This window comes from Actinophytocola oryzae (assembly GCF_004364325.1).
Taxonomy (GTDB): domain Bacteria; phylum Actinomycetota; class Actinomycetes; order Mycobacteriales; family Pseudonocardiaceae; genus Actinophytocola; species Actinophytocola oryzae.
On sequence record NZ_SOCP01000029.1, the window covers coordinates 1 to 57,102 of the forward strand.

51 protein-coding genes, 1 other RNA gene and 1 pseudogene (1 of these 53 only partly in view) are annotated in these 57,102 nt (G+C 70.9%); 18 read left to right on the plus strand and 35 right to left on the minus strand.

The window, feature by feature from the left end:
* Positions 1-516 precede the first annotated feature (516 nt).
* Positions 517-1,860, minus strand: coding sequence for a glutamine synthetase family protein (locus CLV71_RS44460; protein WP_133909007.1), 1,344 nt, complete (start codon positions 1,858-1,860; stop codon positions 517-519).
* A gap of 23 nt (positions 1,861-1,883) precedes the next feature.
* Positions 1,884-3,164, minus strand: coding sequence for an MFS transporter (locus CLV71_RS44465; RefSeq protein WP_243867410.1), 1,281 nt, complete (start codon positions 3,162-3,164; stop codon positions 1,884-1,886).
* A 70-nt stretch (positions 3,165-3,234) separates the two neighbouring features.
* Between CLV71_RS44465 and CLV71_RS44470 the strand changes: the two genes are divergently transcribed.
* The 4 genes from CLV71_RS44470 to CLV71_RS50335 all read left to right on the plus strand — a co-directional run bounded on the left by CLV71_RS44470 (position 3,235) and on the right by CLV71_RS50335 (position 7,516).
* Positions 3,235-4,194 carry a GlxA family transcriptional regulator gene (locus CLV71_RS44470; protein WP_133909009.1) on the plus strand — a complete coding sequence of 320 codons (960 nt, stop codon included), beginning with the start codon at positions 3,235-3,237 and terminating at the stop codon, positions 4,192-4,194.
* 34 nt (positions 4,195-4,228) lie between these two features.
* On the plus strand, positions 4,229-4,927 hold the full coding sequence (locus tag CLV71_RS44475) for an LppX_LprAFG lipoprotein (protein WP_133909010.1): 699 nt from the start codon (positions 4,229-4,231) through the stop codon (positions 4,925-4,927).
* Positions 4,924-6,756: an MFS transporter gene (locus tag CLV71_RS44480; protein ID WP_279588804.1), complete on the plus strand. Its 1,833-nt coding sequence runs from the start codon at positions 4,924-4,926 to the stop codon at positions 6,754-6,756. Before CLV71_RS44475 ends, CLV71_RS44480 begins: the two co-directional genes overlap by 4 nt.
* 631 nt (positions 6,757-7,387) lie before the next feature.
* A complete protein-coding gene (locus CLV71_RS50335) occupies positions 7,388-7,516 on the plus strand; it encodes a hypothetical protein (RefSeq protein WP_279588805.1) in 129 nt (42 codons plus the stop codon).
* Positions 7,517-7,626: 110 nt separating this feature from the next.
* On the opposite strand, the gene CLV71_RS44485 is transcribed toward CLV71_RS50335, so the two are convergent.
* On the minus strand, positions 7,627-9,201 hold the full coding sequence (locus CLV71_RS44485; RefSeq protein WP_133909076.1) for an alpha/beta hydrolase: 1,575 nt from the start codon (positions 9,199-9,201) through the stop codon (positions 7,627-7,629).
* A 127-nt stretch (positions 9,202-9,328) separates the two neighbouring features.
* Here CLV71_RS44485 and secA2 point away from each other — a divergent pair, with 127 nt between their 5' ends.
* The 4 genes from secA2 (at position 9,329) to CLV71_RS44505 (ending at position 15,212) form a co-directional block, all read left to right on the plus strand.
* Entirely contained in the window at positions 9,329-11,683 is a 2,355-nt protein-coding gene (gene secA2 / locus CLV71_RS44490; protein ID WP_133909077.1) for an accessory Sec system translocase SecA2, read from the plus strand.
* 39 nt (positions 11,684-11,722) lie between these two features.
* Entirely contained in the window at positions 11,723-13,441 is a 1,719-nt protein-coding gene (locus CLV71_RS44495) for an NAD+ synthase (protein ID WP_133909011.1), read from the plus strand.
* Positions 13,442-13,599: 158 nt separating this feature from the next.
* Positions 13,600-14,469, plus strand: a complete 870-nt coding sequence (gene panB, locus CLV71_RS44500) for a 3-methyl-2-oxobutanoate hydroxymethyltransferase (protein WP_133909012.1) — start codon at positions 13,600-13,602, stop codon at positions 14,467-14,469.
* Positions 14,470-14,591: 122 nt separating this feature from the next.
* Positions 14,592-15,212, plus strand: coding sequence for a dihydrofolate reductase family protein (locus tag CLV71_RS44505; RefSeq protein ID WP_133909013.1), 621 nt, complete (start codon positions 14,592-14,594; stop codon positions 15,210-15,212).
* A gap of 46 nt (positions 15,213-15,258) precedes the next feature.
* Here CLV71_RS44505 and CLV71_RS44510 read toward each other — a convergent pair whose 3' ends face one another.
* Entirely contained in the window at positions 15,259-16,194 is a 936-nt protein-coding gene (locus tag CLV71_RS44510) for a glutathione S-transferase family protein (protein ID WP_133909014.1), read from the minus strand.
* A 23-nt stretch (positions 16,195-16,217) separates the two neighbouring features.
* Between CLV71_RS44510 and pip the strand changes: the two genes are divergently transcribed.
* Complete coding sequence (gene pip, locus CLV71_RS44515) at positions 16,218-17,156, plus strand: prolyl aminopeptidase (protein ID WP_133909015.1); 939 nt, start codon at positions 16,218-16,220, stop codon at positions 17,154-17,156.
* On the opposite strand, the gene CLV71_RS44520 is transcribed toward pip, so the two are convergent.
* The 18 genes from CLV71_RS44520 to CLV71_RS44605 form a co-directional block, all read right to left on the minus strand.
* A complete protein-coding gene (locus CLV71_RS44520) occupies positions 17,134-17,895 on the minus strand; it encodes a helical backbone metal receptor (RefSeq protein WP_133909016.1) in 762 nt (253 codons plus the stop codon). The two genes, pip and CLV71_RS44520, sit on opposite strands and share 23 nt — an antisense overlap.
* A complete protein-coding gene (locus CLV71_RS44525; protein WP_133909017.1) occupies positions 17,882-18,283 on the minus strand; it encodes a DUF4326 domain-containing protein in 402 nt (133 codons plus the stop codon). The genes CLV71_RS44520 and CLV71_RS44525 overlap by 14 nt, the downstream gene beginning before the upstream one ends.
* On the minus strand, positions 18,283-18,936 hold the full coding sequence (gene npdG, locus CLV71_RS44530; protein ID WP_133909018.1) for an NADPH-dependent F420 reductase: 654 nt from the start codon (positions 18,934-18,936) through the stop codon (positions 18,283-18,285). The genes CLV71_RS44525 and npdG overlap by 1 nt, the downstream gene beginning before the upstream one ends.
* Positions 18,933-20,354: an RNB domain-containing ribonuclease gene (locus CLV71_RS44535; protein ID WP_243867411.1), complete on the minus strand. Its 1,422-nt coding sequence runs from the start codon at positions 20,352-20,354 to the stop codon at positions 18,933-18,935. The genes npdG and CLV71_RS44535 overlap by 4 nt, the downstream gene beginning before the upstream one ends.
* Before the next feature lie 18 nt (positions 20,355-20,372).
* On the minus strand, positions 20,373-20,567 hold the full coding sequence (locus CLV71_RS44540; protein ID WP_133909019.1) for a hypothetical protein: 195 nt from the start codon (positions 20,565-20,567) through the stop codon (positions 20,373-20,375).
* Between the two features lie 44 nt (positions 20,568-20,611).
* The gene (locus tag CLV71_RS44545) at positions 20,612-21,040 is read right to left on the minus strand and encodes a hypothetical protein (RefSeq protein WP_243867413.1); all 429 of its coding nucleotides are present in this window, start codon (positions 21,038-21,040) and stop codon (positions 20,612-20,614) included.
* 36 nt (positions 21,041-21,076) lie between these two features.
* Positions 21,077-22,090 (minus strand): C40 family peptidase, encoded by a 1,014-nt coding sequence (locus tag CLV71_RS44550; protein WP_133909021.1) that lies wholly within the window; start codon positions 22,088-22,090, stop codon positions 21,077-21,079.
* On the minus strand, positions 22,087-22,713 hold the full coding sequence (locus CLV71_RS44555; protein WP_133909022.1) for a hypothetical protein: 627 nt from the start codon (positions 22,711-22,713) through the stop codon (positions 22,087-22,089). Before CLV71_RS44555 ends, CLV71_RS44550 begins: the two co-directional genes overlap by 4 nt.
* Before the next feature lies 1 nt (position 22,714).
* On the minus strand, positions 22,715-24,763 hold the full coding sequence (locus CLV71_RS44560) for a magnesium transporter (protein ID WP_208298046.1): 2,049 nt from the start codon (positions 24,761-24,763) through the stop codon (positions 22,715-22,717).
* A gap of 70 nt (positions 24,764-24,833) precedes the next feature.
* Entirely contained in the window at positions 24,834-27,695 is a 2,862-nt protein-coding gene (locus tag CLV71_RS44565) for an ATP-binding protein (RefSeq protein ID WP_133909079.1), read from the minus strand.
* Between the two features lie 109 nt (positions 27,696-27,804).
* Positions 27,805-28,227 (minus strand): hypothetical protein, encoded by a 423-nt coding sequence (locus CLV71_RS44570; RefSeq protein WP_243867415.1) that lies wholly within the window; start codon positions 28,225-28,227, stop codon positions 27,805-27,807.
* A gap of 13 nt (positions 28,228-28,240) precedes the next feature.
* The gene (locus CLV71_RS44575) at positions 28,241-28,513 is read right to left on the minus strand and encodes a hypothetical protein (protein WP_133909023.1); all 273 of its coding nucleotides are present in this window, start codon (positions 28,511-28,513) and stop codon (positions 28,241-28,243) included.
* Between the two features lie 485 nt (positions 28,514-28,998).
* Positions 28,999-29,391: RNase P RNA component class A (rnpB, locus tag CLV71_RS44580), an RNA gene on the minus strand.
* 290 nt (positions 29,392-29,681) lie between these two features.
* Positions 29,682-30,734: a bifunctional RNase H/acid phosphatase gene (locus CLV71_RS44585; RefSeq protein ID WP_133909024.1), complete on the minus strand. Its 1,053-nt coding sequence runs from the start codon at positions 30,732-30,734 to the stop codon at positions 29,682-29,684.
* The gene (locus CLV71_RS44590) at positions 30,731-31,468 is read right to left on the minus strand and encodes a zinc ribbon domain-containing protein (RefSeq protein WP_133909025.1); all 738 of its coding nucleotides are present in this window, start codon (positions 31,466-31,468) and stop codon (positions 30,731-30,733) included. The genes CLV71_RS44585 and CLV71_RS44590 overlap by 4 nt, the downstream gene beginning before the upstream one ends.
* On the minus strand, positions 31,465-32,295 hold the full coding sequence (locus CLV71_RS44595) for a Nif3-like dinuclear metal center hexameric protein (RefSeq protein WP_133909026.1): 831 nt from the start codon (positions 32,293-32,295) through the stop codon (positions 31,465-31,467). Before CLV71_RS44595 ends, CLV71_RS44590 begins: the two co-directional genes overlap by 4 nt.
* The gene (cobC, locus tag CLV71_RS44600) at positions 32,292-33,305 is read right to left on the minus strand and encodes an Rv2231c family histidinol phosphate aminotransferase CobC (RefSeq protein WP_243867417.1); all 1,014 of its coding nucleotides are present in this window, start codon (positions 33,303-33,305) and stop codon (positions 32,292-32,294) included. Before cobC ends, CLV71_RS44595 begins: the two co-directional genes overlap by 4 nt.
* A gap of 166 nt (positions 33,306-33,471) precedes the next feature.
* A complete protein-coding gene (locus tag CLV71_RS44605) occupies positions 33,472-34,242 on the minus strand; it encodes a helix-turn-helix transcriptional regulator (RefSeq protein WP_133909028.1) in 771 nt (256 codons plus the stop codon).
* Between CLV71_RS44605 and CLV71_RS44610 the strand changes: the two genes are divergently transcribed.
* Complete coding sequence (locus CLV71_RS44610) at positions 34,241-34,702, plus strand: DUF2000 domain-containing protein (protein ID WP_133909029.1); 462 nt, start codon at positions 34,241-34,243, stop codon at positions 34,700-34,702. The two genes, CLV71_RS44605 and CLV71_RS44610, sit on opposite strands and share 2 nt — an antisense overlap.
* On the opposite strand, the gene CLV71_RS44615 is transcribed toward CLV71_RS44610, so the two are convergent.
* On the minus strand, positions 34,699-35,427 hold the full coding sequence (locus tag CLV71_RS44615; RefSeq protein WP_208298047.1) for a carbonic anhydrase: 729 nt from the start codon (positions 35,425-35,427) through the stop codon (positions 34,699-34,701). The genes CLV71_RS44610 and CLV71_RS44615 overlap by 4 nt on opposite strands.
* A gap of 64 nt (positions 35,428-35,491) precedes the next feature.
* Here CLV71_RS44615 and CLV71_RS50340 point away from each other — a divergent pair.
* From CLV71_RS50340 to CLV71_RS44630, 4 genes and pseudogenes are all read left to right on the plus strand, one after another.
* Positions 35,492-35,659 (plus strand): annotated as a pseudogene (locus CLV71_RS50340) (NUDIX domain-containing protein); the annotation flags it as partial.
* A 12-nt stretch (positions 35,660-35,671) separates the two neighbouring features.
* Positions 35,672-36,253, plus strand: a complete 582-nt coding sequence (locus CLV71_RS44620; protein WP_341771721.1) for a low molecular weight protein-tyrosine-phosphatase — start codon at positions 35,672-35,674, stop codon at positions 36,251-36,253.
* Positions 36,232-37,086, plus strand: a complete 855-nt coding sequence (locus CLV71_RS44625; protein ID WP_243867419.1) for a fructosamine kinase family protein — start codon at positions 36,232-36,234, stop codon at positions 37,084-37,086. Before CLV71_RS44620 ends, CLV71_RS44625 begins: the two co-directional genes overlap by 22 nt.
* A 5-nt stretch (positions 37,087-37,091) precedes the next feature.
* Entirely contained in the window at positions 37,092-37,934 is an 843-nt protein-coding gene (locus tag CLV71_RS44630; RefSeq protein WP_133909031.1) for an SURF1 family cytochrome oxidase biogenesis protein, read from the plus strand.
* Here CLV71_RS44630 and CLV71_RS44635 read toward each other — a convergent pair.
* The gene (locus CLV71_RS44635) at positions 37,914-38,846 is read right to left on the minus strand and encodes a cobalamin biosynthesis protein (protein ID WP_133909032.1); all 933 of its coding nucleotides are present in this window, start codon (positions 38,844-38,846) and stop codon (positions 37,914-37,916) included. The two genes, CLV71_RS44630 and CLV71_RS44635, sit on opposite strands and share 21 nt — an antisense overlap.
* Before the next feature lie 64 nt (positions 38,847-38,910).
* Between CLV71_RS44635 and CLV71_RS44640 the strand changes: the two genes are divergently transcribed.
* Positions 38,911-39,372: a hypothetical protein gene (locus CLV71_RS44640; protein ID WP_133909033.1), complete on the plus strand. Its 462-nt coding sequence runs from the start codon at positions 38,911-38,913 to the stop codon at positions 39,370-39,372.
* Here CLV71_RS44640 and nudC read toward each other — a convergent pair.
* From nudC to CLV71_RS44660, 4 genes are all read right to left on the minus strand, one after another.
* Positions 39,369-40,328 (minus strand): NAD(+) diphosphatase, encoded by a 960-nt coding sequence (gene nudC, locus CLV71_RS44645; protein ID WP_133909034.1) that lies wholly within the window; start codon positions 40,326-40,328, stop codon positions 39,369-39,371. The two genes, CLV71_RS44640 and nudC, sit on opposite strands and share 4 nt — an antisense overlap.
* Positions 40,325-41,686 carry a M16 family metallopeptidase gene (locus tag CLV71_RS44650; RefSeq protein ID WP_133909035.1) on the minus strand — a complete coding sequence of 454 codons (1,362 nt, stop codon included), beginning with the start codon at positions 41,684-41,686 and terminating at the stop codon, positions 40,325-40,327. Before CLV71_RS44650 ends, nudC begins: the two co-directional genes overlap by 4 nt.
* A gap of 127 nt (positions 41,687-41,813) precedes the next feature.
* Positions 41,814-43,091, minus strand: a complete 1,278-nt coding sequence (locus CLV71_RS44655; RefSeq protein ID WP_133909036.1) for a M16 family metallopeptidase — start codon at positions 43,089-43,091, stop codon at positions 41,814-41,816.
* Positions 43,092-43,179: 88 nt separating this feature from the next.
* The gene (locus CLV71_RS44660; RefSeq protein ID WP_133909037.1) at positions 43,180-44,928 is read right to left on the minus strand and encodes a DUF2207 domain-containing protein; all 1,749 of its coding nucleotides are present in this window, start codon (positions 44,926-44,928) and stop codon (positions 43,180-43,182) included.
* 214 nt (positions 44,929-45,142) lie between these two features.
* On the opposite strand from CLV71_RS44660, the gene CLV71_RS44665 reads away from it, so the two are divergent.
* Positions 45,143-46,249: a neutral zinc metallopeptidase gene (locus CLV71_RS44665; RefSeq protein WP_279588806.1), complete on the plus strand. Its 1,107-nt coding sequence runs from the start codon at positions 45,143-45,145 to the stop codon at positions 46,247-46,249.
* On the opposite strand, the gene CLV71_RS44670 is transcribed toward CLV71_RS44665, so the two are convergent.
* Positions 46,246-46,644 (minus strand): hypothetical protein, encoded by a 399-nt coding sequence (locus CLV71_RS44670; RefSeq protein ID WP_133909039.1) that lies wholly within the window; start codon positions 46,642-46,644, stop codon positions 46,246-46,248. The two genes, CLV71_RS44665 and CLV71_RS44670, sit on opposite strands and share 4 nt — an antisense overlap.
* A gap of 118 nt (positions 46,645-46,762) precedes the next feature.
* Positions 46,763-47,821, minus strand: a complete 1,059-nt coding sequence (locus CLV71_RS44675) for a potassium channel family protein (RefSeq protein WP_133909082.1) — start codon at positions 47,819-47,821, stop codon at positions 46,763-46,765.
* A 319-nt stretch (positions 47,822-48,140) separates the two neighbouring features.
* Here CLV71_RS44675 and CLV71_RS44680 point away from each other — a divergent pair, with 319 nt between their 5' ends.
* The gene (locus CLV71_RS44680) at positions 48,141-48,881 is read left to right on the plus strand and encodes an SMP-30/gluconolactonase/LRE family protein (RefSeq protein ID WP_133909040.1); all 741 of its coding nucleotides are present in this window, start codon (positions 48,141-48,143) and stop codon (positions 48,879-48,881) included.
* Here CLV71_RS44680 and CLV71_RS44685 read toward each other — a convergent pair.
* Complete coding sequence (locus CLV71_RS44685; RefSeq protein ID WP_133909041.1) at positions 48,878-52,117, minus strand: ATP-dependent helicase; 3,240 nt, start codon at positions 52,115-52,117, stop codon at positions 48,878-48,880. The two genes, CLV71_RS44680 and CLV71_RS44685, sit on opposite strands and share 4 nt — an antisense overlap.
* A complete protein-coding gene (locus tag CLV71_RS44690) occupies positions 52,114-55,329 on the minus strand; it encodes an ATP-dependent helicase (RefSeq protein WP_133909042.1) in 3,216 nt (1,071 codons plus the stop codon). Before CLV71_RS44690 ends, CLV71_RS44685 begins: the two co-directional genes overlap by 4 nt.
* Before the next feature lie 62 nt (positions 55,330-55,391).
* Between CLV71_RS44690 and CLV71_RS44695 the strand changes: the two genes are divergently transcribed.
* Positions 55,392-55,691, plus strand: coding sequence for an MGMT family protein (locus tag CLV71_RS44695; RefSeq protein WP_133909043.1), 300 nt, complete (start codon positions 55,392-55,394; stop codon positions 55,689-55,691).
* Here CLV71_RS44695 and CLV71_RS44700 read toward each other — a convergent pair.
* The 3 genes in view from CLV71_RS44700 to CLV71_RS44710 are tightly spaced (at most 48 nt apart) and all read right to left on the minus strand, a layout consistent with a single transcriptional unit that may run on beyond the window.
* A complete protein-coding gene (locus CLV71_RS44700) occupies positions 55,681-56,814 on the minus strand; it encodes an SPFH domain-containing protein (protein WP_133909044.1) in 1,134 nt (377 codons plus the stop codon). The genes CLV71_RS44695 and CLV71_RS44700 overlap by 11 nt on opposite strands.
* Entirely contained in the window at positions 56,814-57,041 is a 228-nt protein-coding gene (locus tag CLV71_RS44705; RefSeq protein WP_133909045.1) for a hypothetical protein, read from the minus strand. Before CLV71_RS44705 ends, CLV71_RS44700 begins: the two co-directional genes overlap by 1 nt.
* Before the next feature lie 48 nt (positions 57,042-57,089).
* A protein-coding gene (locus tag CLV71_RS44710) for an RNA polymerase sigma factor (protein WP_133909046.1) crosses the window boundary here: on the minus strand, positions 57,090-57,102 show its final stretch. It continues 1,193 nt past the right edge of the window; the window shows 13 of its 1,206 coding nt (coding positions 1,194-1,206); its start codon lies off the right edge, out of view; it ends in the stop codon at positions 57,090-57,092.

A 57,102-nucleotide genomic window follows, 5' to 3' on the forward strand; every position in this document is an offset into this window, starting at 1 on the left:
TAAGCACGCCGCCAGCGTTCGTCCTGAGCCAGGATCAAACTCTCCAACAATGAATGAGTTGAAGAACCAAAATCCCAGCAAAAATACCTAAACCAAAAAGGCCAGGCACAAGCTCACTAGCATTTTATCGGCACACTGTTGAGTTCTCAAACAACACACGTTCATCCGTCACATGCTGCGAGTGCAACATGGTCTGAAAGACGCCAGTTGGTTTACCGCTAGTTTTACTGCTTAGGTTAGCAGAAGCGCCAATCCCTACTTGGGGGACCTTAGACGGTCCCGCTTGGGAGGCTTACCGCTTCTTGCTAGTGCCGCTACATGCTATCTGGTCCGTCTCGCGGTGTCAACCCGCCTGGCCCAGCTGCATCCAGCCACTGAAGTGTATCAGGGGCCGAGTTTCGCGTCGGAGGGGGGTCAGGCTTGCTAGTTCCTGTCCGGTCCGCCGCTCTGTGCGACGAGGAGAAAGTTATCCGTCGGCGCATGCACAAGTCAAATCGCCTGGTCAGAGGCTTGCGGCTAGAGCAGCGGAAGCAAAGTCCGCAGCTCATAGGGGGTGACCGACCGACGATAGGCGTCCCACTCGTTGCGCTTGTTCCGAAGAAAAAAATCAAAGACGTGTTCGCCGAGGGTTTCGGCCACCAACTCGGACCCCTCCATGGCCGCGAGGGCCTCCCCCAGGTTCTGCGGGAGGTTCGCGTAGCCGGCGGCGCGGCGCTCGGCGTCGGTCAGCGACCACACGTCGTCCTCGGCGGCGAGCGGCAGCTCGTAGCCCTCCTCCACACCCTTCAGCCCGGCCGCGAGGATCACCGCGTAGGCCAGGTAGGGGTTGCAGGCCGAGTCGAGGCTCCGGATCTCCACCCGTCGCGACGACGCCTTCCCCACGGAGTACATCGGCACTCTGACCAGGGCAGACCTGTTCGCGTGGCCCCAGCACACCGTCGTGGGCGCCTCACCACCGACGATCAGGCGCTTGTAGGAGTTGACCCACTGGTTCGTGACCGCCGAGATCTCCCGCGCGTGCTTGAGCAGCCCCGCGACGAACGCCTTCCCGGTCTTCGAGAGCTCGTAGGGGTCCTCGCTGTCGTAGAAGGCGTTCTGGTCGCCCTCGAACAGGCTCACGTGGGTGTGCATGCCCGAGCCGGGTTGGTCGGTGAACGGCTTCGGCATGAACGAGGCGCGGACCCCCTGCGTGATGGCCACTTCCTTGACCACGTAACGGAAAGTCATCACGTTGTCGGCCATGGTCAGCGCGTCCGCATACCGCAGGTCGATCTCCTGCTGACCGGGTGCCCCCTCGTGGTGGGAGAACTCGACTGAGATACCCATCGCCTCGAGGGTCTCGATCGCGTGACGCCTGAAATGGGTCGCGGTCTCGTGACTCGCCTGGTCGAAGTAGCCCCCGTTGTCGGCGGGCGTCGGCTCTCGTCCGTCGTCCGGCACCGAGCTGAACAGGAAGAACTCGATCTCGGGATGCACGTAGCAGGTGAACCCGGACTCGCTGGCCTTTGCGAGAGTTCGTCGCAGCACGTGACGAGGATCTGCCCAGGAGGGTGACCCGTCGGGCATGGCGATGTCGCAGAACATGCGCGCGGCGTAGTGATGCCCCTCGCGGTCCTCCCACGGCAGGACCTGGAAGGTCGCCGGGTCGGGGCGCGCGACCATGTCCGACTCGTACACCCGTGCGAAGCCCTCGATGGCCGAACCGTCGAAACCGATGCCCTCCGCGAAGGCACCCTCCAGCTCCGCAGGGGCCACCGCGACCGACTTCAGGAAGCCGAGCACGTCGGTGAACCACAGGCGCACGAAGCGGATGTCGCGCTCCTCGAGGGTGCGCAGGACGAACTCTTGCTGACGGTCCATGCGGGCAGCCTAGGTAGATCGTGTTAACTGCGTGTTTCGAGTTGACCAGGTTCCCGAATCGGGCGAACGGCGAGCGACAGCAGCGCGGCGACAACGCACAGGCCACCGGCCAGGAACCAGGCCATGTCGTAGCTGCCCTGTGTGTCGCGGATCGCGCCGGCGCCCAGTGCCGCGAGCGCCGCGCCGACCTGGTGGGAGGCGAAGACCCAGCCGAACACCACCGGCCCTGACGTGCCGAAACGGTTGCGACAGAGCGCGACGGTGGGTGGCACGGTCGCGATCCAGTCGAGGCCGTAGAAGATGATGAACACCCACATGGGTGGTTCTGTGTCCGGCGCGAACAGGTACGGCAGGACCATCAGCGAGACGCCGCGGAGCGTGTAGTAGGCGCCGAGGAGTAGTCGCGGGTCCACCCGGTCGGTGAGCCAGCCGGAGAAGATGGTTCCGGCCACGTCGAAGAGGCCGACCAGGGCGAGCAGGGACGCCGCGGTCGTGTGTGGCATGCCGTGGTCGTGTGCCGCGCTGACGAAGTGGGTTCCGACCAGGCCGTTCGTGGACATGCCGCAGATGGCGAAGCCGCAGGCGAGAAGCCAGAACGTCCTGGTGCGGGCGGCGTCGGTGAGCGTCCGGAAGGCACGAGCGGCGCTGCTGCCGGTGACCGGTCTGGTCGATGTCATCTGGTCGGCGGTCGCCCCGTAGGCGGTGGTCCCGACGTCGCCCGGGTGGTCGCGGAGCAGGGTGACGACAAGCGGGACGACGGCGAGCGCGGCCACCGCGACGACGATGGCCGGGGTGCGCCAGCCGTGTGCGGTGGCGAGCGCGGCGACCAGGGGCAGGAAGACCAGCTGCCCGGTGGCGCCCGCCGCGGTGAGGATGCCGCTGACCAGGCCCCGGTGCCGGACGAACCAGCGCCCGGTGACCGTGGCGACGAACGCCATCGACATGGAGCCGGTGCCGACGCCGACGAGGACACCCCAGCAGAGCAGGAGCTGCCAGCTGGCGTTCATGAAGACGGTGAGGCCGCTGCCCGCGGCGACCAGGACCAGGGCGCCCGAGACGACGCGCCGCATGCCGAGTGTGTCCATGAGCGCGGCGGCGAACGGCGAGATCACGCCGAAGAGCACGAGGTTGATCGAGACCGCGGCGGAGATCGTGGCCCGTGACCAGCCGAACTCGTCGTGCAGCGGGTCGATGAGCACGCTCGGCACCGCGCGGAAGCCCGCCGCGCCGATGAGCGTGATGAACGCGGTGCCCGCGACCAGCCAGGCCCAGTGGAAGCGGGTTCGTGGCGCTACCTGTGTCACGTGTGAAGCCTGCGTGATCCGCTCCCTCAGAACGAGTGGCCGGATCGCCAATATCTGAAAGAATCTGGCCATGGCACATCGCGTGGTCGTCCTCGCCCTGGACATGGTCGTGGGCTACGACATGACCATCCCGCCGCAGATCCTCCGCGAGGCCACGGGCAAGGACGGTGAACCCCTGTACGACGTGCGTATCTGCGGGCTCGACCGGTCACCCGTTCGAGTGGGTTCGGGGTTCTCGATGGTGCCTGACCACGACGCTTCGATACTGGCCGAGGCCGACACGGTGATCGTCCCCGGCACGCGGGTGGCAGGGCCGCGCCTGCACGGCGTCCTGCCCCGCGAGATCGGCGAGGCCCTCGCCACGGTGCCGTCTCACGCGCGGGTCATGTCGATCTGCACCGGTGCGTTCGTGCTCGGCGCGGCCGGGATCCTCGACGGGCGGCCCGCGACGACGCACTGGGCGCACGCGGACGAGTTCCGCGCGCTGTACCCGAACGTGTTGCTCAACGAGAACGTGCTGTTCGTGGACGACGGCGACGTGCTGACCTCGGCGGGCCTGGGAGCCGGCGTGGACCTGTGCCTGCACCTGGTCCGCCGCGACCATGGCACGGAGGTCGCCAACCGGGCGGCGCGGTACTGCGTGGTGCCACCCTGGCGGGAGGGCGGGCAGTCGCAGTACATCGACAGGCACGTGCCGGAGCCCGGGAGCGAGGGCACCGCGCCGACCAGGGCGTGGGCGCTGCGTCGGCTGCACATGCCGCTCGACCTCGCGATGATGGCCGAGCACGCGCGGATGAGCGTGCGGACCTTCTCGCGGCGGTTTCGCGCGGAGACCGGGATGTCGCCGGGCAACTGGCTCACGAGGCAGCGGGTCGAGCACGCACGCCACCTGCTGGAGACGTCCGACCTGCCGGTCGAGGTGGTGGCCGAGCGGGCGGGGCTGGGCACCGGCGCGTCGCTGCGGCAGCACATGCGTGCCGCGCTCGGTGTCTCGCCGCTGGCTTACCGGAAAACGTTTCGGCACAGCTGAACATCTCTCAGCCGGCCAGCCCTAGGATTTCCGCATGATGCGCCGGATCCTGTTCGTCACGCTCGCGCTCACGACGGCTTTTGCCTCGGCCTGCTCCTCATCGGAGGAGACGCCGGCAGGCGGGGGGTCGTCGCTCCCGGACGGGGCCGGGCTGCTGAAGGACGCCGCGGCGTCGACGGCGGACATCAGGTCCGCGCACTTCACGTTGACCGTGAACGGCGAGCTGCCCGAGATTCCGGTGAAGAAGGCCGAGGGCGACCTGACCCGTGAGGGCGGGGACGGCGGCGGGGCCAAGGGCACCGTGTCGATGAAGCTTCTGGGTGACCTCTTCGAGGGTGACTTCGTGCTGGTCGGCAACTCGCTGTACATCAAGGGCCCGACCGGTGGGTGGCAGGAGCTGCCCGCGTCGATGGTGCGCAGCCTGTACGACCCGGCCGCCATCCTCGACCCGGATCGTGGGGTCGCGAAGGTGCTCGCCAGTGTCCGGGACCCGAAGACCGAGGGCACCGAGGACGTCGACGGGGTGTCGACCTACCGGGTGACCGGGCGGGTCGAACAGGACGTGGTCAAGAACCTCGTTCCCGGCGTCGGCTCGGACGTCGACATCACGTTCTGGGTCAGGCAGGACGGCGGCCACCAGCCGGTGAAGGCCAGCGTGAAGCTCGGCGAGCCGACCGTGGACGTCACGCTCAGTGACATCGACAAGCAGGTCACGATCACGGCACCGAAGTGACGGTCGCCGAAGGGGTGCACGAGCGGCGCCGCGCGGTCGCCATCGGTGCTGGTGGACTCGCCGTGCTGTTGGGCGCGCTCGACACGTACGTCGTGGTCAGCGTGCTGCGCCAGATCATCGACGACATGCAGATCCCGCTGAACCGGCTCGAACGGGTGACCCCGATCGTGACCGGGTACCTGCTGGGGTACGTGGCCGCGATGCCGGTGCTCGCGCAGGCGTCGGACCGGTTCGGGCGCAAGACCCTGCTGCAGGTGTGCCTGGCCGGTTTCGTGGTCGGGTCGGTGGTGACGGCCGTTGCGGGGACACCCGATGTGCTTGTCACCGGTCGAGTGATCCAGGGCGTGGCCAGTGGCGCGCTGTTACCGGTGACGATGGCGTTGGCGGCGGACCTGTGGGCCGCACGCGGGCGCTCGGCCGTGCTGGGCGCGGTCGGTGCGGCACAGGAGCTGGGCAGTGTGCTCGGGCCGGTGTACGGGATCGTGCTGGCGGCGTTGCTCGGGTGGCGCGGGGTGTTCTGGGTGAACGTGCCGCTGGCGGTCGCCGCGATGGTGGCGGTGCAGTTCACGGTGCCGCGCTCCACCCGTGTGGGGGACCGCGTTCGGGTGGATGTCGTTGGGGCCGTGTTGCTTGCCGTGGTGCTCGGGTTGTTGGTGGTGGGGCTCTACAACCCTGATCCACGCAACCAGGTGCTGCCGTCGTGGGGGCCACTGCTGCTGGGTATCGCCGGGGTGGCGTTCCTGGCGTTCCTCGCGTGGGAGTGGCGGGCGCGGACACGGTTGATCGACACGCGCGGGGTGCGGCTGGGGCCGTTCCTGGCAGCGCTCGGCGCGAGTCTCGCGGCAGGTGCCGCGTTGATGGTGACGCTGGTCAACGTGGACTTGTTCGGGCAGACGCTGCTCGGCCGCGACGACAACGGCAGCGTGCTGCTGTTGGTGCGGTTCCTGGTGGCGCTGCCGGTCGGCGCGTTGCTCGGCGGGTGGCTCGCGGGGCGGTTCGGGGACCGGTTGCCCGCGTGTGCCGGGTTGGTGGTGGCGGCTTTCGGGTTCTATCTCGTCTCGGGGTGGCCGCTGGACGTGCTGTCGGCGCCGCACTCGCTGGGGTTCGTGTCGTTGCCACGGCTCGACACCGATCTGGTGATCACTGGACTGGGGCTCGGCGTGGTGATCGCGCCACTCTCCGCAGCAGCGTTGCGGGTGGTGCCGTCGGTGCAGCACGGGGTGGCGGCGGCCGGGGTGGTCGTGGCGCGGATGACGGGGATGCTGGTCGGGGTCGCGGCGTTGGCGGCGTTGGGGCTGCACCGTTTCCACTCGCTGACGGCGACGCTGGACACGCCGCTGCCGTTCGGTAAGTCCGAGGCGCAGTTCGACCGGGAGATGGCGACCTACCGGGCGGCCGTGAACGACGCGCTGCTGACGCAGTACAGCGAGACGTTCCTGATCACGGCGGTGGTGTGCGTGGTGGGGGCGGCGCTGGCGTTGCTGATCGGCGGACGACGGGCGGCGGCTGCCGCTTCGGGACCGGTTTCGGCGCCCGGCATGGGTTCGGCGCCGGGTTCGGGCTCCACACCGGCCTCGGCGCCGACACCGAGTTCGGACGCGACACCGAGTTCGGACGCGGAGCGGACCTCGGATTCCGAGCCGACCTCGGATTCAGAGCCGACCTCGGACTCGGAGCCGGGTTGGGACTCGGAGCCGGGTCTGGACTCGACGTCAGGTTCCGACTCAGCGTCAGGTTTGGACACAGCGCCACGTCCAGGCTCTGCATCGGCTTCGGGCTCGGCATCGACTGCGGGCCCGACGCGAGGTTCGGATTTGGCACCGGGCTGAGGTCCGACACCAGCTTCAGGCCCGAGCATCAAGTTCCGATTGGACCTCGGGGTCGGGCTCAGCCTCGGTCTTGGTCCGAGGCCAGGTTCAACTGCGGACCGGCTTCGGCATCGGGGATGGGCTCGGCGCCGAGGTTCGGCTCAACACCAGCTTCGGATTCGGCACCGAGTTCGGGCCCGGCATTGACCTTAGGTGTGGCGCCCGATTCGGGCGCCACACCGGCTAAGTACCCGACGCCAGGTCCGGATTCGACACCGACCGCAGGCCCGCAACCGATTTCAGGCCCGACACCAAGTTCGGCCCCCACGCCGGTTCCGGGTCTGCACCCGAGTACAAGCTCGGCACCCAGTTCGGATTCGGCACCAGGTTCAGACCCGACCCCGGGTTCAGGTTCTTCGCGGGTCGAGGTTCGACGCCAGATTCACAGCCCGCCGCCAGGTCCAGGTTCAGGTCCCGACACCAAGTCCAGACTCAACAGCAGGTTCTGGCCCTGCCTCCCGGTCCAGGTTCGACACCGGGTTCAGGGCCACCGCAATGTCGAGACTCGACACAGAGTCAGGCCGCCGCCAGGTTCAGCCTCGACACATCGGGGTCAGACTCGACAGCGGATGGGGGACTTGGCACCAGATGGGTGCTCGACGGCGGATTCAGCGCCGACGTCAAGGTCAGGCTCGGCCTCAGTGTCGTGCTCGGCATCTGCGTCGTGCTCGACGCCAAGTTCGGCCGGCGGGTCCCAACGAGGGCCGATGCGGCGAGCTGAGGCGACCCTTCCGCGCTGCGGGCGCCCTCCGGCCCCCGGAATCCAGCCTAGACGTGGGCACCGACAAAACACCGTCGAATGCGTCGCGTGAGTGGACCGTTCGCTCGGGTTCACGGCTTGCAGCGGGTGCCCTCCTTCGGCAGCTGCAGGTCGGTCAGGTACTTCACGCCTGCTTCGTCCACGCACTTGTTGCCCTGGAGGAACGCCGTGTGCTGGGTCGCCTCGTAGGTCAGCAGGCCGCCGCCGAGACCCTTGGCCAGGGCGACGCCTGCCTCGTACGGGGTGGCCGGATCATTGGTCGTCGAGACCACCAGGACCTTCGGCAGGCCCGGGACGTTCGGTACGTGGGGCTCGCTCGTGTTGGGGACCGGCCAGTACGCGCAGGCGTCCAGGACGCCTACCGGCGGGTTGCCGTCGTCCAGGAACGGGGCCGCGGCCTTGTACTGGCGGGCCACCTCCAGTGCCTCGTTCGGGTCGGTGATGCGGGGGTCGTCCACACAGCGGACGGCGGTGAACACGTCCTGTGTCGTCGAGTACTCGCCGTCGCTGTCGCGTTCCATGTACAGGTCCGCCAGCTGCATCAACGTGTCGCCGTCGTTCTGCTTCAGTCCGGTGAGGCCCGAGTTCAGGCGGTCCCACAGCTGCTCGGAGTACAGGGCCTGCACCACCCCGGTCGTGGCGTCCTCGTATGACAGCCTTCGACCGTCGCTCACCTGGACCGGGTTCTTGGCCAGCGGGCGCACCAGGTCCTGGAACGCCTTCAGTGCCCCGTTCTGGTCCTTCCCCAGCGCACAGTCGTCCTGCTTGACACACCACGCCACGAAGTCGTCGAACGCCTTCTGGAAGCCGGCACCCTGGGCGACCACCTCGTCCACCGGGCTCTGCGACGGGTCCAGCGCACCGTCCAGGACCAGCGCGCGCACGTTGTTCGGGAACGTCTCCGCGTAGGTGCTGCCGATCCTGGTGCCGTACGAGTACCCGAGGTACGTCAGCTTCTCGTCACCCAGAGCCGAGCGCAGGATGTCCAGGTCCTTCGCGACGTCCCTGGTGCCGATGTTGGCCAGCATCCCGGGACCGAACTTCGTGTTCTCCTCGCATTCCTGGCCGAAGCTCTTCGCCTCGTCCTCCTGTTTCCGCACGCCCGCGGGTGTGACGTCCAGTTCGGCGTCGTCCGCGCGTTCGGCGTCCATCTCCTGGTCTGTCAGGCACTCGACGTTCGGCTCGCTCGAGCCGACGCCTCGGGGGTCGAAGCCGACGAAGTCGAAGCGGTCTGCGAGCGTGTCGTTGGCGTCCGCGAGGGCCGCCGCCGTCGACAGGCCCGCCGCGCCGGGGCCGCCGGGGTTGATGACGAGCGAACCGATCCGCTCACTCGACTTCCGTGCGGGCCGCCGCAGCACGCCGAGCTTGACGGTGTCGCCGTCGGGCTTGGCGTAGTCGAGCGGCACGGTCAGGTGCGTGCACTGCAGGTCCTTGCTCCGCATGGCCTGCCTGTCGTAGTCGGTCTTGGCGTAGCCGTCGCAGCTGTCCCAGGTCAGGCCCTGTGAGTAGAACTTCTCCAGGCCCTGGGGCACCGGGCCCTTCGGTGCGTTGGTCACGGTGATGGGCAGCTTCGCTCCCGGCTCACCGTCGACGGAGGTCGTGCACGCCCCCGCGACGAATACGAGCAGGATGGAGGCGGTCACCATGGCGCGCCGGCGTGTCGTCACGCCCCAGATCCTGCCAGCCGGAACTCATGTGGTGGCGTGGACCGTTACCGTGCAGGGCACAACCGCGTATAGGCGAGCGAGGAGGTGAGCGTCGGTGGCGGCGTTCATGCGGCGCGTGAAGGCCGGCTTCAGCCGGTTCCTGGACCGGCCAGCCACCGTCGACATCTCACGCTACGAGGAGCTGCTGACCTCGATCGAGTGGCGCGAGAAAAAGGTCGGCGAGCTCTCCGACGACGAGCTGACCTCGGCGGCCACGGAGCTGCGTCGCGAGGCCGACGAGCCGGGTTTCGACGACAAGGCGCTGATCGAGCTGTGCGCGCTCGGCCGCGAGGCCGCCAAGCGGGCGCTCGACGAGCGGCCCTACGACGTCCAGCTGCTCGGCACGATGGAGCTGCTCGAGGGCCACGTCGTCCAGATGGCCACCGGTGAGGGCAAGACGCTCGCGGGCGCGCTCGCGGCGGCCGGCTACGCGCTGCAGGGCCACGCCGTGCACGTCATGTCGGTCAACGACTACCTCGCCCAGCGCGACGCCGAGTGGATGGGCCCGATCTACGCGATGCTCGGCGTGAGCGTCGGGTGGGTCAGCCAGACCTCGACCCAGGAGGAGCGGCGCGCGGCCTACGCGGCCGACGTCACCTACGGGTCGGTCAGCGAGATCGGCTTCGACGTCCTGCGTGACCGGCTCTGCACCTCGGTCGACGACATGGTCGGGCGCCCGCCGGACGTCGTGATCGTCGACGAGGCCGACTCCGTGCTGATCGACGAGGCCAAGGTGCCGCTCGTGCTGGCCGGCTCGTCCGACGAGGGCCAGTCCGACCCCGAGGTCGCCAAGGTCGTCCGCGCGCTCAAGCCGGGTCAGCACTACGAGAAGGACGAGGACGGCCGCAACGCGTGGCTCACCACGCGGGGCGCGAAGGTCGTCGAGAAGGCTCTCGGCGGTGTCGACCTGTACTCCGGCGAGCACAGCGACCGCCTAGCCGCGGTCAACGCCGCGCTGCACGCACACGCGCTGCTGGAGCGGGACGTCGACTACATCGTCCGCGACGGCAAGGTCCACCTGATCAACAGCTCCCGCGGCCGGATCGCGCTGCGCCAGCGCTGGCCTGACGGGTTGCAGGCGGCGGTCGAGGCCAAGGAGCGGCTGCGGCCGACCGAGAGCGGCGAGGTGCTCGACTCGATCAGCGTCCAGGGCCTGATCAGCCGGTACGTGACGGTGTGCGGCATGACCGGCACCGCGGTCGCGGTGTCCGAGCAGCTGCGTGAGTTCTACGAGCTGCGTGTCGCCGTGATCCCGCCGAACACGCCGTGTGTGCGTGAGGACGAGCCGGACCGCATGTACGACACGGTCGAGAACAAGGAGGCCGCGATCGTCAGGGAGATCGCGGAGGTCCACAAGGACGGCAGGCCGATCCTGATCGGCACGCGTGACGTCGCGGAGTCCGAGCGGTTGGCGAAGATGCTCGCCGACGCCGAGGTCGAGTGCGTCGTGCTGAACGCGAAGAACGACGCGCAGGAGGCCGCGATCGTGGCCGAGGCAGGCGCGTACCAGGCGGTCACCGTGTCCACGCAGATGGCGGGCCGGGGCACCGACATCCGCCTCGGCGGTCGCGCGAGCGGTGACGCCGAGGCCCACGACAAGGTCGCCGACCTCGGTGGACTCCTCGTGATCGGCACCGGGCGGTACCCGTCGAGCAGGCTCGACGACCAGCTGCGCGGCCGGTCCGGCCGGCAGGGCGACCCCGGCGGGTCGATCATGTTCGCGAGCCTGAACGACGACCAGGTCATCCAGTACGCGCCGGACGCGACCGCGGGTGCGGAACCGGACGAGGAAGACGACCTCGGGCGGCTGCTCGACCCGACGTCCAAGCGGTTCATCGACCACGCGCAGAAGGTGTCCGAGGGCGTCCAGTTGGAGATCCACCGCAACACCTGGCGGTACACACGGCTCATCGAGCACCAGCGCAAGGTGCTGCTGGAGTACCGCGACGAGCTGCTGACCACCGACCTCGCGGCCACGACCCTCGCGTCGCAGGCCGAGGAGCGGTGGAAGGAGCTGACCGAGGACATCGAGGACGAGAAGGTCCTCGATGACGCCGCGCGGCAGATCATGCTCTACCACCTCGACCAGCGGTGGACCGAGCACCTGGCCTTCCTCGCGGACGTGCGGGAGACGATCCACCTGCGGGCGCTCGCCAAGGAGACGCCGATCGACGAGTTCCACCGGACCGCGATCCCCGAGTTCCGCAAGATCCAGGACGAGATCACCGACCGGGCCGTCGAGACGCTCAAGACGGTCGGGTTCGGGCCGGACGGCGTGGACCTCGTGTCCGACGGGCTGCGGCGGCCGTCCGCGACGTGGACGTACATGATCCACGACAACCCGTTCGACACCGACGCCGAGCAGGCACTGCAGCGGGTCCGCGCGATGATCAAGAAGGTGCGAGGCGGGTCACGCCGGTGACTTTTCGCCTGTTGGGCGAAAACGTGTCAGGATGGTGGCATGCCACAGCTACGCATCGCGCTCGCGCAGGTCAACGCCACGGTCGGTGACCTGGACGGCAACTCGGATCTGGTCGCGTCGTGGACGGAGCGTGCCCACGAGCAGGGTGCTCACCTGGTCGTGTTCCCCGAGATGGTGCTGACCGGCTACCCGGTGGAGGACCTGGCGCTGCGGGAGTCGTTCGCGTCGGCGTCGCGCACCGCGCTGTCCACGCTGGCCGCGCGGTTGGCCGAGGAGGGCCACGGGTCGGTGGCGGCCGTGGTCAGCTACCTGGACCTGGACGAGGTCGGGCCGCGTGACGCGGTGGCGGTGCTGTACGAGGGGCGGATCGCCGCGACGCAGTTCAAGCACCACCTGCCGAACTACGGCGTGTTCGACGAGCGGCGGCTGTTCAAGCCGGGCCGGACGCTCGACATCGTGCGACTGCACGGGCTCGAGGTCGGCATGGTGATCTGCGAGGACATCTGGCAGGAGGGCGGCCCGATCTCGGCGCTGGGCGCGGCCGGGGTGGACCTGGTGGTGTCGCCGAACGCGTCGCCCTACGAGCGGGACAAGGACGGCACGCGGCTCCCCCTCGTGGCTCGGCGGGCCGCCGAGGCCGGGGCGCCGCTCGTGTACGTGAACATGGTCGGCGGCCAGGACGACCTCGTGTTCGACGGCGACTCGATGGCGGTGTCCCCGTCGGGTGACGTCCTGACACGGCTGCCGCAGTTCGTCGAGCACCTGACGGTGATGGATCTCGACCTTCCGGGTGGTGCCGCCACCACCTCGGGTGACGTGTCGGGCTTCGCCGTGCGGCGCGTGACGTTGTCGTCCCCGCCACTCGCGGCCTACCAGCCGCTGGCGGCGCCCGAGTCGGACGAGCCGCTGCCGGAGCTGGCGGAGATGTGGGCCGCGCTGGAGCTCGGCCTGCGGGACTACGTGCGCAAGAACGGGTTCACGTCGGTCGTGCTCGGGTTGTCGGGCGGGATCGACTCGGCGGTGTGCGCGGCGCTGGCCGTGGACGCACTTGGCGCGGAGAACGTGCACGGCGTGTCGATGCCGTCGGTGTACTCGTCGGACCACTCGAGGTCGGACGCCGAGGACCTGGCCGGCCGCACCGGCCTGCACTACCAGGTGCAGGCGATCGAGGACATGGTCGCGGTGTTCGTGTCGCAGCTGGAGCTGACGGGCCTCGCCGAGGAGAACGTCCAGGCCCGCTGCCGGGGCGTCACCCTGATGGGGCTGTCGAACCAGCACGGCCACCTGGTGCTCGCGACCGGCAACAAGACCGAGCTGGCCGTCGGCTACTCGACGATCTACGGCGACGCGGTCGGCGGGTTCGCGCCGATCAAGGACGTGCCGAAGACGCTGGTCTGGGAGCTGGCGCGGTGGCGCGACGAGGTCGCGGCCGAGCGTGGGCAGACCCCGCCGATCCCGCCGAACTCGATCACCAAGCCGCCGTCGGCCGAGCTGCGGCCCGGCCAGATGGACTCGGACTCGCTGCCGGACTACGAGCTGCTGGACCGGGTGCTCGACGACTACATCGAGGGCGACCGCGGCTACGGGGACCTGATCGCGGCGGGCTTCGCACCGGAGCTGATCGACAGGGTGCTCCGCATGGTCGACCGCGCCGAGTACAAGCGCCGCCAGTACCCGCCGGGCACGAAGATCACCTTCAAGGCCTTCGGCCGCGACCGCCGTCTCCCGATGACCAACGCCTGGCGCGAGGGCAAGTAGTCCCATGACCAGGCCTGGTGTCCTGGTCGCATGCGCGTGTGAAGCTCGTCGCAGGGGTGTCTCACGTCGTCGTGTTGGTGCGACATTGGAGTCGTAAGCCATCCACGAACACCCGGGGACCCACACGATCGTGGGCTTCGAGGGAAGGACGGTCGACAATGACGTCAGCATCGAACCCCGAGGTGGCCGCGCCCTACGGCACGGGTGCCGCCTCAGGCGACAAGAAGCCCGCGAAACGCGTGCGCATCCACCACCTCCGGGAGCTCAAGCAGCGGGGTGAGGCATGGCCGATGCTCACCGCCTACGACATGTACACCGCCGAGCTGTTCGACGAGGCCGGCATCCCGGTCCTGCTGGTCGGCGACTCCGCCGCCAACAACGTCTACGGCTACGACACGTCACTGCCGATCACGGTCGACGAGATGATCCCACTCGTACGAAGTGTCACTCGGTCGGTGAAGCGGGCACTGGTCGTGGCCGACCTGCCGTTCGGCTCCTACCAGCTGTCACCCGAACAGGCCCTGGCCACGGCCGTGCGGATGATGAAGGAAGGCCGCGCCCACGCGGTGAAGCTCGAGGGCGGCGCCGCGTTCGCGCCGCACGTCAAGGCCATCACCACAGCGGGCGTGCCCGTCATGGGCCACATCGGGTTCACCCCGCAGAGTGAGCACAACCTCGGTGGTTACCGCGTGCAGGGTCGTGGCGAGGCGGCGGACGTCCTGCTCGAGGACGCCCTCGCACTCCAGGCCGCCGGGGCGTTCTCGGTCGTCATGGAGATGGTGCCCGCCGAGGCCGCGAAGCGGGTCACCCACGAGCTGGAGATCCCGACGGTCGGCATCGGCGCCGGTCCGGACTGCGACGCCCAGGTGCTGGTCTGGCAGGACATGATGGGCCTGCGGCGCGGCAAGGCGCCCCGGTTCGTCAAGCGTTACGCCGACCTGGCCGGGGTGATGAAGGGCGCGGTGGAGCAGTTCGCGTCCGAGGTGCGGGAGCGCGAGTTCCCGGCGCCGGAGCACGTCTTCCACTGAGTCGGTTCTCCGCCCGCGGCAGCTCTCGAGCCGCGGGCGGAAACTTTTTCGGGGAGAGTGTCGATCCGGGGCGGGCACGTTCGACGCGTGGGCAGAACCGCACTTCGAACGGAGACTCTCGGATGAGCACCATCGCGATCAACATGTTCGTGTCCCTCGACGGCGTGGCGCAGGCGCCAGGCGGCCCGAAGGAGGATGTGGACGGCGACTTCGGGCACGGCGGCTGGACGGTGCCGTACTTCACCGAGCAGGTCGGCGACATCGTCGGCCCGTGGCACGCCAGTGCGGGTGCGCTGCTGCTCGGCCGCAGGACCTACGACATCTTCGCCGCGTACTGGCCGCACGTACCCGACGGCCACGAGGAGGCGCCCATGGCGAAGATCCTCAACAACGTGCCCAAGTACGTGGCCTCCCGGTCGAAGCCCTCGCTGACGTGGGAGAACTCGTCGCTGCTCGACGGCGACGTGCCTGCGGCGGTGGCCGAGCTGAAGCGGCAGGACCTCGGCGAGGTGGTGGTCGTCGGCAGCCTCGACCTCGCGCAGACGCTGATCGCCAACGACCTGGTCGACGAGTACCGGCTCACCGTGTTCCCCGTCGTGCTGGGCACCGGCAAGCGGCTGTTCGGCGACGGTGCCGTGCCGAGCGGGCTGGAGCTCGTGTCGGCGCGGACCACCGACTCCGGTGTCGTGGGCTGCGTGTACCGGCCCGTCGGCAAGCCCGGCTACGGGTCCTTCGAGCTCTGACGAGCCGTCGCAGGCAGCGGAGGCCGACGACCTGCCGCCCCGCGAGTCAGCCTCGGCCGTGCGGGGTGTGCCAGCGGGACAGGTCCGGGCCCTTCGGGACGATGCGGGTCGGGTTGATCGCGTCGTGGGTGTAGTAGTAGTGCCGTTTGATGTGGTCGAAGTCGACGGTGTCGCCGAAGCCCGGGGTCTGGAACAGGTCTCGGGCGTACGCCCACAGCACCGGCATCTCCGCCAGCTTCTCGCGGTTGCACTTGAAGTGGCCGTGGTACACGGCGTCGAAGCGGACCAGGGTCGTGAACAGGCGGATGTCCGCCTCGGTGATCTTGTCCCCCACCAGGTACCGCTGGTTCGAAAGCCTCGCCGACAGGCGGTCCAGCTCGGCGAACAGGGCGTCGTACGCGTCCTCGTACGCCTCCTGGCTGCTCGCGAACCCGCATCGGTACACGCCGTTGTTCACGTTCTGGAAGATCGGCTCGATCACCTCGTCGATCTCCTGCCGCAGCGCCTCCGGGTACAGGTCCGGGGCACCCGGCCGGTGGAACTCCCGCCACTCGGTCGACAGGTCCAGCGTGATCTGGGGATAGTCGTTGGTCACCACGTTGCCCGACTCGACGTCCACGATCGACGGGACCGTCACGCGGCCCTCGAACGTCGGGTCGGCCCGCAGGTACGCCTCGGACAGGTACTCGATGTCCAGCACGGGATCGCGGTCGTTCTCGTCCAGGGTGAAGCGCCAGCCCTTCTCGTCGCGGACGGGGTCGACCACGGCCAGGGAGATGGCGTCCTCCAGGCCGAGCAGGCCGCGCACGATCACCGCCCGGTGCGCCCACGGGCACGCCAGGCTCACCACCAGGCGGTACTTCCCCGGCGCCGCCTGCCAGCCGGACGAGCCGTCCGCGGTGATCCGGTCGGTGAACCGGTTGGCTTGGCGGACGAACTCGCCGCGCTTGGACGTTTCCTTGCCGAACTGCACGGTTGCCATGCCATCGAATCTAGGCTCCCCGCATGCGCCACTTCTACCCGGCGCTCGACGCGTACGCCGAGGGCATGCTCGACGTGGGCGACGGGCACCGCGTCTACTGGGAGGTCAGCGGCAACCCTGACGGGAAGCCGGTCGTGTTCCTGCACGGCGGCCCCGGTGCGGGCACCACTCCCCTGCACCGCCGGTTCTTCGATCCCGCCGCCTACCGGATCGTGCTGTTCGACCAGCGGGGCTGTGGCCGCAGCACACCGCACGTCGCCACCCGGGACCCGGACGGCCACAACACCACCTGGCACCTCGTCGCCGACATGGAAGCGCTGCGGGAGCACCTCGGCATCGAGCGGTGGCAGGTGTTCGGCGGCTCCTGGGGCGCGACCCTCGGACTCGCCTACGCGCAGACCCACCCCGAACGGGTGGCCGAGATCATCCTGCGTGGCGTGTTCCTGCTGCGCCGGTCCGAACTGGACTGGCTCTACCGCGGTGGCGCCGGGGCGTTGTTCCCCGCCGAGTGGGAGAGGTTCTCGGCGCTGGTCACGGACGGCGACGTGCTCGACGGGTACCGACGTCTACTGGGTGACCCTGCCCGTGCCGCCGAGGCCGCTGCCGTGTGGAGCGAATGGGAGGGCGCGGTCGTCGCGGTCGACCCCACGCCCGGCCTCGTCGCGGCGTACGGCGAGCCGAGGTTCGCGGTCGCGTTCGCCAAGCTCGCGCTGCACTACTTCACCAACGGCGGCTGGCTCGACGACGGGCAGCTCATCCGCGACGCGGGCAAGCTCGCCGGCATCCCCGGCCGGATCGTGCAGGGACGCTACGACGTCGTCAGCCCGCCGGTCACCGCGTGGGAGCTGCACCGCGCCTGGCCGGACTCGACGCTGAGCATCCTCCCGCGCGCCGGGCACGCGGTCACCGACTACGGCGTGCTCGACGCCCTGATCGCCGCTACCGACGAGTTCCGGCCCTGAGCGCGGCCGTCAGCGAGGTGTGGGCCTCGACGAGCGACGGACCGCACCAGGTCAGGAACCTGCCGTTGACCAGCGCGTACGGCAGGCCGGGGAAGGACTCCGGGCCGTCGTCGGCGGTGAACTCGTACGGCTCGTCCGGCAGCACGACCAGGTCGGCGCCCGGCACGTTCGGGTCCTTGGGGCGGGGATAGCGGTCCTCGTCGTCGGCGTACGCGTTGGCCACGCCCAGGCGGTGCAGCACGTCACCCGCGAAGGTGTCCCGGCCGACGACCACCCACGGGCGCCGCCACACCGGGACGACCGCCGTCGCCCAGACGGGTACCGCCGTGCGCCACAGGTCCTCGGCGTCCACCAGCCACGGTGGCTCCTCCAGCCCGAGGCCCTGGGTGAGCAGGCGACGAACCGAGCCGAGACCCTCCGGAACCGTCGGCGCCGCGACGGTCACCCACACGGGGATGCCGTCGGCGCGGATCCTGGCCACGTCCTCCGGGCGGTTCTCCTCCGCGTTGGCCACCACGAGGTCCGGGCGGAGCTCCAGGACGGCGTCCACGTTCGGATATTTCGAGCCACCCACGCGGGGCGCGGTCAACTCGGGCGGGTGCGTGCAGTAGTCGGTGGCGCCCGCGACCAGGCCCGGCTCGCTGGCCTCGATCGCGTCGGTCAGGGACGGGACCAGGCTCACCACGCGACGCGGGCTCCCTGGCAGCGTGACGGGTTCGCCCAGGTCATCGACCAGCATGCCGTGCCTCCTCGGCCAGGACGTCCGCGTGGCAGGCCGCCGGCGCGCACCAGCAGCCCAGTGCCCGGCCCGCCAGCTCCTCCGGGATGCGCGCCAGCAGCTTCGGCCGCTCCAGCAGCCACTCCCGGTACCGCGCCACCATGCGAGCGCGGTCCGTGCTCGCCTGGTTCACGAACGGGTTCGCGAAGTCCGACTCCGGCCAGCGGTGGCGCGGACCGGCATGCCCCACGTACGTGAGCAGGCCCTCCCCTACCAGCCACGGCGCCAACCGCTTGTGCGGGCCCGCCTTGCGGACGTTCACCACCACCGTCTCGCCGGACAGCACGGCGATCGCGACCTCCCGCTCGGCCGCGGTCCACCTCTCGGCCCCCGGTGGCAGCGCGATCATCAGATGTCCGTGACGCGGATCCCGGCGTGTGCCTTGTAGCGCCGGTTGATCGCGATCAGGTTCGCGGTGAACGCCTCGACCTGGAAGGCGTTGCGCAACCGTCCGCCGTACACGCCACGCATGCCCGGCACGGCGTCGGCCAGCGCACGCACGACGTCCGTCGCCTCGCGGTCGTCGCCGAGCACGAGCACGTCCGTGTTCAGCTCCTCGATCGACAGGTCGGCGAGGTGGACGGCCGACACGTGGTGGAACGCGGCCGTCACGCGGGACTCCGGGAGCAGCTTCTCGGCCTCCTGCGCGGCACTCCCCGCCTCGACACGCAGCGCGAACGGGCCCTGCTTGTCGAAGCCGAGCGGGTTCACGCAGTCGATGACGATCTTGCCCGCCAGCTCGGCACGCAGTGATGTCAGCAGGTCGTCGTGGCCCTCCCAGGGCACGGCGACGAGCACGATGTCCGCCGCGGCGGCCGTGCCCCTGTTGTCCGTGCCGGTCACGCCCTCACCCAGCTCGGCGGCCGCGGCCTCGGCGCGCTCGGTACTGCGCGAGCCGACGATCACCTTGATGCCGGCCTTCGCCCACCGCAGCGCCATGCCCTTGCCCTGCGGCCCGGTGCCCCCGAGCACCCCAACGGTCAGGCCAGTCACGTCGGTCAACGTTCCTCCTCGGATCCATCCACGCGCTCGAAGACCACCTTGCGAGCGTCCGCGTCCGCCTGAGTCAAACGCACGCGGACGGTCTCGCCTTCCGGAAGGTTGCCATCGGCACACTTCGCGATCACCGGAGGATGGGTCACGAACACGTCCGAGGAGCCGCCCTCGGACCGCAGGACGATCGCGTCGAACTCCTGGCCGATGCGGCCCGCCAGCACCCACGCCTCGGTCTGGTCGAGGCACGCCTTGTCGACGCGGGCGGCGAGCGTGTCGGAACCCGCCATCAGGGTGGGCAGCTCGGGCAGGGCGGATCTCACCCATTCGGGTACCGGCCGGTCCGCGGCGACGGCGAGGCAGATCTCGGCGCCGAACCGGTCGACCAGCCTGCGCAGTGGCGCGGTGACGTGCGCGTACGGGGCCGCGATGCCCGCGTGGGTGGTCAGCCGGGGCGCGGCGCCGTCGAACACCGTGTAACCGGCGCCACGCAGGAGGCGGGTGGCGTCCATAAAGAGCGCGAGTGCCTCGGGCCGGTCGGGGTCGAGGCCGGCGAGGAGCTTCGCGGCGTCCATGGCCCGCGGCCAGGTGATGCCCAGCGAGCGGGCGGAGCGGCGCAGCCACTTGACGGCGCCGTTCTCCGGGTCGGGCAGCGTGCGGAGGATGCCGACGCCCGCGTCGAGCATGAGCTTCGCGGCGGCCATGCCGGTGAGCAGGGAGATCTCGGCGTTCCAGGCGTCGACCTCGGTGCGGGGGCGCAGTACGAGGCGCCAGCCGTCGCCGTTGGCCTCGACGTCCTGGTCCGGGAGCTGGAGCTCGACGGCGCCGCGTTCCAGGGCGCGCTCGCGGCGGAGACGGCCGATCGCGGGCAGCTCCTGGATCGCCGGGTGTGCGGTCCTGTCGGCGAACGACCGCTGGACGGTGTCGTAGTCGAGGCGGGCCTGGGAACGGACGAACGCGCGGCGGACGTCGGCGTGTTCGAGGAGGCCGTCGCTGTCGCAGTCGAGGGTCCAGAGGGCGGCGGGGGTGACCTGTCCGGGCAGGAGGCTGGCCGCGCCCTCGCTCAGGACCCCGGGGTGGAGCGGGACGTTGCCGTCCGGGAGGTAGATCGTCTGGCCGCGGCGACGGACCTCGCGGTCGAGCGCGCCGCCCGGCGTGACGAACGCGCCGAGGTCGGCGATCGCGTAGTGCACGCGGAACCCGGCGCCGACGCGTTCGACCGCCATGGCCTGGTCGAGGTCCCTCGACCCCGGCGGGTCGATGGTGACGAGGGGCAGGTCGGTCGCGTCGTCGCGCCCGGTATCCCGCCACGCACCCGCGGCACGATCGGCCTCGGCGAGCACGTCCTCGGGGAAGTCGGTCGGCAGCGCGAACTCTTCCCGGACCCGCGCAAAGCCGATCCGGTCGCCTTTCGCGCGCACGACCACGCGGGGGACTCTAACCCCCTAGTCTTCTTCCCACTTCTTGTCGGCCTTGTCCCAGGCCTCGGTGCGTGCCTTCGCGATGTCCAGCGCCCGCCCCGCAGTCTCCTTGTCCGGGTAGGGACCGAGCCGGTCGCCCGCCGGGCACACCGAACCGTGCTCGACCGTGTTGTGCTTGGTGCAGAAGTACCAACCGGGGTCCGGGTTGTTGTCGACCATGAACTGAGCCTAAGGCCGGAGAGCCCTCCGCGGTCAACGACCGCTCAGGACCAGGGCGCCACCTGCTGCGCAGGGAAGCCGCGGGGCGGGGTGTCCTGGGTGGCGTTGCGGTAGTCGCCCGGGATGGGGTCCATCACCGACACCAGGACCTCGGTCTCCTCGGGGTTCTCGATCCGCCGACCACTGCGTTCGCGGTAGACCAGCTCGCCGTCGACGTCGATCTCCACCAGGTAGCCGACCTCGGCCAGCTGTTCCTCGTCCAGGTTCACCAGGCGTTCCCGCCGCGACGGGACCACCCGGTACTCGGGCCAGTTCAGGTGGGCGTAGGCCTGGTGAAACTCCTGCAGGACCTGGTGCAGTGCGTTCTGCCACGGCAGCGGCATGGTCTCCACCAGGGACTTCGGCAGCACCACGTACTGATCGGAGGTGCCCGGATGGGGTGCGCGAAGGTAGTCCGGCAAAGGAGACCGCATCTGTTCTGGGTACATGGTCATCGCGCCCCTCACGTCTCACACGCCAGGCCGCACGGCCTGGCCCATCAACTCCGCCTCGCCCCAACGAACCGAGCGGATGTGCACTGGCACGCCGGTCTGCTGGGCCTCCACGATCTTGCCGTCACCGAGATACATCGCAACGTGGTGGATGGTGTCCGGATCGCTCCTGTCGTAGCCCCAGAACAGCAGGTCACCCGGCTGGGCCTGTTCCACCGGCAACATCGCGCCCGCCCGGTACTGCTGGCGGGAAACCCTCGGAAGAGTGATGCCCGCGGCCCGGTAGGCCTGGAGCATCAGGCTGGAACAGTCGAACGAGCCCTGCTGGTCGGTCCGCGCACCCCACACGTACGGCTTGCCCTGCTGGCCGAGCGCCCACTGGATGGCGTTGCGGGACTGCTCGGTCGGCGCGGGGACGAACAGTCCGGTGCCCTGGCCGCAGCCCGTCGGGTCCGGTACCAGGCCCACGTTGCCGATCAGGTGGGCCGCCATCGACTCCCACTTGTGGTAGCGGTCGGGGAACCCCGACCGCTCCACGTCCTGCGCCGACTCGCCAGGGCGCTGCTGCTCCCAGCCGGGCACCTTGCCGAGCACGTCGTAGAACTTGTTGATCGAGTAGTGCGGGTCGACGACCTGCGCGGGCGTGCCCCAGCCCATGGAGGGGCGCATCTGGAACATGCCGAGCGAGTCGCGGTCGCCGTAGTTCAGGTTGCGCAGGCCCGACTCGGTCATGCCCGCCTGTATCGCGACCTGCCACGCGAGCGGCGGCAGCTGGCGGTCCTTGCCGATGGAGATGATCAGCGCGACGTTCTTGCGCTGGTCCTCGTTCAGCTTCGCCGCGTCCCCCGCGCCGCTGCCCGCCGGACCGGCGGTGATCGGGCCGAGCGCCGCGTTGCAGTTCAGGCCGGCGCTCATGGCCCTGGCCTGGTCGGCCGCCTGGTCCTGCGACACGACCTGGGTGACCGCGCTGACGCCCGCGACGGCCACGGTGGCAACGACCACCAGCCCCCCGACGACGAGCGCGCTCTTCATCGGTCCACCTGCTCGTAGTAGGTGACCCGCCAGCCGTCCGGGGTGTGGATCACCGTGACGAGCAGGGTGCCGTCATCGGTCGGGAGCTTCACCTTGACCGAGCTGGTGAACGACTCGACCGTCTCCGGCTCGCCCGTGACCTTGGTGGCGCCGATGTTGCCCGGCTCCACCGTGGACATCTCGGTGAGCTGCTCCTCGGTCGTGAACGGCCGCAGCGTGTCGAGCCACTGCTCGTTCGTGACACCTTCCGGGTGGTTGACCCAGGCGCGGGCCCACGAGTCGGCGACATCCAGTGCCTCCGGCGCTGGTGCCGCGGACTCCGGCGTGTCGGTCAGCGTGGTGATCCTGGTCGGGAGGCTGCTGGTGGCCCCTGCCGTGCCGGGGAGGTCCGTGCCGCTGCCAGGGGTGGTCGGCGCGGCCGTCGTGCTGCTGCCGGACGGGCCGGCGGCGGTGCCACTCGCCTTGTCGTTCGAGCCGGTCAGCTGCGGGATGATGATGCCTGCCGCGAGCACCACGACGGCGACCACGAACACCACGATCGCGAGGTGGCGGGGCGAGCGCATGGGCCAGCCCCACAGTCGCCGGTACACCGCGGCACGCCCGCGGTTGGTGCGGATCGGCATGTCATCTCACCACCGCGTCGGTCTCGCGGGGCCCGTCACGCAACGGCATCCGGCGCGGCGCCGGTTCCCGTACCTCGAGCCCGCGCGAGGGCCGGTAGACCACGTGCACCGGCCGCCCGGCGACCATCTCGACGTCCGCCGGACGCGGTGACGGCCGCTGGGCCTGCGGCTGGGGGTCGTAGCGGCCCTCGTTGCGACGGGTCGTGACCTGCGACGGGACGACCATCGCGTCCTCGCCGAACTCGCCGTGCACCGGGTTGGTGTCGACGATCCGGCTGCGTGCCGGGATGACGCCGCTCGGGTCGTTGCGCCCGCCCGGGCTCCTCGGCATGAGCGCGGGCGCACGTTCGCCGTCGCTCGACGGCAGCCCGTACGTACCGGTCCCGATGGAGGTCCGCCGCGTGTCGAGCCGCTCGGCGGTCGCCATGACCGGACCGGTGGCCTCCGGCCTCGGCCTCCGCCCGCCACGCGTGGTGGCGACGGTGTCGCCGGCGAGTTTCTCGTCCTGGAGGTTGTCCCAGAACTCGTCCTGCGGGCCGCGCTGGTCGGGGCCCTTGCGCTTGCGGAAGCGGGAGAAGATGCCGCCACCACCGGTCGGCACCGAGGCACCGGCCGCGCCGACGGACAGCTCGACCATCTGCCACATGCGCTTCATCGGCCTGCCGACCAGCAGGAACACGAGCGTCACGATGCCGGCGAGCAGCATCTGGGTGAGCATCGACAGCTGCACGTCCGGGCCGAAGATCAGCTGAAGGAACTTGAAGTGGATACCGGCCAGCATGGCCAGGATCAGCACGTTCAGCACGACGGCGCCGACCGCTCGGCCGACCTTGCGGAGGATGTCGTGGTGGACGAGCGCCACGAGGCCGATGACCGGGGCCGCCAGTGTGAAGATCCGCAGCAGCAGTTGCGCGAGCAGCACGGCCAGCTTCGCCAGGAACTGGAACAGCGAGTAGACCAGCGACTGGAAGAACGCCAGGAAGCCCGCGCCGGTCCGACTGCCCTCGGTACCCGCGAAGTACCCCTGCGCGGAGCCGAGCTGGTTGTAGATCTTCTGGTACTCGCTCTGCTTCGCGGCTTCCGCCTGGTCGTTCGCGTCGTTGCCCGAGACCAGGTCGTCACGGGTCCACGCCTGCGCGGCCAGGAGGTCGCGACCGTACTGCAGTGCCTTGGGGTCATCCGGTTTGCCGAACTCGCCGCGCAGCCAGTTCTCGTACACCACACGCGTGTGCAGCTCGTTCGGCAGGACATGCTGCTGCACGTCGTCGCGGTTGGGGTCCTCGAAGCCGTTCTGGATCCCCGTCGTCGTGTCGATGATCAGCTTGTCGATGAAGTCGTAGTTGTTGACGAGTACCAGGGTCGAGGCGGCCAACCACATGCCACCGAGCGCGTAGAGCCCCCTGCGGGATACCGCGGCCAGGTCGCCCTTCCAGATCTGACGGAACATCAGGACAGCCAGGATCAGCATGAAGATGCTGAACAGCTGCATGTAGATGTTGTCGAAGATCGCCTTAGCCGCCGCGCCGATCTGCTGGTTCAGCCCACCGAGCACGCCGCCGTTGTAGAGCGTGTAGTGCAGCGAGTTGGTCGCACCGACGATGTTCTTGCCGAGGTTGAACAGCTCACTGCCCGCCCAGGTGTCAATCGTGACGCTTGGGTCGCTGATCGAGAGGGGCTGGTTGCAATTGGGGTCGTAGACGTGCCAGACCATGCCCGCGTACCCGTAGTCGCGGTACGGGCTGTTGGGGTGCTTGTCGTCGGTGTACGGGACCCCGCTGTCCTTGCCACCTCGTAAGCCGTTGCCCTGCGGTGGGTCGATGGCGCCGACCATGCCCGAGCCGGGTCGCTCCGGGAACGGCGCGCAGCTCTGTTCCTGCTGCTGCGCGGCCATGGCCGGGGAGCCGACCATCGCCTGCATGCCTAGGAGGGCCGCGACGATCGTCAGAGAGGCAACCCGACCTCTGTGACGGGTCGGGTTGGTCGAGGAGCGTCTTTTCCGCCGCCATGCCATGAAGAACAACACGGCGGCGATCACCACCAGGGTCGTCATGCTGCGCCGCCTTCGCCGGCCCCGTCCGAGCTACGGGGTAGTCGAAAACGTGCGGGTCGACAGCCGGCTGTCATGCGGCATCCACCCGCCCGCGATTACCTGACTTCTTTCCGTTCCCCGAGCCGTCCGGTGGTCCGTCCAGGTTCGGGTCGTCATCGGTGAGGCCCAGTTCGAAGTCCGCCGCGAGGTCGAACTCGGCCTGCTCCTCCACGTAGTCCGTCGCCCCTTCGCGGGGTTTCGGCTCGTCGGACGGCAGCTCCGGTGCGCGTGCCTCCGAGGCGATGACCGCCCCCGGTGCCACGTCGCGCAGGGCGTCCGGGGTCGTGTCCATCACGCCGCGCAGGTGGTCGAGGTGCGGGCCCGACAGGTCGATGCGGATGCGTTCCACACCGCCCGCGCCGTCGCCGAAGATGAACTGGCGCGGGGACGTGTCGCGGACCGCGTCGCGGTGGCCGCCGGGGCGACGGCCGAGGGAGGCCACCACCTGCTCGTAGCCCGCGCCCACCGGCACCTTCAGCAGCCGCAGCGCGTCCTCCTGTGCCTGGTCGTCGTCGAGTCGTCCGACGAACACCGAGTCCAGCAGCGTGACGAAGCCCTGGATGCGGAGGAAGTCGGCCGGGATCTGCGAGGACAGGAGCACACGAACGTTCCATTTACGGGAGTCACGGGCGAACCGGTTCATGAGCACCCGGCCCGTCGGCACCTCCGACAGGAAGAACGCCTCGTCGATCCACACGCCTTTGCGAGTGTCCTTCGTGCGTTCGTAGATCGACCGCTGCGTCAGCCACGCCGCCAGGTTGAGCATCTCGACACCGAGGGACTCGGCGTCGGTCCAGTGCTCGCGGCCCACACCGTCCTTCGGCAGCGTCAGGCCCGCCATGGTCATGACCGTCAGGCGGTCGTCACGCTGCTCGGTGTACGGGTCCGCGTCCTTCTCCGGGATGAGCAGCGACATGCGCTCCCGCATCTCGTCCAGGAAGTCCGCGACCACGACCGCGTGCTCGTGGTGCTCCGACGCGTCCCGCCGCAGCGCCTCGAACACCAGGCTCGGGTCGGCGTCCGCGCGGCCACCGACCATGCGGACCGCCCGCAGCAGCACGATGCGGGTCTGCGGCATGCGTGCGATGTCGTAGGGCAGCAACCCGGTCAGCACGTCCAGCGCCAGACGACGCCTGGTGGCCGCCGCCAGTGCCTTCTCGCGCCGCCACGCGCGCTCCGGGTCGTCCTCGTCGCGGAAGTGGTCGAACTGCGGCTCCGCCACCACCCGGTACGGGTTCAGGATGCCGGGCTGTGCGTTCAACAGGTTGATCGGCCGCGCGTAGGGCCGCAGCTCCGGCAGGTCGCACAGCTTCGTCAGCGGGCCGGACGGGTCGAGGATCGTCCAGTGGGCCCCGGCTCGCAGCGTCTTGTAGACGATGCCGCCGCCGAGGAACGACTTGCCGCCACCGAGACCGGCGACCATCGCGGTCAGACCGGACCCGTCGCGGATCTCCTGGGCCATCCACGGGTCCCACGCCACCGGGCGCCGGGTCGCCGTGCACGTCTCGCCGAGCAGGATCCCCCGCCGGTCGCCGACCTCGGCCGTGGCCGTCGGGACCGCCGCCGCGGCCCAGACCACCGAGCCGCGCCGCATGTACGCGGAGGAGGCCAGGTGCTCGCCGGGGATGAACTCCCTGGCCAGCGCGTACTGGGCCTCCGGGTGCTCGATCGCGACCTTCGGCTTGTACAGCTCGAGGACCTGCTGCGCGAGGCGCAACGCGTCGCGCTCGGTCGGGCCGGACACCGCGAGCCGCCACCACGAGCGCACCCGGGTGGCCAGGGCGGTGAAGCCCGAGGTCATCTCGTCGTCGATCTCCAGCACCCGCGACGCCTGGCGGGCCAGCGACTGCGGCGGCTCCAGCTCGTGCTCGTCGGTGTAGTGCCGGACCTGCGAGCGGACCTTGTTCATCTGTCGCGCCAGCTCGCCCTGGACCTCCTCGGGGCGGCGCACGTAGATGCGTGCCGACCACTCGACGGACGCCGCGAGGCGGTCGGAGTGCTGCAGCCAGGGGTCGTCCAGCTCGGGGATCTGCAGGCCGTGCATCTGCCCGACGGTCAGCACCGCGACGTGTCGCGTCATGCCGGCGTTCGAGCCGGTGCGGCCGCGCACGGTGACGGTCGGCGCGTAGGGCTCCTGGTGGAAGTCCGCCGCGTCGGTGAACGAGGCCAGGTCCTCCGGCTCCCACACCGAATCCGGCACCGCGGGCAGGTTGCGCGGCGCGGGCAGCCCCAGCGAGCACGACCGGTGCATCAGCCAGGACATCTCCTGCGCTGAGGCGGGCCTGCCCTCCAGCCCGGCGGACGCGATCACCTGGTCGAGGTGCTCGACCTCGGAGTCGATGGCGAGCAGCTCGGCGTCGACGGCGGCCGGGAAGATCCTGCGCAGCAGTGGCGCGGCGCGCTCGACGGCCCGGTCGACCATGTTGCGGGTCTGGACCTGGACCCCCAGGTAGACCTCCTTCTCCGCCATCGACCGGCCGAGCAGCTGCTGCTGCTCGCCGATCAGGTAGTCGTCGAAGGACAGCGCGCCGGAGGTGTCGGGCAGGCGGTTGACCGCGTTGTGCACGTGCGCCTCGGCCCACATGCGGATCGGGTACGGCCTCGTCGTGACCCGCAGGTGCATCCAGCGGCCTGCCAGCTCCGCGTACTGGCCCGCGATCGCGGCGATCAGGTCCTGGCGCTGCGAGTCCGAACGGAACGACCAGCGCTGCGGCGCCAGCCGGTACCACGCGAACACGTCGGTGCCGTTGCGAAGGAGGTGACCATCGATGCTTCGGGCCGCGATCGACGGGGTATACGTGGGAATGGACTGCTCCCCGGGAAGACGACGGTTGTGCTTGTTGTCGCCGGCCGGCCGGTACTGCGGGGCCGGCGGTGGTACCTGTCTCGCCATGGGTGGGTCGAGCAGTTCGTGATCCGGTGCGGCGTGCCGGCCCCTGAGGTTCGCGGACGGCTGCTGGTGACGTCTGGCGGGCGCCGGGTACGGCGTGCCTTGCCGCGGCTCAGGCTCGTGCTTGCTTCGTCGTGCGAACACCGCGCCCCCTCCCGCGTCTCGTCGGTTGCCGCCTCGGCCGGGTCGTGCTGACCCGGACCCTGGTGGCGGTGACGGCGCCGCCCTGACCCGCGCTCGTCTCCCGTGGCGCGGTCAACTCGCGAATCCACATCGAGGCCACCGCCGACAGCGGCCGCTCGTGACTGATCTTGGCGCAGATGATCCTGGTCAGCAGGATGGTGGCCACGATCCCCCACGCGATCGCCCAGAAGAGCGAGATCCCGAGCTTGCGCTCGACGGTGAGCACGATGAGGAAGACGAACACTCCGACGCCCCACGCCACGTAACGGGCCCGCCAGGGCATCGTGGCCCGTGGGGGCCCGAGCCAGACGGCGTCGACGCGGTACACCTCGTCGTCGGTACGAATGCGCACAGGTGCCCTCTGCTCAGCCGGTGAAGAGTCCGGCGATCCAGGTGCCGATGTTCTTGCCGGCGTCCGTGGTCACCGCCAACCCGATGATGGCCAGGGCGACGATCACTCCGCCGAGCCGTCGCATGACGCCGGCGTTGTCTCCCTTGCCGCCGCCGAGCCACAGGAGGAGGAGTGCGACCACCAGCAGCAGTAGCGGGATGATGTTGTTCAGGATCCAGTCACGGACCCCGCTTGTGCCCAAACCACCGGTTTCCTGGGCGAGCTCGAGGGTGGTCATGGCGATCATGTTCTTAGCTCCCGTGTGCGCGGCCGCTGATGCCTGCCGTTCGTAGACGAGTAGAGCACGCTCACATCACGATGTGTAGTGATGAGAGGGCGCTCCGTAGATCATCTTCTGACGCGGTCATATTCTCCTCGGCGCTCGACGACGTGCCATCTGACCACACACATGATGAAGCGCGAAGGGCCTCCACGTCGTCACGGTCACTCGTCTGTACCAATATGTCGGTAGGTTCACCCACTTGCTGAGGGCGTCCTAACTGTAGGTGCGGGACGCGACGCGTCAACCCACCACTACACGGTTGGGTGTCACCCATTTGGCGTATCGCAACACCTAGAGGTGTATTCGCCACACTGTCCTTGACCGTTCTACCCGCACGTGGAGCGGGCCGAGATCACACACGGTCCACCATGGTCCCCGCGGTGTGGATCGTGATCGAAACGCCGCACACCAAGCGTCTCCTCCTCGGGGTTCGTGGCCCCTGGGCTGGGCGGACGAGCCGGCATGTAAGCCGGATCCTGTCCCCGGCCTCGCGGCCGGTGGGCGGTCATCCATCTGGACCTGCCGTCGCCGACAGGCTCTAGCGGCCTACCCGCAGGCTCGGGCGAGCAGCCCTCGAACGCCTGCGCGAGTACCCCTTTCGGGGCACCCTTCTTGGCCTTGCTCCGGGTGGGGTTTACCTAGCCACTCCGGTCACCCGGAGTGCTGGTGGTCTCTTACACCACCGTTTCACCCTTACCTGGCCACGTTGCCGCCAGGCGGTCTGTTCTCTGTGGCACTGTCCCGCGGGTCGCCCCGGGTTGCCGTTAACAACCACCCTGCCCTTCGGAGTCCGGACTTTCCTCGACGGGCTCATCACCCGCCGCGACCGCCCTGCCGACTCGTCCGCGTCACCAAGGGTAACGCCCCGCCCAGAAGTGGATCATGGCAACCTGTGCGCGGCCGAGGTTTCGCCCGCCGAGTCTCCCACCTCCTGCGCCGGATGTCCGCTCCAGTTGTCCACAGGTCGAGTTGTCCACAACCAAGATCGACATCCCCGCAACTGTCACCCCCTGCCGGTAGACTGGCGTGGCGGGGTGCCCCCGGGATCGGGTGGGGGCTGCCCGAGGTGACCAGCTGCGTTGGCATTGATCAAGATTTTGCGGACCAGTGCGTTCGTGTGGTGACGTGGCCGTCAGGTCAGGTGTGAGGTGTCGTTGACCAGGCGCACCGAGGCGTTGCCGTCCGGGTAGAACTCCACGATCGACAGCGACGCCAGATCGAGGTGCAGGCGGAACAGCAGTGACGGGCCCGCGTCCAGGCCTATGCGCAGCAGCGACTTGATGGGCGTCACATGACTGACCAGTACCACGGTCTGACCCGCGTACCGTTCCACCAGTTCGTCGCGGGCCGTCGTCACCCTGGTGTGGACCGCGTTGAAGCTTTCGCCGTTCGGTGGCGCCGTGGCCGGGTCACCCAGCCAGCGGCGGTGCAGGGCCGGGTCCCGCTCGGCCGCTTCCTGGAACGTCAGCCGCTCCCAGTCGCCGAAGTCGGTCTCTATCAGGCCTTCGTGGGTTTCCACCTCGTGGCCCGACGCCGACGCCACTTCCTCCGCTGTCTGCCTGGCGCGGCCGAGCGGCGACGAGACCACCGCCGCGAAGTCCAGTGTGGACAGTCTGGTCGCTGCCGCCTTCGCCTGCCGCACGCCGGTTTCCGTCATCGGGACGTCGCCGCGACCCGAGTAGCGGCGTTCGCCGGACAGCGCGGTTTGGCCGTGGCGCAACAGAAGCAGGCGGGTGGGCGTGCCTGTCGCACCCGTCCAGCGGGCGGGTGCCTTCGCGTCGAGGCCCGCCTGTGCGTCCATCGCCTCGTTGGCCAGGCGGTCCGCGTGCGTGTTCTGCGCTCGCGGGATCCACGTGTAGGTGACCTCGTCGAACGACGACGCCACTGACGCGGCCGTAGCGGCCAGCGGTTTGAGCGCCTCGTTCCTCACCTGCCAGCGGCCGGACATCTGCTCGACCACCAGTTTCGAGTCCATGCGGACGGCCACGACCGTGGCGCCCAGGTCCCGTGCCGCCGACAGGCCCGCGATCAGGCCCTGGTACTCGGCGACGTTGTTCGTCGCCAGCCCAAGGCCCTCGGCACGCTCCGCCAGGACGGCACCGTCCGGGGCGAAGACCGCCGCGCCGTAGCCTGCCGGCCCGGGGTTGCCGCGTGAGCCGCCGTCGGCCTCTACGACGACCCTCACAAGCCGGACTCGCCGGTGCGGACCATGATCGCGCCGCACTCCTCGCAGGTCACGACCTCGTCGGCGGCGGTGTTCGCGATTCGGGAGATCGCGCTGCGGTCCAGTTCGATGCGGCACGCGCCGCAGCGGCGGGCACGCAGCAGCGACGCGCCGATGCCCTTGTTCCCGCGGACCCGTTCGTACAGGTCCATCAGGGGCTGCGGGAACGCCGGCGCGAGCTTCTCGCGGTCCGCGGAGCGGCGGGCCCAGGTCGTCTCGAGGTCGGCCAGCGCGTGGTCGCGGCGGCCCGCCGCGTCCGACAGCGCCTCCTCCGCCTTCGCCAGCTCCACCGACGCGTGCTGGCCGTCCAGCTCGACCGCCTCGCGGCGCTCCATCAGCTCCAGCAGCTCGTCCTCGAGCGTGGTCTGCCGACGCTGCAACGTGTTCAGCTCGTGTTCGAGGTCGGTCATCTGCTTGGCGGACACCGTGCCGCCTGCCATCAGCGCACGGTCGCGGTCCTCGCGGGCGCGGACCGCGTCGATCTCCTTCTCCTGTCGCTTGACCTCGCGGTCCAGGTCGCCGAGCGCGGTCTCGTTCGCGACCTTCGCATCCTTGCGAGCCTGCACCGACATCTCGGCCTCGGCGATCTCCGCGAGCTCCGGCAACGTCCTGCGCTGGTGGTCGACGCGAGCCAGCTCGGCGTCGACGTCGGCGAGCTCGAGCAGCCTGCGCTGCACTGCGGGATCGGCTTTCAACCTGGGATCCTCCGGTTCTGTCCGGCCGTTGCGACGGCCCATGGATCGGTGCGACGGGTTGACACGGTGATGTCGACGTTACCGCCGAACCTCTCCCGCAGGATCGCCGCCGCCTGCTCGCACCACGGCCACTCGCTCGCCCAGTGCGCGACGTCGACCAGCGCGGGCGCGCCGGGCACGGCGAGATGCTCGCTCGCCGGGTGATGGCGCAGGTCAGCGGTGACGTAGGCATCAACGCCCAGCGCGGTGGCCATGGCGAGATGGGAGTCGCCGGCACCACCGGCCACGGCGACCCTCCTGATCGGGCGGTCCGGGTCGCCCGCGCCACGCACCCCGGCCGCGGTCTCGGGCAGCGCCTCGGCCACCCGGGCCACGAAGTCCCCGAATGGTTCCGGCGCAGGCAGCTCGCCGATCCGACCGATGCCGGTGCGCCCGTCCTCCTTGGGGTCGAGCGGGCCGGTGACGGTCAGCCCCAGGGCGGACGCCAGCGCGTCGGACACGCCGGGGAAGGCGGAGTCCGCGTTGGTGTGCGCGCAGAAGAGCCCGACGCCGGCACGGATCATGCGGTGCACGAGGCCGCCCTTCGGCGTGCTCGCCGGGACGCCGTGCACTCCCCTGAGCAGCAGGGGATGGTGGGCGACGAGCAGCTGCGCGCCGGCTTCGACCGCTTCGTCCACTGTGGATTCGACGGGGTCCACGCAGATGAGGACCCTCGAAACGGGCTCGGCCGGGTCGCCGCACACGAGCCCGACGGCGTCCCATGACTCGGCGAGCGCGGGCGGGTAGGCCGCTTCGAGTGCCGCGACGACGTCGCCGACAGTGGTCAAGGTGTGCGTACCTCCGTGGTCAGCTCGGCGAGTGCGGCCAGCAGGTCCGCGCACCGCGCCGGTTCACGCACCGCCACGCGCAGGTGGTCGGTGCTCAGTCCGGGAAAGGTATCGCCCCTGCGGACCGCGATGCCCCGCTGCCTGAGGGCGAGGCGCACGTGCTCGCCGTTCGGGACCTCGATCAGCAGGAAGGGCGCGGCGGCCGGCTCGTGGACGTGGACACCGGGCAGGTCCCCGAGCTGCTTGGCGAGCCACGCGCGGTGGTCCTCCAGCTCCCTCGCCGCGGCGGCGGCCTCCTCGACGGCGTGCGGCTCGGCACAGGCGGTGACGGCTTCGAGGACGAGCGTGCCGACGGGCCAGTGCGGGCGGTGCGTCGCGAGCCTGCGCAGCAGGTCGGGGGCGCCGAGCGCGTAGCCGGCGCGGAGGCCGGGGAGGGCCCAGGTCTTGGTGAGGCTGCGGAGGACGAGGAGCCCGGGCAGGTCCGCGCCGGCCAGGGACTCGCGCTCGCCGGGGACGGCGTCCATGAACGCCTCGTCGACGACGAGCACGCGTCCGGGGCGGGCGAGGGCGCTGATGGTCGCGGCGGGGTGCAGCTCGGAGGTCGGGTTGGTGGGGTTGCCGAGGACGACGAGGTCGGCGTCGTCGGGGACGGGGTCGCGGTGCATGACCCGGTGGACGGGCACGCCCGCGGTGCGGAGGGCGACCTCGGGCTCGGTGAAGGAGGGGTGCAGGACGGCGGCGAGCCGGGGGGCGAGCGCGGGCAGGAGCGCGAACCCCTCCGCGGCCCCGTTGAGGACGAGGACGTCGTCGGGGTCGCGCCCGTGTCGAGCGGCGACGGCCTCACGGGCACGGCTGTCGTCGAGCGCGGAAGGATAGGTGCCGAGGCGGCCGAGCGCCTCGGCGAGCCGTTCACGAAGCCAGGTGGGCGGCGCCGACCCCCGGACGTTCACGGCGAAGTCCTGCAGGCCAGGCGCCGCGTCCACGTCGCCGTGATGCCGCAGGTCGCTCATCCGGGCGATCATAATTCGCCGAGAAACCCAGCTGGTTGCGCAGGCAGCCCCCACCCTGTCCCGGGGGCACCCCGCCACGCCAGTTTACTCGGTGGGGGTGACGGGAACAGCAGGTCAGGCCTGGGGTGTGGATGGTTGGTAGGGCTGTGGACAACTCGCCCACGAGTCAGCGACGCAGGCCGTAGCGTGCCGGGCCGATGCCGAGCAGTTTCGTGAAGTGGCGGGTCAGGTGCGCCTGGTCGTAGAAGCCGGCCAGTGACGCCGCCTCCGCGGCGGGGCGGCCGGCCAGCAGGTGTCGGCGGGCCAGCTCCAGGCGGCGGCCCGTGACGTACCGGTGCGGCGGGATCCCGAACTCACGGCTGAACGCGCGGACCAGTGACGCCGGGTGCACGTCGAGCGTCAACGCCGCGTCGTCCAGGGTCGGGGTCTCGGGGAGGCGGGCGTCCAGCAGGTCGCGGAGGCGGTGGGCGACCGAGGCCCTCGCCGGCGGCGGCGCCTCACCGGCGGCGAGGTGTTCGCGCAGGCGGTCGCGGATCAGGGCGAAGCGGCTCTGCGCCTCGAGGTCCTCCGTGTGCAGGGACAGGTGCAGCTGGTGGATGCGGTCTCGCAGCAGCGGGTCCCGCAGTGACGGGTGGTCGACCGCCGCGCCGACGCCGGTCAGGGTGTCGCTCGCCAGGTACAGGACGCGCTTGCGGAAACCCTCCGGGCTCACCGACCGGCCATCGTGCGGGACGCCCGGTGGCAGCAGCGTGACCTGCGAGCGCAGCGCGCCGTGCTCGTGGCGGTCCAGGTCGTAGCGCACCATGCCTGCGTCCACGATCAGCAGCGTCCACGCGTCGTGCGTGTGCGACGGGTACGCGTGGGTGGTGAACCGGGCGTGGAACACCTCGTGGATGCCGGGCACGTTCGGGCGCCACGCCGTGATCTCGGGGCCCATGGTCAGAAACGTACAAGACCCCGGCGGTCCGTGCGGCGATCCTCGCTTCGTGAGCTTCTCCACCAAGATCGCCGTGGTCGTACGGGACGACCTGCCCGTCTGGCAGCGGCTGAACGTGTGCGCGTTCCTCGTCAGCGGGGTGGCCGGGGCCGTTCCCGAGCTGCTCGGCGAGGCCTACGAGGACGCCGACGGCACCAAGTACCTCGCGATGTTCGGGCAGCCGGTGCTCGTGTTCGAGGCACCCGCCGAGGTGCTGACCTCGGCGCACCGCAGGGCGCTCGACCGGGGCCTGCCGATGTCGGTCTTCACGGCCGACCTGTTCGCCACCGGCAACGACGAGGACAACCGTGCCGCGGTGCGTGCCGTCCCACGAGATCGGCTCGACCTCGTGGGACTGGCCGTGCACGGGCCGCGCAACGCCGTCGACAAGGTCGTCAAGGGCGCACGCATGCACCCCTAGAGCCTGGTGACCGCGCCGGTCCGCAGCTCGTAGGTCGCCGAGACCACCCGCACCCCGTGGTGGGCGACCGCGTCGCTGACGATGTTGGACCGCTCCTGCAGGTACTTCGCCGCGCGGCGGGCCTGCTCGGCCACGCAGGCCGCGAGGAACTCGGGCGCGTCCGGGTTCGGCGGCGTGGCCCTGACCGCGGGCTCGATCGCGCGGACCAGGGTCGAGATGTCGCCGGACACCGCGGTGCCGTGCTGCACGACGTCGATCGTCGCACCCACCGCCCCGCAGCTCTCGTGCCCGAGCACGACGACGAGCGGGACGGACAGGTGCTCGACGGCGTACTCGATGCTGCCGATGACCGCCGTGTCGAGGACCTCGCCCGCGGCACGGATGACGAACAGGTCGCCGAGCCCCTCGTCGAACACCAGCTCAGGTGACACCCGAGAGTCGGCGCAGCCGAGAACTACGGCGAACGGGTGTTGTCCTGCCACCAAGGACTGACGCCAGTCGAGGGACTCGTGCGGGTGTCGCTGTTCACCTGCGACGAAGCGGGCGTTGCCTGCGAGCAGCTTCCGCAGCGCCTGGTCCGCGGTGAGGGGCGTGGCCTGGGGATCGTTGGTACGACGGCCAGGGGTGGCCGCTGCCGGGGCGGCGCCCGCGGCAAGGGCGGCGACCCCTGCCGAAGCGCCGAGCAGGGAGCGCCGGGACAGCTCGACGCGATCAGTGTTGGTCACGCAGCGACACTATGACCACTCGATCGAGTGAAACCCGTGATTACGTTCACAGACGGTCGGGCAGGAGCACTGGGACCTGCCCGGCGGCATGGCCGAGGCCAACGAACCACCCCGTACCGCCGCCGAGCGTGAGCTGCGGGAGGAGCTGGGGTTGGTCATCACCGCTGGTCGGCTCCTGGTGGTGGGCTGGGACGGGCCGCACGGGCCGTGGGACGACCAGCTGGTGTTCGTGTTCGACGCGGGTGTGGTCACCGCCGAGCAGGTCGCCGCCGGGCACCACCGACTACGGGGAACGAACCCGCTCCTGACACACGGCGTACGGAACACTGGTCGCATGGTCGACGCCCCCTCCCCCGCCGATGAGACCGCCGAATCCCTCCATGTCTGCTTCGTCTGCACCGGCAACATCTGTCGTTCCCCGATCGCGGCGTTGGTGTTCTCGGCGTGGCTGGCACGGGAGGGGCTGGCCGATCGCGTGCGGGTGACCAGTGCGGGGACCGGGCCGTGGCACGCGGGTGAGGCCGCCGACCCGAGGGCGCGGCGCGTGCTCGCGGCGCACGACTACCCCACCGACCACGTGGCCGCCCAGGTCTGCGACGACCACCTGTCGGCGGACCTGGTGGTCGCGCTCGACGGCGAGCACCGGGCCGCGCTGCGGCGCCTGAGGGTCGGCGACGTGCGAATGCTGCGGTCGTTCGACCCGGACGCCGACGGCGACGACGTCGCGGACCCCTACTACGACGACTACGCGGACTTCGAGGAAGTGCTCCGCCAGGTGGAGGCCGCCATGCCAGGGATGGTCGAGTGGGTGCGCACGCGGATCTGACCGCCGAGGCGGCGGTGCGGGCTCTGCTCGGTCGGGATGTGGCCAGGGTCTCGCCGCTCGGTGGGGCCTACCGGGTCCGGCTCGACGGCGGGACCGAGGTGGTGGCCAAGCGGCACGCGGCGGTCGGCGCTCTGAACGCCGAGGTCGCGGGCCTGCGATGGTTGAGCCCCGACACCGACGGGTGCCCCCGGGTGCCGGGCGTTCTGGCCTTCGACGACCAGTGGCTCGTCATGGAGGTGGTGCCCGCCGGACGACCCTCACGTGACACCGCCGAAGGGTTCGGGCGGGAGCTTGCCCGGCTCCACGGGCTCGGGGCCACCGCCCCCGGGAGTGCGCCGCCCGGCGGGCCCGTGGACGCCTGGATCGGGTTGGCCCCCATGCGGAACGTCCCCGGCACACGTTGGGGTGAGTGGTATGTCGAGCACCGGGTGCTCCCCTACCTCCGGAAGGCCGTCGACCTGGGCGTTCTGCATGATCCCGCACCCATCGAGGCCGTCTGCGGCCGGATCGGACAGCTTGCCGGGCCCGACGAGCCGCCTGCCCGACTGCACGGGGACCTGTGGAGCGGGAACGTCCTCTGGAGTGACCGGGTCTGGCTCATCGACCCAGCCGCGCACGGCGGACACCGGGAGACCGACCTCGCCATGCTGGCCCTCTTCGGGTGTCCTCACCTCGAGCGGATCCTGTCGGCCTACGACGAGAGTGCGCCGCTCGCCGACGGGTGGCGGGAGCGCGTCGCCCTCCACCAGCTGTTTCCGCTGCTCGTGCACACCGTGCTGTTCGGCGGCGGGTACGGGGCGCAGGCCGTCGCCTCGGCGCGGTCTCTAGCATGAGGGGTGTGCGGCTGCGGTTCATGCTTCGCCCGGGATGGTTGGCGCTGACGGCGTTGGTGCTGATCTTCGCCGCTGTCTGCTTCACGCTGCTCGCGCCGTGGCAGTTCCGGCGCCACGACGAACGGTCCACCACCAACGACGCGATCGGCACCTCGGCCAACGCCTCACCCGTGGCGCTCGACACCGCTCTGCCCGCCGGGCAGGAGCCTGGCGCCGGGACCGAGTGGCGGACCGTGCGGGTCACTGGTCGCTACCTGGCGGAGGACGAGGTCGTGGCGCGGTTGCGGACCGTGCTCGGGCAGGCCGCCTTCGAGGTGCTGACGCCCTTCCGGCTCGCCGACGGGTCGGTCGTGCTCGTCGACCGCGGGTACGTGCGACCCGTCCAGGGTGACCAGGCCCTCGCCGTGCCCGACTTCGCCGCACCGCCCGCGGGCACTGTCACGCTCACCGCGCGGCTTCGAGCCGACGAGCGGGATCCGCGGGACCGGCCCCCGGAGCGGCGGGACGGGCGGTTGCAGGTCTACGCCGTCGGCGCCGGCGTGGTCACGCACGCCACCGGGCTCGACCTCCGGAGGGGCTACCTGCAGCTCGACGACGACAACCCCGGCGTGCTCACCGCGCTGCCGCTGCCGGAGCTGGACTCCGGGCCGTTCCTCTCCTACGCGCTGCAGTGGATCGCGTTCGGGTCCATGGCGCTGCTCGCCCTGCTGTACTTCACCTGGCGCGAGATCAAACCCGGCGGGGTGCTCGCCGCACCGAAGGCGGAGCGGCCGCGCCGGGTGTCCGTCGCCCGGCAGATCGCCGAGGAAGAGGCCCGCGAGCAGCAGTCAGCGGCGGCCGCGCAGTAGCGCCACCAGTGCGGCCAGTGCCGTCGTCAGGCTGCCGACCACCCTGGACAGCTCGACCGCGCGTGTGACGTGACCCGAGTCCGGGGTCCGGCCCTCGCCCAGGATCGGGCGCTCCTCCACGCCGTGGTCGTACACCGTCCGGCCGCCCAGGCGGACCTCCAGCGCACCCGCGAACGCCGCCTCGACACGGCCCGCGTTCGGGCTCGGGTGTGCGGCCGCGTCGCGGTGCCACGACTGCCACGCGCCCCGCCACGAGCCGCCGACCACCGGCGCGCCCGCCACGGTCAGCGCCGCGGCCACGCGAGCCGGGACCAGGTTCAGCAGGTCGTCCAGCCGCGCCGACGCCCAGCCGAACTTTCGGTAACGCGGCGAGCGGTAGCCGACCATCGCGTCCAGCGTGTTCACCGCGCGGTAGCCCAGCATGCCCGGCACGCCGGCGACCGCACCCCACAGCAGTGGCGCGACCACGGCGTCGGAGGTGTTCTCCGCCACCGACTCGACCACCGCCCGCGCGAGGCCCTCGGCGTCCAGGGTGGCGGGGTCGCGGCCACACAGGTGCGGCAGGCGTTCGCGTGCCGCGGGCAGTTCACCCGCGTCCAGCTCACGGCCGATGGCGGCACCCTCCACGGCGAGCGACCGGCCGCCGACCACGACCCACGTGGCCGCGGCCGTCGTCAACACCTGGAGGACCGGGTTGCGGCGGCCGACTCGCTCGACCATCACGCCCAGCGCCACCACGCCGCCGCTCAGGACCGCCGCGTGCACCACGCCTGCGACCCTGTCGTCGCGGTAGAGCACCCGTTCGACCTTCTCCGCGACCTGACCGAACCCGGCGACCGGGTGCCGTCGTCGCGGGTCGCCGAACGCCCCGTCCGCGGCCACCCCCAGCAGCAGGCCGACCGCACGTGCCACGCTGACCAAGTGTCTTCACCCCGTTCCGTGCGGAGGACACGGTAGCGCTGCTCTAATGAGGGGCATGTTGCGGGCGCGGCGACGCGGGTTCTTCAAAAGGGTGTACGAGGTCTCCTCCGACGACCAGCCGGTCACCACGCTCGTCGGTGGGCGGCGGGAGAGCTGCGAGTTCGACATCGCTGGTCAGGGCTACCGCATCGAGCGGGTCAACCGGCGGCAGTTCCGGCTCACCGGGCCGGATGGTGCGGTGGCCACGGCCGACCGCAACAGCGGGCGGGAGTGGGCGATCCACGCGAGCAGCGGCAACCTCACCCTGGCGCGGCCGTCGATCTGGCGGTCGAGGTGGGAGGTCCGGCAGCGCGGCACGGCCAAGGGCGAGATCCGCCAGGACGGCATGTTCACGAAGACGTACTCGGCGGGCGTGCCCACCGATGTCCCGCTTCCGGTGACGGTGCTCGCGTTCTACGTCGTGCTCGTCCTCTTCGCGCGGGACCAGGCCGCAGCCGCGGCCGCGTCCAGCAGCTAGGCCTCCGCCCACCCCTTGATCATCTGGTAGGCGATCGAGGTCTCGCCGGGGAGCTTCAGGTCCGGCTGTTCCTCCGCGAACGCGGCGAGGACCTCGGCGCGGGTGACCCAGCGGGCCTCCTCGATCTCGCCGTCCGCCGGGATCAGGGGTGCGTCGCGGTCGACGGCCAGCGCCGTGAAGCCCACCATGATCGAGCGGGGGAACGGCCACGGCTGGCTGCCCAGGTAGCGGATGGCGTGGACGTCGATGCCCACCTCCTCGCTGATCTCGCGGGCCACGCACGCCTCGAGAGACTCGCCCGCCTCCACGAAACCGGCCAGCACCGAGTACCGGCCAGGCGGCCAGATCGGTTGGCGGGCAAGGAGAACCGACGAACCGTTCTCGCCGTCGTCGTCGTGGACCAGGCAGATGACCGCCGGGTCGGTGCGGGGGTACTCCTCGCGACCGCAGCCCGTGCAGTGCGTGGCCCAGCCCGCGTGCACGCGTTCGACGGGTGCGCCGCAGTTCGCGCAGAAGCTCGCGCGGCGGTGCCAGCTCGCCAGCGCCACCGCAGTCGTGAACAGGCCCGCCGCGGTGTCCGACAGCAGTGCGCCGGTCGTGCGGAGGTCGTGCCACTCCTCGCCGTCCTCGGACGTGGCGCCCGTCCACAGCCCCCACGAGCGGTCCGGGGAGCTGACGTTCTCCTCCAGCTCCTCGTCCGAGGTCAGCGCCCAGTAGCCGACACCGTCCAGCTCGCCGAGCAGCATGGCCTCCGGCGGGAGGTCGCCTGCCGTCGGTCTCGTCGACAGCTCCGACGCGTCCGCGCGTACCGGGGTGCGGCCCTTGCGGTCCACCAGGACCACCCGGCCCGTCGCCCACAGCTTGGCCAGTCGTGCCGGATCGGTGCGGGCAGGCTCCTCCCGGTCCACAGTGGACCGGGAGAGCCGCGGCACCGCGGCGAGTTGGAACAAGGTCACTCCGCTACGCCACCCAACGACTTCAGCGACCGCAGCTGTGCTGCGTCGCCGACCACCACACCGGTGAACCTGGTGGGAGAGAAGAACTCCAGCGCCGCCTCGGCGACCTGCTCCCTCGTGACCTCGGCCAGGCGGCCGGGGTGCTCGGCCAGCCACTCGGCACCGAGCCCCAGCGGGACCAGCGCGGCCAGCTGCGACGCGAGACCGGTCTGCGACGCCGTGGCGATCAACAGCGAGCCGATCGCGTACTGGCGGACGGTCTCGACCTCGTCGGTCGTCGGCGGGACGACACCGAGGCGGGCGAGCTCGTAACGCATCTCCAGCAGCGCGGGCGCGGTCACCTCGCTGGCCGTGTCCGCGTCCACCAGCAGGGTCGCGCCGCGCACGGTGAACTCGAGCGACGACCGCGCGTGGTAGGTGTAGCCCTTGTCCTCGCGGATGTTCTCGACCAGCCGGGACGAGAAGAACCCGCCGTACACCAGGTTGGCAAGCTGCAGCGCCGGGTACTTCGGGTCGGTCCGCGCGATGGCCTGCGCCGACAGCCGCAGCTGCGACTGCACGGCACCCGGGCGCGGCACGAACAGCACGTCGCCACCGTCCACGGACGGCAGGTCCGGCAGCTCGACCGCGCTCTTGTCCGAGGCCCAGCCCGCCAGCGCGTTGCCGATCTTCGTGATCGCCTGGCCCGGTTCGACGTCGCCGACGAACACCAGCACCGAGCCGCGCGGCAGCACCGAGCCCTGGTGCATGGCCCGCACCTCGTCGACCGTGACCGTGGCGACGTCCGAGGCCTGCGGGGTCTCGCGGGTGAACGGGTGGTCGCCGTAGCGGCGCTGCTGCAAGGCTTCACGGGCGATGACGCTCGGCTGCGACCGCGCCACCGCGATCCGCTCCACGAGCCGCGCCCGCTCCCCCTCCACCTCGTTGTCGGGGTAGGAGGCACCGGTCAACGCGTCGGCCAGCACGTCGAGCAGCGTGTCGAAGCCGCTCGCCAGCGCGTTGCCGCCGATCGAGAGGCGCTCGGGGTCCACGCCCGCGCCCAGCTCGCCGCCGACCAGCGCGAGGTCGGTGTCCATGGCGACGCGGTCGCGGCGGGCCGTGCCGGTGAGGATCGTCGCGGCGAGCACCTCGGCGATCGCGGCGTGCCTGCGGTCGCTGCCCGCGAACGGGATGCGCAGCCGAACCTCGGCCATCGGCACGGTCGGCGAGTGCACGGCGATGACCCGCAAACCGTTGTCCAGCACCGTGTCCACCGACTGCAGCCCGGTCGCCGAACGCTGCTCACCGAGATCGGGCAGCGGCCGAGGACCCAGCTCGGTGCGGCCGATCTCGGCGGCGGTACGGAACGTCGTCACTATTTTCCTCCTGCGTTGGTCTGTGTCGCGCCGTGCATCCGCCGGCCGCCTCCTTCCGTCATCGCGCGCTCGACGCTCGTCCCTCGCTCACGAGCGCGCTCTTCGGTCAGTCCGGCGGCGGGCTCCTGCACTACGCTCCTGCGGGCGTCACGGTCAGCACCGCGCGCGAGTCGGGACGCAACGTCTTGGCCGCGGCCGACACGGCGTCCGGCGTCACGGCGGAGAGTCGGTCGGTCAGCTGGTACACGAGGCCTGGCTCGCCGTAGAGCAACTCGAAGGCGCCGAGCGCGAGCGTGCGGGACACCAGCCGGTCGTGCTCGCGGTGCAGGCTCGCGACCCAGCGGGCCGTCACCTTCGCCAGCTCCTGGTCGGACGGCGGCGTGGCGGCGAGCCGGTCCAGCTCCTCGTCGACGGCACGCAGCACGCGGTCCTGCGTGACCTCCGGCGAGTGCACGGCCGTGATCGTGAACGTGTCCGGGTCGCGGGCCTCGAACGGGCCGAACAGGCCGCACGCGGCGTTGACGTCGGTGACCAGCGGCTCCTTCAGCACGAGCCGCTGCTGCAGCCTTGACCCGTCGCCCTCGGCGAGCACCGAGGCGAGCACCAGGTTGGCCAGGTAGCCGTCCAGCTCGTTGATCGGGTCCGGCATGCGGTAGCCGATGGCGAGCGCGGGCAGCGGCGCGTGCGGGTCGACGTGCTCCGACTCCAGCTGGCCCGCCGGCCTCGGCTCGCCGAACGACGGCCGGTCGGGGGCGGAGCGGGCCGGGACGTCACCGAAGTGCTTCTCGATCAGCTCGCGTGCCCTGCCCAGCTCGACGTCACCGGCGACGGTGAGGATCGCGTTGGCGGGCGCGTAGTAGGTGTCGAAGAACTGCGCGCAGTCGTCGAGGTTCGCGGACTCCAGCTCGGTGAAGTCGCCGTAGCCGTTGTGGGCGTTGGGGAACGTCTTGTACAGCACCGGCGGCAGGAGGATCCACGGGAACCCGCCGTAGGGCCGGTTCAGCACGTTGAGGCGGATCTCCTCCTTGACCACGTCGATCTGGTTGCGCAGGTTCTCGGCGGTGATCTTCGGCGCCCGCATGCGGTCGGCCTCGAGGAACAGCGCGCGCTCGAGGCCCGCGGAGGGGAGCACCTCGAAGTAGTCCGTGTAGTCCGGGTGCGTCGAGCCGTTGAAGGTGCCGCCCGCGGACTGGACGTGCCGGAAGTGGGCCAGCTTCTCCAGGCTCTCACTACCCTGGAACATGAGGTGCTCGAAGAGGTGCGCGAAGCCGGTGCGGCCCTCTGGTTCGGAGCGGAACCCCACGTCGTAGTGCACGCTCACACCGACGACCGGAGCGGTCGGGTCGGGGGCGAGAACCACGCGTAGTCCGTTGGCAAGCGTGAACCGGGTCAGCTCATTTCCAAGCATGACCGCAGCCTACGTGGACCCACCGACCGTCGGCGTCTAACCCACCCAGCCTGTGGACAACTAGCCCAGCCGTGTACTAGAGCGCCTCTCAGCGCGGCGGTTGGGCACCGCCCAGCGCACGGTCGAGGGCCATGAGGAACGCGGCGAAGCGGGCCGGGAACTCGGCGGGGCTGCCGGTCTCGTACCAGTAGATGCCTGGTGTGCCGTCGGCCGAGGTGTCCAGGTCGGCGAAGCGGCGGACCCACCCCTCGACCTCGCCGAGCACCACCGCGTAGGGCAGCGACCGGGACAGCACCATCTCGCGGTCGACGGCCGGGATCGTGCTCGCGTCCGTGGCGCGCAGGTAGCTCAGCAGGCCGCGGACCTGCTGCACGAGCACGCTGCCGCGCCTGGTCCTGGCAGGCATCATCCGCGCGCCGAGCGCCAGCCCGAGGCCGCCGACCACGAGCGCGAGGCCGAGCAGCGCGTTGCCCACGGTCAGTGCCAGCACGACCGTGGCGACGACGCCGAGGAACGCCAGCAGCACCCCGACGATCGACCACAGTGACCGATCGTGGTCGGGTCGACGGGCGAACCACTCGCGGGAGACCACGTCCGTGTACATGGCGTCACGCACGGCACCCAGATCGACGCGCAGGCCCGTCACCGGCACCTCGGCTGCGTCGCCGAGCAGCTGCCGGTAGACGGTCCGCTCGTAGTCGGTGAGCGAGGCGTCCGGCGGGTTGCGGCGCACGAGCGCCCACTCCCCCTGGCCGGTCTCGCGGATGAACAGGTAGTTGCGCACCGCGAGGTCCACCACGGTCGCGGCCACGTCCGAGACGTCGACACGCTCGTCGACCACCGTCCCGACCTGCCCGGGCAGGACACCGTCCGGGGAGGCGAACGCGACCCGACCGCCGTCGCCGGTCATCAGCAGCTCGACCGGGCCGACGTCGGTGGCGAGTGCGCGGGCGTCACGGCCGCGGGCCAGCCACAGCAGCATGAAGCCGCCGACGAGCGCCAGTACGAGCGCGCCGAGGCCGACGCCGCTCGCGGTGGTGAGGCCGAACGCGCCGGCGGTGCCGATGTCGTCGAACCTGGCGTTGGCGCCGACCGTGCGGGCGGGCAGCTCGACGGTGAGGTCGACGCGCTCGCCGACCGGCAGGCCCTCCTGCTCGACCCGCAACACCTGCGACTCGTCGGTGAGCGCGACGCCGCACTTCGAGTCGGTGCCGAACGCGCCCGCGAGGCAGGACACCGACCGCGGCCGCTCCGGCGCGATGAACGACGCACGCAGGAACCGGACCTTCGTGTCCCAGCCGCTCGCGACCTGCCAGCGCACCTCCTGGCGCCCGTCGAGGTCGGTGACCGCACCGTCCACTTTGTACCTGATCGTGGTGGCACCCTCACCCACCCTGATGACGAACTCGTCGCCCGCGATCTCGGTGGTGGCGTTGCCGCTGACCCGCACGTCCCGCACGGTGAACACGCGGTCCTGTTCGTCGCCCGCCTTGATCCGCAGCGGCGCGCGGCGGGTCATGGACTTGCGTGCCTGCACGAAGATCTGCTCGGACACCGAAAGACTTCCGTCACGCTCCAGCTTCAGCGCGATGTTGATGCTCTCCGGCAGCAGTGGCTTGACCCCACCCGGCAGCGGCGCCCCGGCCGACCGGGACTTCGGCGGGTTGAGCATGGACGGGTCCAGGCTCGGTTTCCCCGGCGGCTTGAGCGACGGCACGCTCGACGGCGGCTTCGGGTCCGACGGCAGGGTCGGCTGTGCCCCCGCCGACTGCCCCAGACCAACCAGCACACAGATGGCGGCAACCGCCGCACCGGGAATCCCCCACTTCGCCAACACGCCTGCGGAGGATAGTGCAGTGCCCATATGCTCACCCGCTGTCTGACAGAACTCAGGGGGAGACCGGATGACGCAGCCGCCACAGGGCCCCTGGCGACCCATGGGGCCACTGCCGCCGCCTCAGGCCAGGCCACTTCCGCCACACCCTGTGCCGGGTTACGGTCCGCCGCCCGGTCAGCGGCAGCCGACGCAGCCCTACGGCGTCCCTCCTGGCATGGGCATGCCACCCGGGGTGCACGGCATGCCACCCGGTCAGTACCCGCCGCCCCCCGGCTACCCGCCCCGGCCGGCGACGCCGCCGTGGGCGCAGTACCCCGGCTACCAGCACCGGCTCGCGCCGAGGAAGCCGTCGAACACCGGCGCGCTGCTCGCCACGATCATCGTGGTGGTGCTGCTCGGCGGCGTGGCCGTCTTCGGCTTCCTGTCCATGAGCTCCAAGGGCGACAGCGTCGCCGACACCGGCTACGACCCGTCGTCCACCTCCACGTCCTCGTCGGATCCCTTCCCCACCACGTCCTACACGACCACCACGACAACGACGACGACCGAGACGACGGAGACCTCCGAGGACGACACCCCGACGGAGACCACGCAGGACGGCCCCCAGCCGGTGCACGCGCTGGAGGACAACCCCCTGTTCGCAGGCGACATCGGCACCCCCGCGGTGACGTGCGACCTGGCGCGGTGGGAGACCACCCCGGCGGGCGCCGCCGCGTTCTTCCAGAGCGCGATCCCGTGCCTGGACGCGGCGTGGGCGCCGGTGCTCCAGGCCCAGGGCCTGCCGTTCTTCTCGCCGAACATCGCCTTCCCCGAGGGGACGCAGTGGGACAGCGCGTGCGGGTCGTCCAACACCGGGGTGGCCGCGGCGTTCTACTGCAGCTACGACAGCACGATCTACATGCCGTTCGCCGGTCTCCAGTCGGAGATGTACGGGGCGCGGCCCGGTGTGTACCTCGCGCTGCTCGCCCACGAGTACGGCCACCACGTGCAGGCGCTGAGCGGTGTGATGGAGACCTACTGGGACGCCCGCTACGACGCGGGTGCCGACACCGACGCCGGGCTGGAGCTGTCGCGGCGGTCGGAACTGCAGGCGCAGTGCTTCTCCGGCATGTTCCTGGCCTCGGTGTACGGCCGCGGCTCGGTGGACGACAACCTCCTGACGGAGGCCCGCACGAGCCAGGACCGCGGTGACCACAACCCGGACCTGCCCCGCGACCACGGCACCGACGACCACGCCATCGGCTGGTGGGAACAGGGTGCGCAGCAGAACCGCACCTACCAGTGCAACACGTGGATGTCGCCGCCGGAGGACGTCGCCTAGAGGCGCAGCGGGGCGGGCAGCCTCGTCGTGCGTGGCCCTCTTCTGACGAGGAAGGCGTAGCCTGCGCCCGCCACGCAGCTGAGGACGATCAGCAGCAGACCGAGCCCCTGGCCGTCCTCACGGTCGCCCGTGGCGGCGTCGGAGGCGTGGACCACCAGGTCGGCGGGCAGCACGCCGACCGGGACGGTCACGTCGACCGGCTCGTTCCTCGCGTGGCCGCAGCCGTCGTAGCGGGCCTCGTGGAGCCTGCCCGAGACGGTGAACTTCACCGTCGAGGTGGCGTCCGGACTGCTACACGACGCGCCGGTGACGATCGTGGCGCGGACGGTGTGCCCCAGGTCCTCCGGCGAGGCGCCGAAAAGCCCGGACAGACCGACCGCCGTGGCGATCAGCACCCCGGAAACGACTACCCCGGCCCCAGTCGCCGCCCATCGGATGAAACCCGGTGGGATGGTTACACCCCGGATCCGCACACTGCGATGCTCCCAGATGGCGGAAAGTCACCGACAGGTGTCAGTCCTCGTCCGCTGGGGTGACTTTCTTGACGTACAGCAGACGATCGCCGACCTCGATGGCGTCCGCCTCCGGGTGGTCGACGCGGAAGAGCTTCCCGCTGCGGACCACGCCGAGCACGATGTCCGACAGGTGCCTCGGCGAGCCGCCGATCTCGCTCTGCTCGACATCCCGCTCGGCGATCGCGAGGCCGGACTCCGGCGTGATGAGGTCCTCGACCATGTTGACGACGGTCGGGGTGTGGGTCGCCATGCCGAGCAGCCGCCCGGCCGTCTCGCTGGACACCACGACCTGGTTGGCGCCGGACTGGCGCAGCAGGTGGACGTTCTCCGCCTCGCGGACGGCCGCCACGATCTGCGTCTTGGGCGCCAGCTCGCGTGCGGTGAGCGTGATCAGCACGGCCGAGTCGTCCCGGTTCGCGGCCACGACGACGGCACGCGCACGGGGCACGCCGGCGACCCGCAGCACGTCGGACCGGGTGCCGGAGCCGTGCACCGTCACGAGGCCCATCGCGGACGCGGTCTCGAGCATGGCCGTGTCGGTGTCCACGACGACGATCTGCTCGGGCTGGTTCCCGTCGGAGAGCACGGACCGCACGGCGGAGCGCCCCTTGGTGCCGAACCCGACGACCACCACGTGATCGCGCACCTTCGTCCTCCAACGTTGCAGCTTGAACGCCTGGCGCGACCGCTCGGTGAGCACGGCGAGGGTGGTGCCGACCAGGACGATGAGGAAGAGCACCCGCAGCGGGGTGATGATCAGGACGTTGACCAGCCGCGCCGACGCGCTGACCGGCGTGATGTCGCCGTAGCCGGTGGTCGAGAGCGAGACGGTCGCGTAGTAGAGACAGTCCAGGAAGGACAGTCCGTCGCCGTTGCCGTCGCGGTAGCCGTCCCGGTCCAGGTAGACGATCATGACCGCCGCGAACAGCGCGACGAGGGCCCAGACCACCCGCCGCGCGATGGACGCGACCGGACTGACGGTGGGCTCCGGCATCCGGATCACGCCTGCCAGCGCGTGGTCCGGCCGGTCGGTGAGACGGTCGGCCAGCCGCGACATGCGGGGCCGCCGTTGTCGGCTGGGGTCCGGGCTGGTCACGGCGGCGAGATTAGCCCACGCCGGTCCACCCCCCGGACCGGCGTGGGCCCGCATCAGGTGAGCGGCTCGTCGGTCCACGTCGACTGGTCGTCGGATTCGGCACCATCACGGACAGCACCGCGACGACGACCGCCGCCGCACCGACCCAGCATCCCCGGACCCGACGCCGACCGGCACGCACGGCCCTGTCGATGTCCACCTCGGTCGGCGGCCCCGCGCGTTCTCGGATTGTCGATCCGACCCCTGCCTGTTCGTATGAGCGGCAGAAGGAGGTCCTCTCATGGACGTACTGCTCACCGGGCGCGGCCTGCTGGAGTCGATCCGCTGGCACGACGACAGGCTCTACGTGTCCGACTGGTCGGCAGGCGAGGTGCTCGCCGTGCCGGGCGGTGTCGTGGCCGAGGTGGCGTCGCTGCCGCTGTGCTTCGACTTCCTGCCGGACGGACGGATGGTGATCGTGGACTCGGCCACCGGCCGCCTGCTGGACCACGGGTCAGGCACCCACACCGACCTCGGCCAGCCCGGCTGGAACGACATCGCGGTCGACGCGCGTGGCCACGTCTACCTGAACCGACCGGACTTCACCGGGCCGACCGGCACCGTGCACCTGGTCGGGCACGGCGAGGTGGCGGGCGAGCTGGCCTTTCCCAACGGCATGGCCGTCACCGGGGAGACGCTGATCGTGGCCGAGTCGCACGGCCACCGGCTGACCGCGTTCGACATCGCGCCGGACGGCAGTCTCGGCAACCGGCGGGTCTGGGCGGCGCTGGGCGAGAAGGCCGCACCGGACGGCATCTGCGTCGACGCCGCCGGGGCCGTCTGGTACGCCGACGTGCCGAACCGGCACTGCGTGCGGGTGGCGGAGGGCGGCGAGGTGCTCGCCGAGGTGACACTCGACCGTGGTTGCTTCGACTGCGTGGTCGGCGGGTCGACCCTGTACGTGGCCGCCGCCCAGTACCAGGGCATGAGCGGTGAGCTGGTGGCGCCGGGCTCGGGTCAGGTGGTCGCGGTACCGATCTAGGACTCCTGGCTCGGGAGGCCGCGCAGCATGGCACGCAGGGCCGGGGCGTCCATCAGGTCGACCGGGTGGAGGGTCGTGTTCGAGCGGACGTAGTGGAACGCCGCCCGCACCCGGTCGACCGGGACACCCGACAGGCTCGCCCACGCCAGCCGGTACGCGGCCAGCTGCACCGACAACGCGGGCAGCTCCTCCGCCGAGGGCACCGCGCCCGTCTTCCAGTCCACCACCGTCCAGCCCCCGTCGCGGTCGGCGAAGACCGCGTCGAGGCGGCCGCGCAGGGTCATGCCGTCCACGTCGCAGGTGAACGACACCTCCACCTCGGCCGGTGAGCGTTGCGCCCAGTCCGAGGACAGGAACGCGTCCTGCAGTGCGGCGAGGTCGGTGTCCGGGGCGGCGTCCGCGTCGGCAGAGCCGGGCAGCTCGTCGAGGTCGAGCAGCGCCCGGGAGCCGAAGCGCTTCTCCAGCCAGGAGTGGAACGCCGTGCCGCGGCGGGCGACCGGGTTCGGGGGGAACGGCAGCGGGCGGCGCAGCCTGCGGGCCAGTGCCGTCGGGTCGCGGGCCAGCTCGACGAGCTGGCTGACCGAGATGGACGACGGGAGCGTCACGTCCTCGCGGCGGTTCGCGGCGGCGGCGCGTTCGGCCAGCAGGACGTCCGTGTCGGCGACCCAGCCCTCCGGGTCCTCCTCCAGCGGCAGCTGCTCGTCCGACCGCAGCGCCGCCAGCTCGTCGCGGACCAGCGCCGCCGCGTCCATCACGTCGTCCCTGGCGAGCGAGAGCGGGTCCGCGGGCCACAGTGCGGTGCGTTCCGCCGTGGCGATCGGGTTCTCCTCGTGCTCGCCTGGCTCCGCCGCCCAGTACTCCGTCGACGCGACCTCGTCGTCCATGGTGGACACCGTGGCGGCGATCTCGGTGAAGAACTGGGACGGACCCTTGGGTTTCGAGCCGGTGCGGCCCCACCAGTGCGCGGACACGAGCAGCGTCCGCTCGGACCGCGTCAGCGCGACGTAACACAGCCGCCGCTCCTCGACGAGGTCCCGCTCGGCGAAGGCCTCCGCGTGGTTGGTCAGCTCGACCTCGACCTCCTTGCGGTTGCTCGTCCCCGACAGGTCGAGGAACGGGAGGTCCGCCGTGTCGCCCCGCAGCGCGGCGGGCAGCTCGGTAACCGCACGCAGCCAGCACGACGTCCGCTTCCGGCTGGGGAAGACGTCGTTGACCAGGTGCGGCACCGCGACCAGCTCCCACTCCAGGCCCTTCGCGCTGTGCACGGTCAGGATCTGCACCCGGTCCTCGGCCACCACGACCTCGCCGGGCTCGAGGCCGTCCTCGGCGCTCTCGGCCGCCGCCAGGTAGTCCAGCAGCGCCCCGATGCTCGCCGACGGGCTGGCCTGCGCGTAGTCCGACACGACGTCCGCGAACTTGTTGAGGTGTGCCCGCCGTGCGCCGCCGACCCGTGCGGTCGCCTCGATGTCCAGCCCCATCGCGCGTTCCACGTCCGCGACCAGCTCCGGCAGCGGCTGGCCCAGGCGCCTGCGCAACGCACGCAGCTCCATGCCGAGGGTCCGCAGCCTGCGGTAGCCCTCGTGTGAGTACCGCTCCGCCTCGCCCGGGTCGTCGATCGCGTCGACCAGGCCGGCCTGCTCGGCGCTCTCCCCCGGAACCGTGTCGACAAGTCGACCTTCGCCTTCCGGGCGGTAGCCCCGGCCAAGCTCGGCGGCACGCTTCCACAGCGCCGCGAGGTCCGCCGCGCCGAGGCGCCAGCGCGCGCCGGTCAGCAGCCGGGCGGCGGCGGAACCGGCCAGTGGGTCGGTCAGCACCCGCAGCGCCGACACCAGGTCCCGCACCTCCGGCTCGTCGAGCAGGCCACCGATGCCGACCACCTCGACCGGCAGGCCCCTGGCACGCAGGGCGGTCGCGATGTCGGTCATGTCCGCGCGCCGGCGCACGAGCACCGCCGCGGTCGGCGGCCTGTCGCGCTCGTCGGCGATGAACCGCCACCGCTGCGCCAGCTCGTCGGCCAGCCACTCGACCTCGGCGCCCGCGTCGGGGAGCAACGCGACACGGACGTCCGCCGGGCCCCTGCCGGCCGGCGCACGCAGTTCGTCGACGTCCACGCCCGCGCAGCGCAGCGGACCGGAGATCGCGTTCGCGAGCGCCAGCACCTCCGGCGGGTTGCGGAAGCTCGTGAGCAGGCCGTAGCGGGTGGCCGGGACGAGCTTCCCGTCCTCCAGCACGGGGAAGTCGGTCGCGAAGCGGGGCAGGTTCGCGGCACTCGCGCCGCGCCAGCCGTAGATCGCCTGCACCGGGTCGCCGACCGCGGTCACCGGCATCGGTCTGGTGCCACCGAACAGCGAGCGCAGCAGGATGCGTTGCGCGTGGCCGGTGTCCTGGTACTCGTCGAGCAGCGCGACGCCGTAGCGTTCCCGCTCGCCGGCCACCACCTCGGGCTGGGTGCTCGCGAGCCGCGCCGCGAGCGCCATCTGCTCGGCGAAGTCCAGCGCGCCCTCCTTGCGCTTCGCGTCACCGTACGCGGCCACCAGCGGCAGCAGCGCGATGCGGAACCGTTGCGCGGCAACGACTTCCCGCAAGTCCTGGGACAGGTCGGCCCGCTGCCTCGGGCCACGCGGCGCGGTCTCGATGGTCGTCGCGAGGTCCTCGCTGTACACGCGGAGCTTGTCCTCGTCGACGAGGTGCTCGGCCAGCTCGCCCGCCAGCTCCAGCACGTAGCGGGTCACCGTGACCGGCACCCGCTCGGTCTCGAGGTCCTGGGTCCACGTCGACACCACGCGGTGCGCGAGCTGCCAGCACGCGGTCTCCGTCAGCAGCCGCGCGCCGGGCTCGACCGGCAGCCGCAGCCCGTGCTCGGCGACCAGCCTGCCCGCGTAGGCGTGGTAGGTGAGCACGGTCGGCTCGCTGGCGTACACGTCGGCGAGCCGCTGGCCGCTCGGCTCGAGCCGTTGCAGCACACCGGAACCCACGAGCCTGCGCAGCCGGGACCGGACCCGCTCGGCGAGCTGACGCGCGGCCTTCCTGGTGAACGTGAGGCCGAGCACCCGGTCCGGGGTGACGATTCCGTTGGCCACCAACCACACCACGCGTGCGGCCATGGTCTCGGTCTTGCCCGCGCCGGCGCCCGCGACGACCAGCGCGGGGTCGGTCGGCGCGGCGATGACCTCGGCCTGCTCGTCGGTCGGGGCAGGTAGACCGAGCTCCTTGGCCAGGTCCCGAGGAGAGATCACTCCGTCACCTGACGGCCGCTGGCGTGCATCGGGCAACTCGTCCGGACCGGGCAGCGCGGGCAGTCCGCGTTCTGCCTCGCGACGTACTCGGGGCCGGTGCTTGCGGCGGCCGCGTCGGCGACCACCCCGGTCCAGTGCTTGACGCCGTCCTCGCCGACCGGGTCCTGGTTGCGTTCGGTCGCGGCCTTCCTGCGGTTGGCCTTCGCCACGTACAACAGGCGCGCGCCACCGGGTTCGCTGTCCAGGCCCAGGTCCACGAACGCCCCGTACGCGGCGGCCAGCTGGTAGACGGCGAGCTGCGGGTGCTCACGCGCGTCGGACTCGCTGACCGCCTGGCGGCCGGTCTTCACGTCCACGACGACCGGGCGGTTCTGGGCGTCGGACTCCAGGCGGTCGACGCGGCCCCGCACGCGTACCTTCGGCTCGGTCTCGGGGAGCTCGACGGTGAAATCGTGCTCGACCGCGACCTGCGTCAGCTCGTCCCGGGTGGCCACGACCCAGGAGAGGAACGTGTCGAGCATGGCGTGCACGCGCTGGCGTTCGCGTCGGGAGAACCACGGCGCACCGGCGTCGACCGCGTCCCACGCGCGGTCCAGCTCGGCCCGCAGGTGCAGCTCGTCGGCGCCGGTCGCGGCGGCCTGCGCGAGGGCGTGGACGAGCACACCGGTGATCGACGCCAGCTCGGCTGGGTCGGTGCCGCCGTGCCGCTCGACCATCCAGCGCAGCGGGCACTTCGCCAGCGTCTCCACGTTGGACGGCGAGACGGTGACGGCGTCGTCCTTGCCGCGCAACGGATCCGCGGTCGACAGGTCGGCGAGCCCGTACCAGCTGTCGGGGTGCGCGCCCGGCACGCCGACCTCGGCGAGCCTGGCGAGCTGGCGGGCCGCACGCCGCCTGCGGTCCACCGGTGCGTTGCCGTCACAGGCCGCACGCCGCAGGTCGCCGACGAGGTCGGAGAGCACCAGTGCACGCCGCGTGCCGCCGAGCGAGGTCGGCCTGCCCGCGTCGGTCAGCTCGTCGACGTCGACACCGGACAGCTCCGCCAGGAACCGGGACGGCTGCTCGTCCTCGCCGCGAATGGCCGACACCAGCAGCTTGTGGCGCGCCCGGCTCGCGGCGACGAGCAGCAGCCTGCGCTCCTCGGCGAGCAGTGGCGCGGTCGCCGACAGCTGCTGGGACTCCTCGACGCCCGCGAGGAGGTCCACGAGCCGCTCGACGCCGAGCAGCGAGCCACGCAGCCGCAGGTCCGGCCAGGTTCCTTCCTGCACACCGAGAACGGCGACGACCGTCCACTCGCGACCGACGGCGGCGTGTGCGGTGAGCACCGAGACGGCGTCCCCGCGCTGCGCGGACGGCGCGAGCGTGTCGCCGACGATCCGTTGTGCGGCAAGGAAGTCCGCGAAGCCGGTGACGCCGGCACCCGGCAGGCGGTCGGCGTAGCGGGCGGCGGCGTGGAACAGGCCGACGATCGCGTCGAGGTCGCGGTCGGCCTGCGCGCCCAGAGTGCCGCCACGCTGGGAGGCCGCGACCCACCGCGACTCGAGCCCGCTCTCCTGCCACACGACCCACAGGACCTGTTCGATACCGACGTTCTCGGCGATGGCACGTCGGGCGGTGGCCAGCAGCGCGGCGATCCGGCGCACGCTCGCGGCCTCGGCGTCGTCGAGCGCGGCGAGCAGGTCCGGGGTGTCGAGCACCTCGACGAGCAGTTCGTCGGAGGGCCGGTCGTGCCCGGCGGCCAGCTCCAGCCTGCGCAGGCCTCGGCGCAGGCGGCGGATGGCGAGCGGGTCGGCGCCGCCGAACTGGCTGGTCAGCAGCATCTCCGCGCGCTCGGCGGTGAGCAGGTGGGGGTGGTTGGCGACCCGGAGGACCTCGAGGAACGGCCGGACCGCGGGCTGGCGGGCGAGCGGCAGGTCGACGGCGTCGGTGGCGACCGGCACGCCTGCCGCGGCGAGCGCGCGGTGCAGGATCGGGGCGGAGCGGCTGACCGACCGGCAGAGGACGGCCATGTCCGACCACGGCACGCCGTCGATGAGGTGCGCACGCCGGAACTGGTCGGCGAGCCACGCGGCCTCGGCGGCCTCCGTGGTGTGGAGGTGGACGTCGACGTGCCCGTTCTCGCCGCTGTTCTCGACCTTCTGGCCCTGCGCCGGCCGCTGGGGCGCGGCGCCGGGCAGCCGGGCGGCGAGCCGGGCGACGGCTTCCAGGACGGCGGGTGCCATGCGGTGCGGTCGCTTGAGGACGACCGTGCCGCCGTCGGGATCGGCGTCGGCGAGCAGCCGGGGGTCGGCGCCGCGGAAGGAGAAGACGGCCTGGTCGGGGTCGCCCGCGAGCACGAACTCCTTGGCGGCGACGCCGAGTCTGGCGAGGAGCCGGTACTGCAGCGGGTCGAGGTGCTGAGCGTCGTCGACGAGCAGGTAGCGGACCCGCCCGCGTTCGGCGGCGAGCAGTTCGGCGTCGGTGTCGAAGGCGAGCAGTGCCGACGCGACGAGCTCGGCGGCGTCGAGGGCGGGCGCGGACTCCTGGGCGGCGGCACTGTCCGCGGCGTTCGTGAGGAGCGTGACCTGCTCGTACTGGCGGGCGAACATGCCGACCGCGACCCATTCGGGGTGTTTCGTCTCCCTGCCGACCCTGATCAGGTCCTCGGGCCCGAGCCCGCGCTCGGCGGCGCGGAGCATGAGGTCACGCAGCTCCTCGGCGAAGCCGGGGACGGTGAGCGCGGGCCAGAGGCGGTCGGGCCAGTAGTGGGCCTCGTCCTCGATGTCCCCGGCGAGCAGCTCGCGGACGACGGCGTCCTGCTCGGGGCCGCTCAGCAGGCGCGGCCCTGGTACGTCCCGCATGTGGGCGTGGAGGCGCAGGACGGAGAAGGCGTAGGAGTGGACTGTCCGCACGAGAGGCTCGCGGACGGTGCGGGGCAGGTCGTCGGTGCGGTCGTCCTCGGTGATCCGCCGCGCGACGGCGGCCCTGACCTCGGTGGCGGTCCGCCGGTTGGCCGTGATGATGAGGAGCTGCTCGGGGTCGACGCCGCCACGCAGGATGCGGTCGGCCGCGACCTCGGCGAGCAGGGTGGTCTTGCCGGTACCCGGGCCGCCGAGCACGCGGACGAACCCGTCGGCCCCGTCGAGCACCCGCTGCGCGGCGGGCTCCCACCGGAACGGTGTGCTGGGAGCCACCGGCCGGCGCACGAGCCGAAGTGCGTTCGCGGCGACCACCCGACGATGGAACCACGCCGGACTCGGTTCGGTAACACCGGCACGCCGTCATACTGGTGCGCATGGTTTCGGAGGAGCTGCACGAACGTGTGCGGGAGCTGATCAGGTCCATCCCGGCCGGCCGGGTGGCCTCCTACGGCGACATCGCCGCCATGGCCTCCGCGCCGACGCCCCGCCTGGTCGGCCGCATCCTGTCGGAGGACGGCCACGATCTGCCGTGGCACCGCGTGTTGCGGTCGAACGGCACCCCTGCCCACGGCCTGGCCCGCCGCCAGCTGGAACTGCTGCGGGCGGAGGGCGTCTTGGCCGACGGCGAGAAGGTCAGCATGCGCGAGTACCGGTGGCGACCGGCTACGGATTGAGCTTCTTGCGCTCCGGGTTGGGCGGCGCGGGCTTCTCCTGGTCGTTCGCCAGGCCCTTCTTCACCGAGTCCAGGATCGCGAGGCCCTGACCGACCAGGCCCGCCGCCATCTCGCCGAGGCCGTCGGCGCCGCTCAGGATGTTGACGTTCGCTCCCTTCAGGCCGCCTGCCGCCTCCTTCACGATCTGCGGGAGCTGCTCGATGATGAGCCTGTCCAGCGCGACCCGGTCGTAGGACGCGGCTGCCGCGGCCTGGATCTCCGTCGCCTCCGCCTCGGCCTTCGCGATGATGCGGACCCGCTCGGCCTCGGCCTGCGCCGGCTTCACGACCTCCGCCACCAGCTGCTGCTCACGCAGTGACGCCTCGCGCTGCGCCAGCTCGGTGCGCGCGTTGATCACTTCCTGGGTCGCGGTCGCCTGCGCCAGCGGGCCGGACTGCGCGGCCTCTGCCTGGGCCTTGTCCACCTCGGCCTTGTAGCGGGCCTGGACGATCGACGTCTGGCGCACGTACTCGGCCTGGTTGCGGGCCGACTCCTGCGCGGCCTCCGCGGCGGCCTGGTCGGCCCTCGCCTGCGCGATCGACGCCTCTCGCTGCACGGCGGCGTTGTGCGGGGCCGACAGCGCCGCGATGTAGCCGAGGTCGAGGTCGTCGATGGACTGGATCTGCAGCGAGTCGATCGTGAGGCCGATCCGCGCCATCTCGACGGACGAGGCGTCGAGCACCTCGAGCGCCAGCTTCTGCCGCTCGGTGATGATCTCCTCGACGGTCATCGCGCCGACGATCGAGCGCAGGTGGCCGGAGAAGATGCGGCCGGTCAGGTCCTCCATCTGCCGCTGGTCGGACAGGAAGCGCTGACCGGCGTTGACGATGCTCTCGGTGTCGTTGCCGACCTTGAACGCGATCACCGCGCGGACCTTCAGCGTGATCGCCTGCTTGGTCACGCACGTCTCGGTGATCTCGGCCTCGGCCATGTGCAGCGACAGGAACCGGACCTTGCGGAAGAACGGCATCACGAACGCGCCCCGCCCGGTCACGACCCGGAACGGCGCGTTGCTCTCGCCCCTGGCCTTCCCGCCGGAGATGAGCATGGCCTCGTCGGGGGCGGGCACGCGGTAGAAGAACATCACAAATCTCCAAACGGGTCTGTCCAGGGCGTGACATCCACGGTGCGCGCCCCACGAGATTCGACGACCAACACAGTCGCACCTTTGGGAAGCGGTTCGTCGGAGAACGCGAGAAATGCCTCCGACCCACCCCTGATCTTGATCAGCACCTCGCCGGGTCCACCGTCACCGCGCGTGCCGACCAGCAGGACCCCGACACAGCCGACCGGCGAGTCGTCGGTACTCATGACCGCTTCACGTTCGCGACGCTAGCGCACAGAGGTCCCGTTTGTGTCTCACCCCCGCAGA

Excerpts from the sequence above, each read along its gene's own strand:
- CLV71_RS44550 (WP_133909021.1), bottom strand. The coding sequence starts at position 22,090 with ATGAAGAGCGCGCTCGTCGTCGGGGGGCTGGTGGTCGTTGCCACCGTG.
- CLV71_RS44695 (WP_133909043.1), top strand. The coding sequence starts at position 55,392 with ATGGTTTCGGAGGAGCTGCACGAACGTGTGCGGGAGCTGATCAGGTCC.
- CLV71_RS44565 (WP_133909079.1), bottom strand. The coding sequence starts at position 27,695 with ATGGCGAGACAGGTACCACCGCCGGCCCCGCAGTACCGGCCGGCCGGC.
- CLV71_RS44520 (WP_133909016.1), bottom strand. The coding sequence starts at position 17,895 with ATGCTGGTCGATGACCTGGGCGAACCCGTCACGCTGCCAGGGAGCCCG.
- CLV71_RS44640 (WP_133909033.1), top strand. The coding sequence starts at position 38,911 with ATGTTGCGGGCGCGGCGACGCGGGTTCTTCAAAAGGGTGTACGAGGTC.
- CLV71_RS44545 (WP_243867413.1), bottom strand. The coding sequence starts at position 21,040 with ATGCGGTCTCCTTTGCCGGACTACCTTCGCGCACCCCATCCGGGCACC.
- CLV71_RS44555 (WP_133909022.1), bottom strand. The coding sequence starts at position 22,713 with ATGCCGATCCGCACCAACCGCGGGCGTGCCGCGGTGTACCGGCGACTG.
- CLV71_RS44700 (WP_133909044.1), bottom strand. The coding sequence starts at position 56,814 with ATGTTCTTCTACCGCGTGCCCGCCCCCGACGAGGCCATGCTCATCTCC.
- CLV71_RS44655 (WP_133909036.1), bottom strand. The coding sequence starts at position 43,091 with ATGCTTGGAAATGAGCTGACCCGGTTCACGCTTGCCAACGGACTACGC.
- CLV71_RS44665 (WP_279588806.1), top strand. The coding sequence starts at position 45,143 with ATGGGCATGCCACCCGGGGTGCACGGCATGCCACCCGGTCAGTACCCG.
- secA2 (WP_133909077.1), top strand. The coding sequence starts at position 9,329 with ATGCGGCGCGTGAAGGCCGGCTTCAGCCGGTTCCTGGACCGGCCAGCC.
- CLV71_RS44510 (WP_133909014.1), bottom strand. The coding sequence starts at position 16,194 with ATGGCAACCGTGCAGTTCGGCAAGGAAACGTCCAAGCGCGGCGAGTTC.
- CLV71_RS44470 (WP_133909009.1), top strand. The coding sequence starts at position 3,235 with ATGGCACATCGCGTGGTCGTCCTCGCCCTGGACATGGTCGTGGGCTAC.
- CLV71_RS44505 (WP_133909013.1), top strand. The coding sequence starts at position 14,592 with ATGAGCACCATCGCGATCAACATGTTCGTGTCCCTCGACGGCGTGGCG.
- CLV71_RS44460 (WP_133909007.1), bottom strand. The coding sequence starts at position 1,860 with ATGGACCGTCAGCAAGAGTTCGTCCTGCGCACCCTCGAGGAGCGCGAC.
- CLV71_RS44540 (WP_133909019.1), bottom strand. The coding sequence starts at position 20,567 with ATGGTCGACAACAACCCGGACCCCGGTTGGTACTTCTGCACCAAGCAC.
- panB (WP_133909012.1), top strand. The coding sequence starts at position 13,600 with ATGACGTCAGCATCGAACCCCGAGGTGGCCGCGCCCTACGGCACGGGT.
- CLV71_RS44680 (WP_133909040.1), top strand. The coding sequence starts at position 48,141 with ATGGACGTACTGCTCACCGGGCGCGGCCTGCTGGAGTCGATCCGCTGG.
- CLV71_RS44525 (WP_133909017.1), bottom strand. The coding sequence starts at position 18,283 with ATGATCGCGCTGCCACCGGGGGCCGAGAGGTGGACCGCGGCCGAGCGG.
- CLV71_RS44560 (WP_208298046.1), bottom strand. The coding sequence starts at position 24,763 with ATGACGACCCTGGTGGTGATCGCCGCCGTGTTGTTCTTCATGGCATGG.
- pip (WP_133909015.1), top strand. The coding sequence starts at position 16,218 with ATGCGCCACTTCTACCCGGCGCTCGACGCGTACGCCGAGGGCATGCTC.
- CLV71_RS44575 (WP_133909023.1), bottom strand. The coding sequence starts at position 28,513 with ATGATCGCCATGACCACCCTCGAGCTCGCCCAGGAAACCGGTGGTTTG.
- CLV71_RS44485 (WP_133909076.1), bottom strand. The coding sequence starts at position 9,201 with ATGGTGACCGCCTCCATCCTGCTCGTATTCGTCGCGGGGGCGTGCACG.
- CLV71_RS44475 (WP_133909010.1), top strand. The coding sequence starts at position 4,229 with ATGATGCGCCGGATCCTGTTCGTCACGCTCGCGCTCACGACGGCTTTT.
- cobC (WP_243867417.1), bottom strand. The coding sequence starts at position 33,305 with ATGAGCGACCTGCGGCATCACGGCGACGTGGACGCGGCGCCTGGCCTG.
- CLV71_RS44610 (WP_133909029.1), top strand. The coding sequence starts at position 34,241 with ATGGTCAGAAACGTACAAGACCCCGGCGGTCCGTGCGGCGATCCTCGC.
- CLV71_RS44495 (WP_133909011.1), top strand. The coding sequence starts at position 11,723 with ATGCCACAGCTACGCATCGCGCTCGCGCAGGTCAACGCCACGGTCGGT.
- CLV71_RS44675 (WP_133909082.1), bottom strand. The coding sequence starts at position 47,821 with ATGTCGCGGCTGGCCGACCGTCTCACCGACCGGCCGGACCACGCGCTG.
- CLV71_RS44705 (WP_133909045.1), bottom strand. The coding sequence starts at position 57,041 with ATGAGTACCGACGACTCGCCGGTCGGCTGTGTCGGGGTCCTGCTGGTC.
- CLV71_RS44605 (WP_133909028.1), bottom strand. The coding sequence starts at position 34,242 with ATGGGCCCCGAGATCACGGCGTGGCGCCCGAACGTGCCCGGCATCCAC.